This is a genomic window from Streptomyces triticisoli (genome assembly GCF_003270085.1).
Lineage (GTDB): Bacteria > Actinomycetota > Actinomycetes > Streptomycetales > Streptomycetaceae > Streptomyces > Streptomyces triticisoli.
Map to the genome: position 1 here is coordinate 1 of NZ_QFDQ01000026.1, position 56,335 is coordinate 56,335.

The 56,335-nt window shown below is 72.7% G+C and carries 52 protein-coding genes and 2 pseudogenes (1 of these 54 cut by a window edge); 19 read left to right on the plus strand and 35 right to left on the minus strand.

Annotated elements, in window-relative coordinates:
* Nucleotides 1-260 (plus strand): annotated as a pseudogene (locus DEP02_RS05060) (ribonuclease HI); the annotation flags it as partial.
* 41 nt (nt 261-301) lie between these two features.
* Entirely contained in the window at nt 302-1,285 is a 984-nt protein-coding gene (locus DEP02_RS05065; RefSeq protein WP_112466115.1) for an aldo/keto reductase, read from the plus strand.
* Between the two features lie 27 nt (nt 1,286-1,312).
* On the opposite strand, the gene DEP02_RS05070 is transcribed toward DEP02_RS05065, so the two are convergent.
* Nucleotides 1,313-1,663, minus strand: a complete 351-nt coding sequence (locus DEP02_RS05070; protein WP_112466116.1) for a hypothetical protein — start codon at nt 1,661-1,663, stop codon at nt 1,313-1,315.
* A gap of 183 nt (nt 1,664-1,846) precedes the next feature.
* On the opposite strand from DEP02_RS05070, the gene DEP02_RS05075 reads away from it, so the two are divergent.
* Nucleotides 1,847-2,338 (plus strand): DUF6328 family protein, encoded by a 492-nt coding sequence (locus DEP02_RS05075; RefSeq protein WP_198668289.1) that lies wholly within the window; start codon nt 1,847-1,849, stop codon nt 2,336-2,338.
* Nucleotides 2,339-2,365: 27 nt separating this feature from the next.
* Here DEP02_RS05075 and DEP02_RS05080 read toward each other — a convergent pair whose 3' ends face one another.
* The 11 genes from DEP02_RS05080 to DEP02_RS05130 form a co-directional block, all read right to left on the minus strand.
* Nucleotides 2,366-2,791: an SsgA family sporulation/cell division regulator gene (locus DEP02_RS05080; protein ID WP_112466118.1), complete on the minus strand. Its 426-nt coding sequence runs from the start codon at nt 2,789-2,791 to the stop codon at nt 2,366-2,368.
* 106 nt (nt 2,792-2,897) lie between these two features.
* Nucleotides 2,898-3,869, minus strand: a complete 972-nt coding sequence (locus DEP02_RS05085; RefSeq protein WP_112466119.1) for an LLM class F420-dependent oxidoreductase — start codon at nt 3,867-3,869, stop codon at nt 2,898-2,900.
* Between the two features lie 41 nt (nt 3,870-3,910).
* On the minus strand, nt 3,911-5,509 hold the full coding sequence (locus DEP02_RS05090; protein ID WP_112466120.1) for a serine/threonine protein kinase: 1,599 nt from the start codon (nt 5,507-5,509) through the stop codon (nt 3,911-3,913).
* A gap of 404 nt (nt 5,510-5,913) precedes the next feature.
* Nucleotides 5,914-6,873, minus strand: coding sequence for a threonine/serine dehydratase family protein (locus tag DEP02_RS05095; RefSeq protein ID WP_112466121.1), 960 nt, complete (start codon nt 6,871-6,873; stop codon nt 5,914-5,916).
* 90 nt (nt 6,874-6,963) lie between these two features.
* A complete protein-coding gene (locus DEP02_RS05100; RefSeq protein ID WP_112466122.1) occupies nt 6,964-8,001 on the minus strand; it encodes a polyprenyl synthetase family protein in 1,038 nt (345 codons plus the stop codon).
* Nucleotides 7,998-9,062 (minus strand): tetratricopeptide repeat protein, encoded by a 1,065-nt coding sequence (locus DEP02_RS05105; protein ID WP_112466123.1) that lies wholly within the window; start codon nt 9,060-9,062, stop codon nt 7,998-8,000. Before DEP02_RS05105 ends, DEP02_RS05100 begins: the two co-directional genes overlap by 4 nt.
* Before the next feature lie 166 nt (nt 9,063-9,228).
* Complete coding sequence (locus DEP02_RS05110) at nt 9,229-9,906, minus strand: AIM24 family protein (RefSeq protein ID WP_112466124.1); 678 nt, start codon at nt 9,904-9,906, stop codon at nt 9,229-9,231.
* Nucleotides 9,907-9,944: 38 nt separating this feature from the next.
* On the minus strand, nt 9,945-11,177 hold the full coding sequence (locus tag DEP02_RS05115; RefSeq protein WP_112466125.1) for a serine hydrolase domain-containing protein: 1,233 nt from the start codon (nt 11,175-11,177) through the stop codon (nt 9,945-9,947).
* A gap of 238 nt (nt 11,178-11,415) precedes the next feature.
* A complete protein-coding gene (locus tag DEP02_RS05120) occupies nt 11,416-11,766 on the minus strand; it encodes a UBP-type zinc finger domain-containing protein (RefSeq protein ID WP_112466126.1) in 351 nt (116 codons plus the stop codon).
* Nucleotides 11,763-13,280: an ATP-binding protein gene (locus DEP02_RS05125; RefSeq protein WP_112466127.1), complete on the minus strand. Its 1,518-nt coding sequence runs from the start codon at nt 13,278-13,280 to the stop codon at nt 11,763-11,765. The genes DEP02_RS05120 and DEP02_RS05125 overlap by 4 nt, the downstream gene beginning before the upstream one ends.
* On the minus strand, nt 13,277-14,953 hold the full coding sequence (locus DEP02_RS05130; RefSeq protein ID WP_112466128.1) for an NAD(P)/FAD-dependent oxidoreductase: 1,677 nt from the start codon (nt 14,951-14,953) through the stop codon (nt 13,277-13,279). The genes DEP02_RS05125 and DEP02_RS05130 overlap by 4 nt, the downstream gene beginning before the upstream one ends.
* Nucleotides 14,954-15,155: 202 nt before the next feature.
* On the opposite strand from DEP02_RS05130, the gene DEP02_RS05135 reads away from it, so the two are divergent.
* Nucleotides 15,156-16,028, plus strand: coding sequence for a universal stress protein (locus DEP02_RS05135; protein WP_112466129.1), 873 nt, complete (start codon nt 15,156-15,158; stop codon nt 16,026-16,028).
* Between the two features lie 63 nt (nt 16,029-16,091).
* Here the strand turns inward: DEP02_RS05135 and DEP02_RS05140 are convergent, their stop codons facing one another.
* Entirely contained in the window at nt 16,092-16,859 is a 768-nt protein-coding gene (locus DEP02_RS05140) for an MBL fold metallo-hydrolase (RefSeq protein WP_112466130.1), read from the minus strand.
* 365 nt (nt 16,860-17,224) lie between these two features.
* Here DEP02_RS05140 and DEP02_RS05145 point away from each other — a divergent pair, with 365 nt between their 5' ends.
* The 7 genes from DEP02_RS05145 (at nt 17,225) to DEP02_RS05175 (ending at nt 23,438) form a co-directional block, all read left to right on the plus strand.
* A complete protein-coding gene (locus DEP02_RS05145; RefSeq protein ID WP_198668290.1) occupies nt 17,225-17,653 on the plus strand; it encodes a hypothetical protein in 429 nt (142 codons plus the stop codon).
* A gap of 339 nt (nt 17,654-17,992) precedes the next feature.
* Complete coding sequence (locus DEP02_RS35650) at nt 17,993-18,271, plus strand: FmdB family zinc ribbon protein (protein ID WP_157977368.1); 279 nt, start codon at nt 17,993-17,995, stop codon at nt 18,269-18,271.
* Nucleotides 18,272-18,339: 68 nt separating this feature from the next.
* Nucleotides 18,340-18,993 (plus strand): AmiS/UreI family transporter, encoded by a 654-nt coding sequence (locus tag DEP02_RS05155; RefSeq protein WP_112466132.1) that lies wholly within the window; start codon nt 18,340-18,342, stop codon nt 18,991-18,993.
* Between the two features lie 166 nt (nt 18,994-19,159).
* Nucleotides 19,160-20,407 (plus strand): formamidase, encoded by a 1,248-nt coding sequence (gene fmdA / locus DEP02_RS05160; RefSeq protein ID WP_112466133.1) that lies wholly within the window; start codon nt 19,160-19,162, stop codon nt 20,405-20,407.
* Between the two features lie 136 nt (nt 20,408-20,543).
* Nucleotides 20,544-21,173, plus strand: coding sequence for a TetR/AcrR family transcriptional regulator (locus DEP02_RS05165; RefSeq protein WP_112466134.1), 630 nt, complete (start codon nt 20,544-20,546; stop codon nt 21,171-21,173).
* A 50-nt stretch (nt 21,174-21,223) separates the two neighbouring features.
* Nucleotides 21,224-22,897: an FAD-binding dehydrogenase gene (locus DEP02_RS05170; protein ID WP_112466135.1), complete on the plus strand. Its 1,674-nt coding sequence runs from the start codon at nt 21,224-21,226 to the stop codon at nt 22,895-22,897.
* Between the two features lie 88 nt (nt 22,898-22,985).
* Entirely contained in the window at nt 22,986-23,438 is a 453-nt protein-coding gene (locus tag DEP02_RS05175; RefSeq protein ID WP_112466136.1) for a DUF6098 family protein, read from the plus strand.
* 210 nt (nt 23,439-23,648) lie between these two features.
* Here DEP02_RS05175 and DEP02_RS05180 read toward each other — a convergent pair whose 3' ends face one another.
* Both DEP02_RS05180 and DEP02_RS05185 read right to left on the minus strand, forming a co-directional pair.
* Nucleotides 23,649-23,903, minus strand: coding sequence for a WhiB family transcriptional regulator (locus DEP02_RS05180; protein ID WP_112466137.1), 255 nt, complete (start codon nt 23,901-23,903; stop codon nt 23,649-23,651).
* 123 nt (nt 23,904-24,026) lie between these two features.
* Complete coding sequence (locus tag DEP02_RS05185) at nt 24,027-25,244, minus strand: saccharopine dehydrogenase family protein (RefSeq protein ID WP_112466138.1); 1,218 nt, start codon at nt 25,242-25,244, stop codon at nt 24,027-24,029.
* A 118-nt stretch (nt 25,245-25,362) separates the two neighbouring features.
* Here DEP02_RS05185 and DEP02_RS05190 point away from each other — a divergent pair.
* Together DEP02_RS05190 and DEP02_RS05195 are read left to right on the plus strand one after the other, a co-directional pair.
* Nucleotides 25,363-26,055 (plus strand): annotated as a pseudogene (locus DEP02_RS05190) (TetR/AcrR family transcriptional regulator); the annotation flags it as partial.
* Between the two features lie 103 nt (nt 26,056-26,158).
* A complete protein-coding gene (locus tag DEP02_RS05195; protein WP_112466140.1) occupies nt 26,159-27,475 on the plus strand; it encodes an MFS transporter in 1,317 nt (438 codons plus the stop codon).
* Nucleotides 27,476-27,479: 4 nt separating this feature from the next.
* Here DEP02_RS05195 and DEP02_RS05200 read toward each other — a convergent pair whose 3' ends face one another.
* The 5 genes from DEP02_RS05200 to DEP02_RS05220 form a co-directional block, all read right to left on the minus strand.
* Nucleotides 27,480-27,932: a cyclic nucleotide-binding domain-containing protein gene (locus DEP02_RS05200; RefSeq protein ID WP_112466141.1), complete on the minus strand. Its 453-nt coding sequence runs from the start codon at nt 27,930-27,932 to the stop codon at nt 27,480-27,482.
* A gap of 101 nt (nt 27,933-28,033) precedes the next feature.
* Nucleotides 28,034-29,044, minus strand: a complete 1,011-nt coding sequence (locus DEP02_RS05205; RefSeq protein WP_112466170.1) for a cytochrome d ubiquinol oxidase subunit II — start codon at nt 29,042-29,044, stop codon at nt 28,034-28,036.
* 46 nt (nt 29,045-29,090) lie between these two features.
* On the minus strand, nt 29,091-30,497 hold the full coding sequence (locus tag DEP02_RS05210) for a cytochrome ubiquinol oxidase subunit I (protein WP_112466142.1): 1,407 nt from the start codon (nt 30,495-30,497) through the stop codon (nt 29,091-29,093).
* A gap of 257 nt (nt 30,498-30,754) precedes the next feature.
* Nucleotides 30,755-32,233: an aminotransferase class I/II-fold pyridoxal phosphate-dependent enzyme gene (locus DEP02_RS05215; RefSeq protein WP_112466171.1), complete on the minus strand. Its 1,479-nt coding sequence runs from the start codon at nt 32,231-32,233 to the stop codon at nt 30,755-30,757.
* Between the two features lie 64 nt (nt 32,234-32,297).
* Nucleotides 32,298-32,519, minus strand: coding sequence for a 3-deoxy-D-manno-octulosonic acid transferase (locus tag DEP02_RS05220; protein ID WP_112466143.1), 222 nt, complete (start codon nt 32,517-32,519; stop codon nt 32,298-32,300).
* 205 nt (nt 32,520-32,724) lie between these two features.
* Between DEP02_RS05220 and DEP02_RS05225 the strand changes: the two genes are divergently transcribed.
* From DEP02_RS05225 to DEP02_RS05245, 5 genes are all read left to right on the plus strand, one after another.
* Nucleotides 32,725-33,171, plus strand: coding sequence for an ATP-binding protein (locus DEP02_RS05225; RefSeq protein ID WP_112466144.1), 447 nt, complete (start codon nt 32,725-32,727; stop codon nt 33,169-33,171).
* Between the two features lie 235 nt (nt 33,172-33,406).
* Complete coding sequence (locus DEP02_RS05230; RefSeq protein WP_112466145.1) at nt 33,407-34,270, plus strand: SigB/SigF/SigG family RNA polymerase sigma factor; 864 nt, start codon at nt 33,407-33,409, stop codon at nt 34,268-34,270.
* 28 nt (nt 34,271-34,298) lie between these two features.
* On the plus strand, nt 34,299-34,475 hold the full coding sequence (locus DEP02_RS05235) for a DUF5133 domain-containing protein (RefSeq protein WP_232838967.1): 177 nt from the start codon (nt 34,299-34,301) through the stop codon (nt 34,473-34,475).
* Between the two features lie 190 nt (nt 34,476-34,665).
* Nucleotides 34,666-34,887, plus strand: a complete 222-nt coding sequence (locus tag DEP02_RS05240) for a DUF1206 domain-containing protein (protein ID WP_438947725.1) — start codon at nt 34,666-34,668, stop codon at nt 34,885-34,887.
* Nucleotides 34,888-34,915: 28 nt separating this feature from the next.
* Nucleotides 34,916-35,347, plus strand: coding sequence for a hypothetical protein (locus tag DEP02_RS05245; protein WP_112466148.1), 432 nt, complete (start codon nt 34,916-34,918; stop codon nt 35,345-35,347).
* A gap of 468 nt (nt 35,348-35,815) precedes the next feature.
* Here DEP02_RS05245 and DEP02_RS05250 read toward each other — a convergent pair whose 3' ends face one another.
* The 11 genes from DEP02_RS05250 to DEP02_RS05300 form a co-directional block, all read right to left on the minus strand.
* Nucleotides 35,816-38,080, minus strand: a complete 2,265-nt coding sequence (locus tag DEP02_RS05250; RefSeq protein ID WP_112466149.1) for an FUSC family protein — start codon at nt 38,078-38,080, stop codon at nt 35,816-35,818.
* 115 nt (nt 38,081-38,195) lie between these two features.
* Nucleotides 38,196-39,569, minus strand: a complete 1,374-nt coding sequence (locus DEP02_RS05255; protein ID WP_112466150.1) for an NAD(P)/FAD-dependent oxidoreductase — start codon at nt 39,567-39,569, stop codon at nt 38,196-38,198.
* Between the two features lie 175 nt (nt 39,570-39,744).
* Nucleotides 39,745-41,514, minus strand: coding sequence for a PP2C family protein-serine/threonine phosphatase (locus tag DEP02_RS05260; protein WP_112466151.1), 1,770 nt, complete (start codon nt 41,512-41,514; stop codon nt 39,745-39,747).
* Nucleotides 41,511-42,578 (minus strand): ATP-binding SpoIIE family protein phosphatase, encoded by a 1,068-nt coding sequence (locus DEP02_RS05265; RefSeq protein ID WP_112466152.1) that lies wholly within the window; start codon nt 42,576-42,578, stop codon nt 41,511-41,513. Before DEP02_RS05265 ends, DEP02_RS05260 begins: the two co-directional genes overlap by 4 nt.
* Nucleotides 42,578-43,018 carry an anti-sigma regulatory factor gene (locus tag DEP02_RS05270; protein WP_112466153.1) on the minus strand — a complete coding sequence of 147 codons (441 nt, stop codon included), beginning with the start codon at nt 43,016-43,018 and terminating at the stop codon, nt 42,578-42,580. The genes DEP02_RS05265 and DEP02_RS05270 overlap by 1 nt, the downstream gene beginning before the upstream one ends.
* Nucleotides 43,018-43,437, minus strand: a complete 420-nt coding sequence (locus DEP02_RS05275; RefSeq protein WP_112466154.1) for an STAS domain-containing protein — start codon at nt 43,435-43,437, stop codon at nt 43,018-43,020. The genes DEP02_RS05270 and DEP02_RS05275 overlap by 1 nt, the downstream gene beginning before the upstream one ends.
* Complete coding sequence (locus tag DEP02_RS05280) at nt 43,434-44,333, minus strand: STAS domain-containing protein (RefSeq protein ID WP_112466155.1); 900 nt, start codon at nt 44,331-44,333, stop codon at nt 43,434-43,436. The genes DEP02_RS05275 and DEP02_RS05280 overlap by 4 nt, the downstream gene beginning before the upstream one ends.
* A 347-nt stretch (nt 44,334-44,680) precedes the next feature.
* Nucleotides 44,681-45,073 (minus strand): STAS domain-containing protein, encoded by a 393-nt coding sequence (locus DEP02_RS05285; RefSeq protein ID WP_112466156.1) that lies wholly within the window; start codon nt 45,071-45,073, stop codon nt 44,681-44,683.
* A gap of 164 nt (nt 45,074-45,237) precedes the next feature.
* Nucleotides 45,238-46,122, minus strand: a complete 885-nt coding sequence (locus tag DEP02_RS05290) for an SDR family oxidoreductase (protein WP_112466157.1) — start codon at nt 46,120-46,122, stop codon at nt 45,238-45,240.
* A 243-nt stretch (nt 46,123-46,365) separates the two neighbouring features.
* Complete coding sequence (locus DEP02_RS05295) at nt 46,366-48,765, minus strand: SpoIIE family protein phosphatase (RefSeq protein WP_112466158.1); 2,400 nt, start codon at nt 48,763-48,765, stop codon at nt 46,366-46,368.
* A gap of 100 nt (nt 48,766-48,865) precedes the next feature.
* Complete coding sequence (locus tag DEP02_RS05300; RefSeq protein WP_112466159.1) at nt 48,866-52,594, minus strand: hybrid sensor histidine kinase/response regulator; 3,729 nt, start codon at nt 52,592-52,594, stop codon at nt 48,866-48,868.
* 279 nt (nt 52,595-52,873) lie between these two features.
* Between DEP02_RS05300 and DEP02_RS05305 the strand changes: the two genes are divergently transcribed.
* Nucleotides 52,874-53,245 carry a PRC-barrel domain containing protein gene (locus DEP02_RS05305; RefSeq protein ID WP_112466160.1) on the plus strand — a complete coding sequence of 124 codons (372 nt, stop codon included), beginning with the start codon at nt 52,874-52,876 and terminating at the stop codon, nt 53,243-53,245.
* 25 nt (nt 53,246-53,270) lie between these two features.
* Here DEP02_RS05305 and DEP02_RS05310 read toward each other — a convergent pair whose 3' ends face one another.
* The 4 genes from DEP02_RS05310 to DEP02_RS05330 form a co-directional block, all read right to left on the minus strand.
* Nucleotides 53,271-53,702 (minus strand): ATP-binding protein, encoded by a 432-nt coding sequence (locus DEP02_RS05310; RefSeq protein WP_112466161.1) that lies wholly within the window; start codon nt 53,700-53,702, stop codon nt 53,271-53,273.
* A gap of 83 nt (nt 53,703-53,785) precedes the next feature.
* Nucleotides 53,786-54,076 carry a hypothetical protein gene (locus DEP02_RS05315; RefSeq protein WP_112466162.1) on the minus strand — a complete coding sequence of 97 codons (291 nt, stop codon included), beginning with the start codon at nt 54,074-54,076 and terminating at the stop codon, nt 53,786-53,788.
* Nucleotides 54,077-54,265: 189 nt separating this feature from the next.
* Nucleotides 54,266-54,715, minus strand: coding sequence for a hypothetical protein (locus DEP02_RS35775; RefSeq protein WP_438947726.1), 450 nt, complete (start codon nt 54,713-54,715; stop codon nt 54,266-54,268).
* A 161-nt stretch (nt 54,716-54,876) separates the two neighbouring features.
* On the minus strand, nt 54,877-56,335 hold the 3' portion of the coding sequence (locus DEP02_RS05330; RefSeq protein ID WP_112466164.1) for an AMP-dependent synthetase/ligase. It continues 449 nt past the right edge of the window; only the last 1,459 of its 1,908 coding nucleotides appear in the window; its start codon lies off the right edge, out of view; the stop codon is at nt 54,877-54,879.

The following is a 56,335-nucleotide window of genomic DNA, read 5'->3' on the forward strand; positions in this document are numbered from 1 at the left end:
CGGCGGGCAGCGCCCTCGGCTCGCCCGAACCGCCGCCCTCGCCCGTCGCCCCGGCGTCCGCCTCCCCGCGCCGCCGCGCCAACGGCACCAAGGCGGCCCGGCAGCGCGGCGGCGGATCCGGATCCTCGGCGGCTCGCACGATCAAGGCGAAGTTCCCCGGCCGCTGCGCGTGCGGCCGCTCCTACGCGGCCGGCGAACCGATCGCCAGGAACGACCAGGGCTGGGGCCACCCGGAGTGCCGCACGGCCGCCGCCGGGTAGCCCGGCGGACCGACGGACGCCGCCGATGACAGACTGGCGCCATGGACGAACGTGAATTCCCCAGGTCGCACCAGCACGCGTCGGTCGTCGGGCTCGGCACCTGGCAACTGGGCGCCGACTGGGGCGACGTGGACGACAAGGAAGCCCTCTCCGTGCTGGAGGCGGCCGCCGAGTCGGGGGTGACCTTCTTCGACACCGCCGACGTCTACGGCGACGGGCGCAGCGAGTCGACCATCGCGACCTTCCTCGGCTCCCGGCCGGACCTGCACGTGCTGGTCGCCACCAAGATGGGCAGGCGCGTCGAGCAGATCCCGCAGAACTACGTCCTGGACAACTTCCGCGCCTGGAACGACCGCTCCCGGCGCAACCTCGGCGTCGACCGTATCGACCTGGTGCAGCTGCACTGCCCGCCGACGCCCGTGTACTCCAGCGACGAGGTGTTCGACGCCCTCGACACGCTCGTCGAGGAGGAGCGGATCGCCGCCTACGGCGTGAGCGTGGAGACCTGCGCCGAGGCGCTGACGGCGATCGCCCGGCCGAACGTGGCCAGTGTGCAGATCATCCTCAACCCGTTCCGCATGAAGCCGCTGCGCGAGGTGCTGCCCGCCGCGCGGGAGGCGGGCGTCGGCATCATCGCCCGGGTTCCGCTCGCCTCCGGACTGCTGTCCGGCAGGTACACCAAGGACACGGTCTTCCCCGCCAACGACCACCGCACCTTCAACCGGCACGGCGAGGCATTCGACCAGGGCGAGACCTTCTCCGGCGTCGACTACGCCACGGGCGTGGAGGCCGCCGCCGAGTTCGCCGCGCTCGCCCCCGAGGGATACACCCCGGCCCAGCTCGCGCTGCGCTGGATCATCCAGCAGCCCGGCGTCACCACCGTCATCCCGGGCGCCCGCTCGCCGGAGCAGGCACGCGCGAACACCGCCGCCGCGAAGCTGCCGCCGCTGGGCGAGGAGACCCTCGCGGCGATCCGGGACCTGTACGAGCGCCGGATCAAGGACCAGGTGGAGGCCCGCTGGTAGACGCCGTCGCCGCCGTCGGGGGCGCGCTCACGGCTCCAGGCGCAGCTGCCGCTCCTGCTCCTGGTCACCGGCCGCCGCGCCCTCGTCGTGCGCCGTGAAGGCGCGGGTCAGCGTCTCGCTCGCCTTCCGTACGGCCCGAGGGGTGCCCTGGACGGTGACGGTCACCGGCGTGGACAGCCGGCCCGTGTCCCGCGGGATGCCGGGCACGTCCCGGCCGGCGTCGGCATCGGCGGAGAAGGTGGCCGTGCGCACGGTCGCCTGCTCGTCGGCGGGGAGCTCGTCCGGCGCCCCGAAAACCCCCTCCAGGGCCCTGACGACCGTCCGGGCGTCGGCGACCTCGCCGCCGCTGAGCGTCACCGTGAGCTGCGTGCCGGACATCGGCCGGGACCTCCTCGACTGGTCTGTCTGTCGGTCTGTCTGCGTCACGGGCCTCGTGTAACCGTCGGCCGGCCGCTCAAACGGCGCGGCCGGCCGGGCAGCTTTCCCGCTCCTCGGGGAACCCGCGAAAGGACAGGGGCCGACCCGGGCTGCGGGTCGCGGGAACCGGGAGGCGGCGTGGCGGTGCCGGAACCAGCCGAGGGCAGGCGTCGAGGGCGCGACGAGACCGAGGAGGAGCGGGCCGACCGCAGGTGGGCCGAGCTCATCCAGGAGGTGCGGGTGGCCCAGACGGGCGTGCAGATCCTCTTCGGCTTCCTGCTCACGGTGGTGTTCCAGCCGAAGTACGAGCGCCTCACCCACACCGACCAGGTCATCTACGTCGTCACGGTGGTCCTGGGCGCCGCGGCGACCGGCGCGCTCATCGGCCCCGTGTCCCTGCACCGCCTCGTCTCCGGCCGCCGGGTCAAGCCCCAGGCGGTGCGCTGGGCGTCCCGGCTGACCTTCGTCGGCCTCGTCCTGCTGCTCGCCACCATGACCGCCGCGCTGCTGCTGATCCTCAGGGTGGCGACACACGACGGCTTCGTGCTCTGGCTGGTCGCGGTGGTGGTCGCCTGGTACCTCCTGTGCTGGTTCGCCCTGCCCCTGTGGACCCGCCACCGCCACACCTCCCGGTGAAGCCGGGGGCGGTCGCGCGGGATGCGTTCAGCCCCCCGCGATGACCTCCGCCAGGAAGTCGTCGACGCCGATCTCCTCCTCGCCCGGTGCCACCACGTCATGCGTCTGACGCAGGAAGGCCGCGACGGCGGGCGCCCACACGAACACCGCCGCGTGGTGCCGCCCCCCGCCGGGGCGGGCGTTGCCGTAGAACTCCATGCACAGCTCCTCCCACGGGCCGCTCGACACGGGGCGGAAGCGGACGTCGCCGATGCCCACCGGCCCTTCCAGGCCGTCGCCGAGCATCTCCCGGTCCAGCTTCCACCGGGCGAGCACCCGCCCGTCATGGCTGAAGACGGCGGTGACGGCGAACGGGTCGTCGGCGTCGTAACTCAGGTGCGCCAGCACGGGGAAACGCTCCGTGCCGTTCGACTGCAACTGCACCACCAGACTCTTGCGCGCGAAGGAGTTCACGGGATGGGCCCTCCGAGGACATCAGGACGTAGAGCCCTCTAGTACCCGGGAAACGCGCAAGATGCTCAGGCGTCCGGGTGAATCCGCACGCGGCCGGCCGCACCGGTCAGGCGAAGGCCTCGCGCAGCGCGGGCAGCAGCGTCTTCGCCGACCAGTCGAGGAACGGCTCCTGCGACGCGCCGCCGATCTGCACCAGCGCGACCTCCGTGAACCCGGCTTCGGTGTAGGGGCGTACGGCCTCCACGAAGGCCTCCGGGTCGTCGCCGCACGGAATCGCCCCGGCCACGTCGTCGGGGGTGACGAACTGCGTGGCCGCATCGAACGCGTCCGGGTGCGGCAGCTCGGAGTTCACCTTCCAGCCGCTGCCGAACCAGCGGAACTGCGCGTGCGCCCGCTCGACCGCCGCGTCGCGGTCGGAGTCGTGGCAGACCGGCAGCTGGCCCACGCGCGGCTTGCCCTCACCGCCGTGCCGGTCGAAGGCCTCCAGCAGCCCCGCCTCGGGCTCGGTGGCGATCACCAGGTCGGCGAGGTGGCCGGCGAGCTTGCAGGACTGCTCACCGGAGACGGCGATACCGATGGGCGGCGGCTGGTCCGGCAGGTCCCACAGCCGGGCCGAATCCACGTCGAAGTGCGCGCCGTGCCGGGTGACATGACCGCCCTGGAACAGCGCCCGGATGATTCCGACGGCCTCCTCGAGCCGTTCGTGGCGTACGTCGACGGACGGCCATCCGCCGCCCACGACATGCTCGTTGAGGTTCTCGCCGGAGCCCAGCCCCAGCCGGAACCTGCCCTGTGACAGCAGCTGCAGCGTCGCCGCCTTCTGTGCCACGACCGCCGGGTGGTAGCGGAAGGCCGGGCAGGTCACGTACGTCATCAGCGGAATGCGCGAGGTCGCGTGGGCGGCGGCCCCGAGGACGCTCCAGGCGTACGGCGCGTGCCCCTGCGAGCGCAGCCACGGGAAGTAGTGGTCGGAGGTCACCGAGAAGTCGAAGCCGACCTCCTCGGCCCGCACCACGTGGCCGACCAGCTCCCGGGGACCGGCCTGCTCGGTCATCATCGTGTATCCGATTCGCACCATGGGCGCCGAGTCCCCGGGCACGACGACCCGGAAACGGGCGATCAGCCCGGGCCCGGCCGGAAGGTCTGCAGGAAGACCTTCAGCGCCTGCTTGTTCACCGGCGTGGCGAAGTCACCGGCGGGGGTCGTCCAGCGCAGCGAGAAGCTGCGCCGGCCGCCGAGGAGGAAGCCGCGGCCGAAGGTGCGCACCTGCCCGCTCCCGGTTCCGGACAACCACTCCATGTCGGCCGCCTCGCGCCCCTGGTACGTCGTCGCGCGGATGTCGCCGATCCGCCGGTACGCCTCCTGCCGCTCCAGCGACGGCTCGACGTCGTCCCGCCAGACCACGACCGGGTCCGGGCCGGCCTGCGTGCTGTAGGTGACCGCGAGGGTGCGCGTGTCCCCGTCGGCGCCGAAGACCACCCGGTACGCCAGGTCGGAGACGCGGGTGGTGTTCACCCGGTCCCATCCCTCGGGCAGGGCGAGGGAGAAGCCCTCCGGCGCGTTGACGACGCGGAAGCCGGCCGGCAGGCCGGTCGCCGTGGCCGAGGGGGAGGCACCGGGCGCGGCGGACGGCGGCACAGTGCCGTCGCCGGTCCGGCCGCCGGTCCCGGTGGGGGAGGGGACGGGCGGCCCGGTGGTGCCGGAAGCGGAGGCGGGGCCGGAGGTGCCGGTGCCCGGCAGCAGGTGGCCGGCGGTCAGGACGGCGACCGTGACGGTGACGACGGCCAGTGTGGTGCCCAGGACCATGGTCCGTCTGCTCCAGGCCCGGCCCGCCGCGCAGGCCGCCGCGTACACACCGCGCAGACGGGGCCGGGGGACCGCGCGCGTGACCGTGTCGGGGTCCTCGCTCATGATCCGGGTGAGTGCCTCCCGGACCACCGGACGGGTCAGGCGGTCCTGGGAGTTCTTGCGCAGCAGGCCCCGCACGGCCTGGCCGAGCGGCCCGGCCCGCAGCGGCGCGCGCAGCGGCAGCCGGACCACGCTCTGCAGCGTGGCCTCGGGCCGGCCCCGGTCGCGGAACGGCGGGCGCCCCTCGGTCATCGTGTAGAGCAGCGCGCCGAGCGCCCACAGGTCGGCCGCCGGCCCGATCCGCTCGTCGCGGGCCTGCTCCGGGGAGGCGTACGAGGGCGCGGTGATCCGGGGGACCAGGGTCGCGCCCGCGAGGCCGAAGCCGGTCACCACGACTCCGCCCCGGTCCCGCACGAAGACCTGGCCGGGGCCGAGTTCGCCGTGCGTGATGCCCTCGGCGTGCGCGGCCTCCAGCACGTCGAGCAGTTCCAGTCCGATCCGGGCCGCCCGTACGTAGTTGAACGTCCCTTTTCGGGCGAGGAGTTCGCCCAGGGGGGTGCCGTCGATCCACTCGGTGACCGTCCACAGCGTCCCCGCCTCCACCACGGCGTCGACCACCGTGGCGATCCGGCCAGGCCGCAGCAGCCCCATGGCCTCGGACATCCGCGTGACGCGGGCGGTGATGAGCCGGGCGTCGTCCTGGCCGGTGCCCGCCGGGAGTCCGGTCTGCGTCAGCAGGCGGGGGCGCTCCGCCCCGACGTCCTCGCCGTACCAGCAGACGTGGTTCGTCTCGCGGTGGACGGCCTCGAGGAGCCGGTACCGTCCGGCGACCAGCTCGTGTGCGGACGCGTGCCCCTGGACCATGGCCATCCCTCGTCGAACCCCTGGTGCTCACCTTTCCCGGGGGATACGACGGAGAAGACCGGATGTGTTCAAAGGGACCGCGGTCCGGCACTGTTCCCGCTCTTTATTCAGCCATTGCCGAGCACGTGTGCGATGAAATCCGTTCAGCTGCCATGTCCGACGGTGTGCGCAGCACCGGACGCGGCCGGAGGTGCGTCGATGTGCTGCTCGGGCGGGGACGGACGTGACCGAAAGCGTACCGAGGGGTTCTGTGGAGTTCCGTACGCCTTCGCGGGGCGCCCGCGCAATTCCCGCGGAGCAATCCTCCGGTCGAATGCGCGGGCGCCGACCTGTGGTGACCACCGGTAAACCCGCCCGGCGGCCGAATTCGATCGCCTGTTGCTTTCTGAGCGAGTCCGGTGTGCGCCGCCTCAGCGCAGTGCGAACCGGTCCGCCCAGGACATGACGTCGGCGGGCGTCGTGTTGCCCCCGCACACCACCAGCCCGAGCCGGACGTCCGGACCGACCCGCTCCCGTACGCGCCGGGCGGCCGGCAGCAGACAGCCCGCGGCGGGCTCGGCCCACACCTTGGCGTGCTCGGCGAGGTCGAGGCAGCCGCGCACGGCCTCGCGGTCGGGCACCACGAGCACCTCCTCGACCTGGGCGGAGACATGGTCGTACGTCAGCCGGGACACGGTCGGAGCGCTGAGCGTGGTCACGATCGAGGACAGGGCCACGGGCACCGGACCGCCGGCCGCCAGCGCCTCCGACATGGCCTGGGCGCCCTCGGTCTCCACGCCCCAGACCCGTACCCCGGGCCGCAGTGCGCGCAGGGCCGCGGCGACACCCGCGATCAGCCCGCCGCCCCCGATGCTGACGAGCACGTCGGTGAGGTCACCGGCGTCCTGGGCCAGTTCCAGCCCGACGGTGCCCTGCCCGGCGACCACCACGGGGTCGTCGAAGGGGTGGACCAGGGTCAGGCCCTCGTCCCGCAGCCGCCCCGCCGTGGCGAACGCCTCGTCCATGCCGTCGGTCAGCCGCACCGAGGCCCCGGCCTCCTCCGCGATCGCGACGGACCGCGCGGGCGCGGAGCGCGGCATGACCACCGTGGCCTTCACCTGGAGGGCGGCGGCCATCACCGCGAGGGCGATCCCGTGGTTCCCGCCGCTGACCGCGACGACCCCCGCGTCCCGCTCCGCCTCCTTGAGCGACAGCAGCTTCGCCGTCGCCCCCCGCGCCTTGAAGGACCCGGTCCGCTGCAGCAGCTCCAGCTTCGCGGTCACGGGGACACCGAGCAGCGCGGACAGTCCGGGACTCGCCACGGTCGGAGTCCGCACGACATGCCCGCCGATCCGCTCGCCCGCGGCTTCGATCTCCGATATACCGATCAAGACAGTCCACCCTTCCGGCGCGTGGGACGACGGTCCGCGCCGCGTAGACCCTCACCCGGTGGGGCGGCTCGGGTCAACACCCGGCGGAGTTCAGAGGGTGCGGTCGAGGAGGAAGTCCGGCAGGGCCTGGAGCCGGGCCGCGGCCGCCGGCCGCAGGGGTGCCCCGGAGAGTGCCGCCCCGGCGGCGGTGATGTGGCGGCGGGCCTCGGCCAGGGCCGCCGTGCGGCCGCCCGCCGCTTCGACCAGGGCCGCGGTTTCGGCGGGGGCGTCGTCCGATGCCAGCCGTGCGGCCAGGTGCCGGGCCGCCGGACCCGCTGTGTCCAGGGCTGCCAGGACCGGGAACGTCTTCTTGCGCTCCCGTAGGTCCGCGTGGACGGGCTTGCCCGTCACGGCCGGGTCGCCCCACAGGCCCAGGACGTCGTCCACGATCTGGAAGGCGATCCCGAGGTGCCGTCCGGCCCGGTCCAGCGCGTCGGCCGTCGCCGGGGGCGCCCCGCCGAGGACGGCGCCGAGCGCGGCGGCGCAGCCCAGCAGCGCGCCCGTCTTCCCCTCCGCCATCGCCCGGTACGCCTCCGGCCGCACCCGTTCGGGTCCCGTCCAGGGCCGCGCGGCGAACAGCAGGTCGTCCGCCTGTCCGTGCAGCAGGTCGACGAGCGCCGTGGACAGCCGGGGCAGTGCCCCCGCGCCGCCGGGGGTCGCGGCGAGCGTCTCGACGGCCAGTGCGAACAGGGCGTCGCCGGCCAGGACGGCCGGGCCGGTGCCGTACGCCTTCCACACCGCAGGCCGGCCGCGCCGGGTCTCGTCGCCGTCCATGATGTCGTCGTGCAGCAGGGAGAAGGTGTGCACCAGCTCCACGGCGACCGCCGCGGCCACCCCCTCCCGTCCGTCGGCCCCGGCCGCCTCCGCCCCGAGCACCGCCAGCGCCTGCCGCAGTCCCTTGCCGCCCGGCGCGATCACCGGAGCCCCGCCGACCTCGCACCATCCGAACGCGTACCCGGCCATCTCCCCGACCCACGGATGCAGCCGTCCGACCGCCTCGACGAGCGCGGGCTGCACCAACTCCCGGCAGCGTTCCAGTACTTCGGACACACCCACCGCAGCAGGCCCCACCGAGGGCACCACCGTCATCGCACGGCCTCCTGGGCTGCCGAGGCCTGACCGGCCCGAGCGAGGCCGAACTCCTCCTGCGCCCGGCGCACCATCTCCTCCGCGTGCCGCAGGCCGATACGGGCCATCGTGCTGGCCAGGGCGGCCAGTTCGGCCGCCGTCTCCGTGCGGTCGCGGCCCAGGTGGGCCAGGGACTTGGCCAGACCCAGACGGGACAGCGCCTCGCCGCGCGGTTCGGTGATGGCCTGGAATTCCGCGAGCGCCTGCTCGTACCACTGTCGCGCCTCGGCGTAACGCCCCGCGCGATAGAGGACGTTGCCGCGCATCTTGTGGTTGTACGCCAGCGCACTGGTCAGGTCCATCGCGCGGCAGGTCTCCTCCGCCTCGCCGAGCAGCGCGAGCGCCCGCTCGGTGTCACCGTCGCGGGCGGACACCACGTCGGCGAGCCCGCGCAGCGCCCAGGCGTGGCCGCGCCGGTCGTCGGCGCGCGCGGCTATGTGGGCCGCCTCCTCGAACAACGCGTACGCGGTGTCGTGCGACCCGGTGTTGCGGTGCATCTGCGCGATGCCCTCCAGCGCCCACACCGTGTGCCGCGCCTCGCCGCGCCGCCGCGCCTCGGCGAGCAGTTGCTCGTGCAGCCGGCCGACAGCCTCGTAGTCGCCCTGGATGCGGCCGGTCTCCGCGAGTCCGGCCAGCGAGTAGCCGCGGACGACGACGTCCCCGCCGCGCTCGCCGAGTTCCGCCGCGAGCCCGAGCAGTCGCCAGGCCAGTGCGAACGCCCCGCGCTGCCGGGCCAGCGTGCCGCCGCTCCACAGCGCCCAGGCCATCGCGGCCGTGTCCCCGGCCTCCCGGGCGGCCCGGTAGCTGGCCTTCCAGGCCAGGTCCGCCTCCCTGGTCTGCCCGAGCCGCCGGTGTGCCTCCGCGATCGCCAGCCCGGAACGTGCCGCCTCGCCCGGTTGTCCGGCCCGTTCCGCGGCGGCCAGTTGCTCTCTCCCGGCGGCCAGGACCTCGGTCAGCGAGGAGTTCACGGACAGGGAGGTGAGGGCGCCCTGGTACTCCGGGGCGAATGCCTTGCCGTACATGTGCACCTTTCTATACGCTGTGCGTATACACAATGTGTATAGTGCGTCGGAAACCACCCTCGGCCCACACGGACCAGAGTGGTCGGCTGTCGCCGTTCAAGACGCGGGCACGCGCGGCGGGGTTGCCCGTGCGACGCAGATCACCTTCTGCGAACGCCCGCCTTCCTCAGTGCTGTTGGGGTTTGTGCGCCTTCGCCTCGCTCGGCCGGACGACGACGTATCCCTCGCCCCGCAGCATCAGCTGCACCACCTCGCCGGATCCGCCGCGCAGCATCGAGCCGATCGACTGCGAGCGGTGCAGTGACGGCTGCAGCCGGGCGGTCCAGCCGACCACCGCGTCCGTGTCGACGTACACCGGCTGCTCCGGCGTGACCGGTATGACCAGCGGGCTGCCCTCGCACACCAGGCCCAGGAGGCCCTGCCCGGTGAACACGCTGTTGAACAGCCCGCCGCCGACGACCCCCGACCCCTTGACCGTCGTGATCCGGTACGACAGCGTCGCGTCGAAACACAGGACGTTGCGGCCGTTGACGGTGAACTCGTCACCGGGCTCGACCTCGACGATGAAACAGTTCTGCGCCTCCTGCGCGAACCAGGCCTCGCCCCGCCCGTGCACCGCCATCAGCGGCAGCCCCTCCCCGGTGACCGCACGCTTGAGCATGCCGCCCACGCCCTGGCCCTTGCGCTCGAACCGCAGGTCGCCGCGGAAGGCCACCATCGAGCCCTGACGGGCGAACATCTCGCCGTCCACCGTGTACCTGAGGCACTTGGCGTTCTCGACCGACATGCCCGGCGCGATCGCGGGCCGCACCACGTGCTCACTGGAAAAGAGATCACCCTTCATGCGGGCATCCTGACGCGAAGGAGCCGGTTCCGCCAGGCTCACTGAGCGAGGTCGTCCTCCTCGGCCGGGTACGGGAGCACGGTCGTGCCGCGTTCCTTCGCCTGCTTGCCGCAGAACGCCGCCTCCAGCGTGCGCAGCATCGTCAGGTGCACCCTGCCGTTGTTGGAGGCGTTGGCGAGCGCGGTGAGGCTGCGCCGGCCGTCCTTGCTGGTGAACGCGTAGGTGTAGTAGCCCTGCACGGCACCCGTGTGCCCGTACACCGACACCCCGCACGACAGGTCGCGGCGGCGCAGCCCGAGCCCGTACGCCTGGCCGGTGCCCGCCGGGATCCACCGCTGCATCTGCGCCAGTTGGGCGGTGGGCAGCAGCCGTCCGCCCAGCAGCGCCGAGAGGAAGGTGTTCAGGTCGCGCGTGCTGGAGATGAGCGCGCCCGCGCTCTGCGCCCAGGACACCGTCTGCTCGGTGGCGTCCACCAGCGGGGCCCCCGCCTCGTCCGGGGTGAGGTAGCCGCGCGCGTGCCGGCCGGGAATCCTCGTGCCGGGGTGGGCGTAGAGGGTGTCGGTCAGCTTCAGCGGCTTGGTGATCCGGTTCTCGTACGCGGTACGCACCGGGTGGCCGGTCAGCTTCTCGATGAGCAGGCCGGCCACCACGTAGTTGGTGTTGGAGTAGGCGTAGCCGGCGCCGGGCGCCTGGGTGCGCGGGTGCCGCAGCGACAGGTCGAGCAGTTGGCGGTAGGTGAACACCTTGGTGCGTACGGCCTCGAAGCCGGGCACCGTCCGGGCGAACATGTCGTGGCTGTAGTCGTACAGGCCGCTGCTGTGGCTGAGCACGTGCCGCACCGTGATCCGGTCGTCGGGCAGCAGCCCCGGCAGGTAGTGGTCGACCGGGTTGTCGAGTTTCACGCGGCCCTCGGCCGCCAGTTGCAGCAGCACGACCGCGGAGAAGGTCTTGGTGACGCTGCCGATGCGGAACCGGTCGGCGGTGTTCATCGCCTCCTTCGTCCCGCGGTCGGCGACCCCCTCCATGGCCTTGTGGACCGTGGCGTGGTCGTCGTAGGAGAGGCGGTGGTCGTCGATGCGTGCCATCGCGCCCGGCGCGCCCTGGGCGAGTGCCGTGCGCAGCTGACCGCCGAGCGCCGCCGTGTCCGGCGCGGGGAGGGCGGCGGACGCCCCGGCGTCCGGTCGGCTGTCCGCCGCGTGCGCCGGCCCCGCCAGCAGGGTCAGCGCCAGCGAACCGAGCACCGCGCTCCGGCACACCGTTCGTGAGGTCATGGGCTCCCTTCCCGTCTCCGTCCGCGCGGTGGTCCGCGCGGGATCGGCCGCATTCGGGAGGGGCAAGCATCTCCCAGCGCGTCAGATCTCCAACGGCGACACACAGTTGGTCACTCGCCGATCACTGAGTGGGGTGGGTGGGCGGAGGGGTGCCCCGATGCATGCGAGTGTCAGGTGCATGCCAAGAATGGCCGGATCTGCACCACTCGGGCTCCGGCTCAAGAGCGGGCAGGACGGCTCAGCGCAGCATGTCCGCCCAGTTCGCGGGGACACGGCCCGCCGGGCCGGGCACCGGCTGGTCCGCCGGGTGGCTCACCGGGGGTGCGAGTTCGGGGCCGGTCTCGTACAACTCGTTCGCGTCGTAGTTCCAGAACCAGCCCTCGCCCGGCTCGTAGCTGCGGATCACCGGGTGTCCGGTGGCCCGGTGGTGGGCGGTGGCGTGCTTGCCGGGGGAGTCGTCGCAGCAGCCGATGTGCCCGCACTGCGCGCAGCGCCGCAGGTGGAGCCACCAGCCGCCGGCTGTGTCGCACTCGACACAGCCGGTGCCGCTCGGCGGGACGCGGGGGTCGATTCCGGTGTCGCTGGTCATGCCGGCTCCTGGGATGTCGTACGATCCTCGGACGCGAGCGGTGGGCCGCCGGGCGCGGCGGAGGCGAGCGCGGTGCCGTCGGGTTCGACGGCGGTCAGGGGCAGCAGCACCCGGAAACGGGTGTCGCCCGGCACCGACTCCACGTCGAGGTTGCCGTGGTGCTTGTTGACGATGATCCGCCGGGAGATGTCCAGTCCCAGACCGGTGCCCCGGCCGACCGGCTTGGTGGTGAAGAACGGGTCGAAGATGCGGTCACGGATCTCCGGCGGGACGCCCGGCCCGGTGTCGCGGAACTCCACCAGGAGCCGGTCGTGGTGGAGCGCGGTGCGCACGGTCAGCGTGCCGTCGCCGCCCGCGCCGTCCATCGCGCAGACCGCGTTGTCGATCAAGTTGGTCCACACCTGGTTCAGTTCGGCCGGGTAGGCGGGGATCCGCGGCAGCGTACGGTCGTACTCCTTGACGACCCTGATGCGCGGCCCGATCTTGCCCGACAGCATCAGCAGCGTGCTGTCGAGGAGTTCGTGCACGTCGGCGACCTGATAGGGGGCGCGGTCCAGCTGGGAGTACTGCTTGGCGGCGTCCACCAGCCGGGACACGCGGGTGGTGGAGTCCGCGATCTCGTCCATGAGCAGCTCGGTCTCCACCGTGTAGTTGAGCCAGCCCACGGCGCCCGGCAGGATCTCCTCCTCGACGGCCGCCGCGACCTGTTCCAGCCAGTCCACGTCGAGTCCGGCCTGCACGAAGGTCGGCGCGAGCTGCCAGCCCTGCTCGATGCCGTGGTCCTGAAGCCAGTCGGTGAGGGCGTCCTCGCGGTCGGCCGCCTCCAGCGGGGTGAGCACCGGTGCCTTGGCGACCCGCTCGGCGGTACGCTGCTGGATGTCGATGAGACTCGCCAACTGGTCCCGGGAGAAGGGACCTTCGGCGATGAGGGCAAGCTTGTGGCGCATCCGGGCCACCCGCTCCCGCAGCGTCGCGGTGGCCCGGACGGCCGCCGCCGCGGGGTTGTTGAGCTCATGGGTGAGCCCGGCGGACAGTGAGCCCAGCGCCAGCAGCCGCTCGCGCTGTCCGACGGCCGCCTGGGTGCTCTTCGACCCGAAGAACAGCCCCTCCAGCAGGTGAACCGCCATGGGGAACCACTCGCGCATGATGTCCGCGAACGTCCCGGCGGGCAGCACGAAGAACCGCGTCGGCTCCGTGACCCGCATCGAGTTGTTGTAGACCTGCCGCAGCCGGTCCCCGAGGTACGCCTGCATGGCGCCCGCGTACACCCCGGGCTGCGAGGTCCGGGTGACCTCCACGTCCTCGCCGCCGACCCGGCGGGAGAGCACCACAGTGCCCTCGACCATCACGTAGAAGCAGTCGGCCGGCTCGCCCTCGGTGTAGACCGGGCCGGGGTCGAACCGCTCTACCCGCCCCTCACGGCACAGCCGGCCCAGCTGTTCGCCCGACAGCTTCTCGAACAGGAACAGCGAGCCGATCTCCCTCGGGCTGCACGGCACCGGCCGGCCGCTCACGACTGCTCCAGGTACCGGTGGACGAGCATCACGGCCATGGCTCCCTCTCCTACGGCGGACGCGACCCGCTTGGCGGACTGAGCACGCACGTCACCCGCGACGAACACGCCGGGCACATTGGTCTCCAGGTGGTACGGCGGCCGGTCCAGCTCCCAGCCGGCGGGCGGCCGTCCGTCGGGCGTCAGGTCGGGCCCGGCCAGGATGAACCCGCGCCCGTCCCGCAGCACCGTGCCGTCCAGCCAGTCGGTCAGCGGGGCCGCGCCGATGAATACGAACATCCACTGCGTGTCGACGAGTTCACTCCGCCCGCTCGCCGTGTCGCGCAGGGTCAGCCGCTCCAGGTGGCCGGAGCCGTGCGCGGCCTCCACCACGGTGCCCGTGCGCACCGCGATGTTGGGCGCCTCCTCGATCTGCTGGATCAGGTAGTACGACATCGACGCCGCCAGCGACGGCCCGCGCACCAGCAGGGTCACCGACTTGGCGCCCCGGGCCAGGTACATCGCCGCCTGCCCCGCCGAGTTGGCACCGCCCACGATGTAGACGTCCTGCCCCTGGCAGGAGGGCGCCTCGGTCAGCGCCGAGCCGTAGAACACCCCGCAGCCGGTCAGGTCCCGCGCGCCGGCCGCGGGCAGCTGCCGGTAGGACACGCCGGTCGCCAGGATCACGCTGTGCGCGGCGACCGCGGTGCCGTCCGAGAACCGTACGGTCCGCGCCGCGCCGCCCACCTCCAGGCCCGTCACCTCGCGCGTGGTGAGGATCTCGGCGCCGAACCTCGCCGCCTGCCGTCGGGCCCGGTCGGTGAGCTGGGCGCCGGAGACGCCGTCCGGGAAGCCCAGGTAGTTCTCGATCCGGGAGCTCTGCCCGGCCTGCCCGCCGGTCGCCGAGCGCTCCACCAGCACCGTCCGCAGCCCCTCCGAGGCCCCGTACACGGCCGCGCCGAGCCCGGCCGGGCCGCCGCCGACCACGACGAGGTCGTAGAAGTCGGCCGCCGGTGTCGTCGCCAGCCCTACCCGGGCCGCGAGCTCGGTCGCCTCCGGCTCCAGCAGGGGCGTGCCGTCCGGGGTGACCACCAGCGGCAGCCGCTGCCCGTCCTGCCCGGCGGCGGCCAGCAGCCGCCTGCCCTCGGGCTCGTCGCAGGAGTACCAGCGGTAGGGCACCTGGTTGCGGGCCAGGAACTCCCGTACCGCCGACGACCGCGCGGACCAGCGGTGCCCGACCACCTTGGTGCTGGGCACCGGCCGGTGGTCGCTGCTCCGCCAGGCCTGCAGCAGGTCGTCCAGGACCGGATAGAGCTTCTCCTCGGGCGGATCCCAGGGCTTGAGGAGGTAGTGGTCCAGGTCGACGACGTTGATCGCGTCGATCGCCGCATTGGTGTCCGCGTACGCGGTCAGCAGCACCCGCCGCGCGCCCGGGTACACGTCCAGGGCCTGTTCGAGGAACTCGATGCCGTTCATCCGCGGCATCCGGAAGTCGGCCAGGAGGACGGCGACCAGGTCGCCGCGCAGCTTCAGCTCGCGCAGCGCCTCCAGGGCGGACTCGCCGGACTCCGCGCGCACGATCCGGTACGAGGCGCCGTAGCGCCGCCGGAGGTCCCGGGCGACGGCGCGGGAGACCCCCGGGTCGTCGTCCACGGTCATGATGACGGTCCGCGTCGGCTCCACGGCCTGTGCCATGTTCTGCCATCCCGCGTGGTGGTCGGATCGGCGGCCCGGTGCGCCTCTGCCGCCACCGCGCCGGTTCCCGCCCATCGTATGTTCGATCGTCCCGATGTGCTCGGGTATGCGGCTGGGCGGCTGTCCCGCCCGGCCGCTTCCGTGATCACCCGGTGGGGGAGACTGGACCGAGGACGGCTCACTACACAGGGAGGCAGACGGCATGACGCGGCCGATCACGGCAGGGGTGGACGGATCGGAGGAGAGCCTCGCCGCGCTGGCGTGGGCGGGACGGGAGGCCGAGCGCCGCGGGCTGCCGCTGCGCCTGGTGCACGCCTGGCGCTTCGAGGCGCACGACGCCTTCGACGCGGGCGACCGGGACACCCAGCGGCAGTGGGTGCGCGACGGCCTCGCCGAGGCCGCCCGGACGGTCACCGAACGCCACCCGGACCTGACGGTGACCACCGACGTCGTGGAGGACGGCGCCGTGGACGGGCTCCTCGCCGCCGCGGCGCAGTCGGAGATGCTGGTGCTCGGTTCACGCGGCCAGGGTGCCCTCGTCGGGTTCCTGGTCGGTTCCGTCGGACAGCAGGTGATCATCGAGGCCGTACGGCCCGTCGTGCTGGTGCGCGCCGGGGACGAGCCTGCCGCCGAGGCCGCGGGCCGGGAGATCGTCGTCGGCCAGCACGGAGCCTCGCAGGACAGCGCCGGCGCCCTGCGGTTCGCGTTCGAGACCGCCGCCGCCCGCGGCGCCACCGTCCGCGCCGTACGGGCCTGGACGCTGCCGCCGGTGTTCGCCTACAGCCCCGGCTCGCTCAAGCTGCTCGACGAGGCCGGCGGGCTGGAGCCGTACGAGCGCAAGGCACTGGCCGCTGCGCTCCAGCCGTGGCGCGAGCGCTTCCCGGACGTCCCCGTCGTCGAACACGTGGAGATGGGCAGCGCCGGCCAGGTGCTGCTGGCGGCGGCCGAGCGGCCCCAGCTGATGGTCGTGGGCCGGCGCGCCCACCGCACGGCGGTGGGCGCGCGGATCGGCTCCGTCGCGCACGGGATGCTGCACCACGCAGGCTGCCCGGTGGCCGTCGTCCCGCACACCTGAGTCACCGCGGCGCCGGGGGTTCCGGCGTCCGGGTGTGGGGAACCGCGTGAACAGCCCCGCGGGTCAAGGCGGCTGGAGCGGGCCCTGGCGCGCGCGTTCCCGGGCCCGGCGCGCGGCCTGCTTCAGCGGGCCGCGGTGCGCGGGGCCGTGTCCGGGCAGCGTCACGTCCGCGTCGAGCTGTTCGAGCACGTCCAGCGAGGCCAGCGCCTGGGCGCGTTCGTGGTGGAACATGTCGGGCAGCAGCTGCGGGCCCCGGATGCGCGAGGTGGGGTGGCCGCTGACCAGGGCGTCGCCGGAGACCACCACGCCGGTGTCCGGGAGGTGGAAGACGGTGTGGCCCCGCGTGTGGCCGGGCGTGTGCACGGGCACGGGCCGCCCGGGCAGGTCCAGCGGGCCCGCCACCGGGAACGGCTCGGGCGCGGCGACCGGGATGTGCGCGGTGCCGCCGGCGCGGAGCGCGTGCACCGCCCAGGGCAGCACGCCCGGCCGCCAGCCGTTGCGCAGCACCCGCCCGACGCCGACCTGGTGCAGGAACTCCCGCCGCGCGTGCGGCACTTCGGCCTCGTGCAGACGTACCGGGGTGCCGTAGGTGGCGCGCAGGTACTCGGCCGAGCCCAGATGGTCGTTGTGCGCGTGGGTGATCAGCACGGCCACCACCGCCTCGGGTGTACTGCCCACCGCGGTCAGTGAGTCGAGCAGCCGCTGCCGGTCGCCGGGGTAGCCGGTGTCGATCAGTGTGGCCGCGTCGCCCTCGGTGAGGATCACCCAGTTGGTGTTGCTGCCGTGCACCAGGTAGGTGCCGTCGGCGATCTGCTGAACGTCCACGCGCATCGATCTCCTCGCATCCCGGTGGCGGCCCTGCAGGGACAGCCAACCAGACGGGTCCGGGTTCGGGGCACGTCCCACGCCCCGGCAGCTCCGCATCGGCTGGAAAGCCAGGGCTGCGCTGCTTGTGAGTGAGTTCACCGAGATGTGACTGGATTGATCGGTAATGCAAGTTTTAACCTCTTTGGAGGCATGTGATCCTCATAGGCGATTTCCGCAGCGCGGCGGACGGTCGCGAAGCAGGAGCGGGTCAAGCGGTGATCCGACGGACAACCGCCGTTCCGGGCAGAGACTTCAGGGCGCATGAGGAAGATGCGGTGCCCTTCGGCGCCGCATCACCGAAGGGCATCTCGAGCCCGGAAGGTGGACAAGTGAGCGAAGACGCCGTGTGGGTCCGGGGCGTGACCGGCATCCAACTGCACCACGTCACCGATCTCCAGGATGCCCGGCGATTCCTGGGCAACGCCGTCATGGCACTGAACGCCGCCCATGTGAGAACGGGCGACGCCAGGTTCTCCGCTCTCGCGGACCAACTCAAAGCCATGGTTGCCGCAGCGCGCGATCTGGAGGGCGAGGCCCAGGAGCGCATGCACCAGCTGCACTCGACGGATCCCGAGCGGTTCGTGCGCTGCAGGGAGGGCGAGGAGCCCTGGCCGGACGAGCTCCAGGCGGGCTTCGTTCCGCGCCACACCTGTCAGGACAAGTGCCTCTACCACGATCATGGGGTGCTGGACGGAATCCTGCAGTGCACCTGCGGCCGACCCCCGTGCCGCGCGTGTGCGATAGCGGGCGCGTCCTGACACGTGCGCCGGGCACATCATCCTGCTCAGGACCCGCTCAGAGGTTGTGCACCAAATGTGGCCGTTCAATTCCGGAACGCGATCGTCACGTCTCTGGCGTGGTTATTCAGCGGGTGTGACAGCGGGTGAATTGGCGGTCGCCGTGCCACGGCAGCCTCGGTGCCGCACGGGTCCCATTTCACACGGCGCAGGGCAACGCCCGGGGCCCTTCAGCTTGCCTTGACACGAAGCTCTTCGAGGAGTTGCCTGGAATCAGGCGTGGAGTTTTCGGCACCCATCGGCTTGATGCAGCCGCGCGTGTCCGCGCGGACCGGAGAAGCGACGGGGCGGTGGTGTCTTATGGCTACGTACGAATATTCGTGCAGTCGCTGTGGAGTATTCGATGTAAGGCTGCCGATCGGCACCGCGCCGACACAGCTGAGCTGCCCGCGGTGCTCGACGACGGCACGGCGCGCATACTCCTCCCCGGCGCTCGTGTCCACGTCGCCCGCCCTCGCGGGCCTGCGCGAGCAGGCGGAGAAGTCTCGGGAAGACCCCGCAGTGGTCACGCGGGTGCCTCCCAGGACGGCCACGACCAGGTCAGTCCATCCGGCGGTCGCCCGGCTCCCCCGGCCCTGAAGGCACATGCGCACAACAGCTTGCCGGTCGTATCACCGTCCGGCGGGCACATCGGGAGGTGTGTCCCCTTGGCCAACGTCGGACTTCTCTTCGTGGGCGCGGTGCTGTTCATCAACGGCTTGATGCTGCTGGGGAAGGTGGAGAGCCGGTCAGCCGCCATACTCAATATTTTCGTGGGCGCGCTCCAGGTCGTGACACCCACCTATCTCATCATCAACGCGAACCAGGATCCCAGGCTTATTATGCTGGCCTCGGGCATATTTCTCTTCGGTTTCACATACCTGTATGTCGGAATCGGGCTGCTCATGGGGCTGGATACGACAGGCGTAGGTTATTACTCGCTGTTCGTGGCCATCGTTGCCCTGGGTTATTCGTTCATCAGCTTCCGGTTGTTCCACGATCAGCCGATCGGAGTGATCTGGCTCTACTGGGCGTTCCTGTGGTTCCTCTTCTTCCTCCTGCTGGGGCTGAAGCGCGAGGCGCTGACGCCCTATACCGGCTGGGTGACCGCAATCGAAGGCTGGGTGACCGGTGTCATACCGGCATTCCTGCTGCTGACCGGTTACTGGGTTCCGGGGAACGCCTACGCGACGGCCATCGCCCTGGGCGCGTTCGGTGTCCTGGTCTTCGGGGCGCTGTGGTTCGTGCACCGGCCGAGGGGGCCCCGGAGGCCTTCGGAGGAGTACGGGGGTGCGGGCTACGCGGCCGGCCGCCCCGGCTGACGGCCCGCCGGCCGCCGGCTCCTGGGGCGGGTGATCACCCGGCAACTTCGACCCTGGATCGCGGCGTGGGAGGTGGTCGACCAGACGAGAGAAGTGTCATGCGGAGTACCCGGGTCAAGGGCGCCACGCCACATCGGCTGACGGCAGCACCACACGAGGAGCTGACATGCCTGAAACAGTATTCAGCGTCGACCAGTCCCGGTCGATGCGCGACCAGAATGTGCCGGGACACAACAGGTGGCATCCGGACGTCCCCATCGCCACCATGGTCCGCCCGGGGGACGAGTTCCGCGTCGAATGCCGCGAGTGGACCGACGCGCAGATCGGCAACAACGACTCCGCCAACGACGTTCGCGATATCGACCTGAAGCGCTGCCACATGCTCAGCGGGCCGATAGGCGTCGAAGGCGCGGAGCCGGGCGACCTGCTCATCGTGGACATCCTCGACCTGGGGCCGGTGCCGCAGCAGGTAGGGGAAGCGCCGGGGCAGGCCTGGGGGTACACCGGCGTCTTTGCCAAAGCCAACGGTGGCGGCTTCCTGACGGACTACTTCCCGGACGCCTACAAGGCGATATGGGACTTCCACGGGCAGATGGCGACCTCCAGGCACCTTCCGGGTGTCCGCTTCACCGGCATCACGCACCCCGGCCTCTTCGGCAACGCCCCGTCCGCGGAGTTGCTGGAACGGTGGAACAGGCGTGAGCAGGCACTGGTCGACACCGATCCCGACCGGGTCCCGCCTCTGGGGCTCGTACCTGAACCCGATCAGGCCCTCGCCGGCCAGGCGACCGGGTCGGACGCCGATCGTATCGTCCAGGAAGGTGCGCGTACCGTTCCCGCACGAGAGAACGGCGGCAACCAGGACATCAAGAACTTCACCCGTGGATCACGTGTCTTCTGTCCCGTCTACGTCAGGGACGCCAAACTGTCGGTCGGTGATCTGCACTTCAGCCAGGGAGACGGTGAGATCACCTTCTGCGGCGCCATCGAGATGGGCGGCTTCATCGACTTCCACGTCGATTTGATCAAGGGTGGCATGGAGAAGTACGCCATCAGCACCAACCCGGTCTTCATGCCGGGCAATGTCGAGCCGCGGTACTCGGAGTTCATGTCCTTCATCGGGGTCTCCGTGGACCACGACACCGACACCAACTACTACCTGGACGCGACGGTCGCCTACCGCCGCGCCTGCCTCAACGCCGTCGAGTACCTGAAGAGGTTCGGCTACTCCGGAGAGCAGGCCTACCTGATCCTCGGCGCGGCCCCCATCGAGGGACGCATCAGCGGAATCGTCGACATTCCCAATGCCTGCTGCTCCCTCTATCTCCCGACCGGAATCTTCGACTTCGATGTCCGTCCCACCGCGGAGGGACCGAAGGCCGCAGACCGCGGGAGGTGTGCGGTGACCTCCTGAGGTCTCCAGGGGGGATCCGCCGAGGGCCAGGTTGCCCTCGGCGGGTTTTGGTCTGCCGGAATCCGGACGTTCCTGTCCCCGGGCTTCCGATACACCGGTGTATCGGATACGTTCGCGTATCGAACGGAGGTCCGGGATGACGGTCGAGGGCGCACAAACGCGCGTCACCCGGCGCCGGCTGCGGACGCGGGCCAACCTGCTCGACGCCGCCTTCGCCGTCTTCGCCGCCAAGGGATTCGGCCGGGTGTCGATCGAGGAGGTCTGCGAGGCGGCCGGCTACAGCAGGGGTGCCTTCTACTCCAACTTCGCCACCCTGGACGAACTGTTCTTCGCCCTGTGCCGGCAGCGGGCCGAGCTGATCGCCGACCAGGTGGCCGAGGCGCTCGGCCTGGACGGTCCCGACCTCGACGTGCCCGCCGCCGTCGACCGGGTCACCGAGGTGCTGCTGCTCGACCTGGACTGGCTCCTGGTCAAGACGGACTTCCTGGTGCACGCCGCCCGCCGCCCGGACGTGGCCCGGACCCTGCTGGAGCACCGGGCGCGGCTGCGCGGCGCCATCGCCGACCGGCTCGCCCGAGCCCGTGGCCGCGCCGCACTGCCCGCCGTCCTCGGCGACCCCGGCGGAGCCGCCCACGCGGTCGTCGCCGCGTACGACGGAGTCACCACCCAACTGCTGCTGGACAAGGACGTCGAGGGCGCCCGCGCCTGGCTGGGGCAGTTGCTCACCGCGCTGCTCACCGACGGCAGCGGCAACACCGCACCGTGATCACGAGGAAACCGAGAGATCACGGGGAAACCGAGAAGGGAACGGTCGCCATGGACGCGGACGTCATCGTTGTCGGAGCAGGCCTCGCGGGCCTGGTCGCGGCACACGAGCTGACCAGCCGGGGCCGCAGGGTCGCCCTCGTCGACCAGGAGAACGCCGCCAACCTCGGCGGGCAGGCGTACTGGTCCTTCGGCGGGCTGTTCCTCGTCGACTCCCCGGAGCAGCGCAGGCTGGGCATCAAGGACTCCTCCGAGCTGGCCTGGAACGACTGGCAGGGCAGCGCCCGGTTCGACCGGCTGGAGGACGAGGACTCCTGGGCGGTGCGCTGGGCGCGCGCCTACGTCGAGTTCGCGGCGGGGGAGAAACGGTCGTGGCTGCACAGCCACGGCATCACGCTGCTGCCCACGGTCGGCTGGGCCGAGCGCGGCGACCTGCGCGCCGACGGCCACGGCAACTCCGTACCGCGCTTCCACATCGCCTGGGGCACCGGCACGGGCGTCGTGGAACCCTTCGCCGACCACGCCCGGCAGGCCGCCCGCGACGGGCTGCTCACCTTCCACCACCGGCACCGGGTGGACGAACTCGTCATCGAGGGCGGCGCGGCACGCGGGGTGCGCGGCACGGTCCTGGCCCCGGACGACGCGCCACGCGGAGTCGCCTCCAACCGCGACGAGGCCGGCGCCTTCGAGCTCACCGCGCAGGCCGTGATCGTCACCACCGGCGGCATCGGCGCCAACCACGACATCGTCCGCCGCCACTGGCCCGCGCGGCTCGGCACGCCCCCTTCGAAGATGGTCACCGGCGTCCCCGCCTACGTCGACGGCCGGATGCTCGACATCGGCGCGGAGGCGGGCGTCCGCCTCGTCAACCGCGACCGCATGTGGCACTACACCGAGGGCGTGCGGAACTGGAACCCGGTCTGGCCCGGCCACGGCATCCGCATCCTGCCCGGCCCGTCCTCGATCTGGCTCGACGCCCTCGGCCGCCGGCTGCCCGACCCCTGCCTGCCCGGCTACGACACGCTGAGCACGCTCAGGCATCTGCGCACCACCGACGACCTCGCCGGCCACGACCACTCCTGGTTCGTGCTGACCCGGAGGATCGTCGAGAAGGAGTTCGCCCTGTCGGGCTCCGAGCAGAACCCCGACATCACCGCCAAGGACCGCGGAGCCGTGCTGCGCGACCGGCTGCTCGGCAAGGGCGCGCCCGGACCCGTACGGGACTTCCTGCGGCACGGCGCGGACTTCGTGATCGCCGACACCCTCGAGCAGCTCGTCGAGAAGATGAACGGGCTGACCGACCAGCCGCTCCTGGACGCGGCCGGGGTCCGCCGCCAGATACAGGCCCGCGACCTGCAGATCGACAACCCCTACAGCAAGGACGCCCAGGTCCAGGGCATCCGCAACGCCCGCCGCTACATCGGCGACCGCCTCGGCCGGGTCGCCGCCCCGCACCGCGTCCTGGACCCGGCGGCCGGCCCCCTGATCGGCGTCAAGCTGCACATCCTGACCCGCAAGACCCTCGGCGGCATCCAGACCGACCTCGACTCGCGTGCCCTCGGCACCGACGGGCAGGTGATCGACGGTCTGTACGCGGCCGGCGAGGTCGCCGGGTTCGGCGGCGGGGGCGTGCACGGCTACAACGCCCTGGAGGGCACCTTCCTCGGCGGGTGCCTGTTCTCCGGGCGCGCGGCGGGGCGGGACGCGGCACGGCAGACCGCCTGACCGGGGCGGGGCGGCGGACTCACTTCCTCCGGTTCCGGGCGTCCCGTGTGGGTACCCCGAGCGCCTGAGGGAGGAGGGAGGCCACGACATGGGCGCATCGGACGACGAGCTGCGGGTGGTGCGCGAACTGGTCGAACTGGCCGCTCTCGTCGAGCGGCACCGGGGGCTGTACGTCCGCTGGTCGCGCGGCCCCGGGACGGATCTCGGCGCCACCTCCAGCACCGACGAGCTCACGGGCGTCGCGATGCCGGGCCTGTCGGCCAACCCCCTCGACGTGGAGGAGTGGTGGCAGGACCGGTCCCTGCGGCTGTGGGTGGCACGCCGGCTGTACGACTACGCGCACCTGCCCCATGAGAAGGGCCCCGACGTACGCCCCTGGGTCCTCAAGGGCCATGAGCGGGGCCGGGGGCCCGACAACGAGCCGCTGGTGGTCGACGCTCAGCCGCTGTGCTGGATCGACTCCGGCGTCATCGAGGAGGCGCGGGCCGAGGTGGAGCGGCAGGAGGCGGAGTGGGGGCCGCTGCGCCGTTCCGGCCATTGACGGGGATCGTTGCCGCGCCGGCCCGGGCGCCCCGTCGGGCCGGGGAGTCCGGGCCGGCGCGAGCCGTGCCACCGCGGACTGTCCCCACCCGGCCCGCGCCACCGCAATCAGCGCCACCGGGGTCCGCGCCACCAGGGTCCGCGGCCCCGTCGGGCCGGGGCGGCCGGAGCGGGCCGGGGCGGCCCGTTCGCTCCGGTGGCGGGCCCGGTGTCAGCCGAAGCGGCGGCGGGCCGCTGCGCGGCGCCGTTTCAGCGCGCGGCGTTCGGTCTCGTTCGTGCCGCCCCACACCCCGATGCCCTGGTCCGTGTCCAGCGCCCACTGCAGGCACTCCTCCCGGACGGGACAGCGCCGGCAGACCGCCTTGGCCTGCTCGGCCTGCAGCAGCGCCGAACCGGTGGTACCGATCGGGAAGAAGAGGTCGGGGTCCTCGTGGCGGCATGCGGCGTGGTCTCGCCAGTTGCCCATGAAAAGTCACCTGCGATCGAATGTCGTCCGGCCTTGGCACGTACTCGCCTTCGGGTCTCCGGCCGACGCGCGGGTGAAACAGGACATCCCGTCAGAGGGCGGACCTTCGCCGAATCCGCACACTCACTGCTCGCGGATGCCCCACGGGGAGCCGTACTCCGTCAGCAGGTCCAGGAAGGGACGGGCCGGGAAGGCCTCCGGGCCGAGCACCCCCGCCCCGGTCCACACCTTGGTGGCCACCAGCTCCAGGGCGACCACGGGGTTGACCGCCGTCTGCCACACCACGGCCTGGCAGCCGTACTCGGCCATGGACCACTGGTTGTCGACCACGTGGTACAGGTACACCTCGCGCGGCGCACCGTCCCGGGTGCCGCGCACCCAGGTGCCCGCGCAGGTCTTGCCGTGCATCCGCTCGCCCAGCGTCGCCGGATCGGGCAGACAGGCGGCGACGACGTCCCGGGGCGAGACGGCGACCGGCCCGTCCGGGCCCGGCACGGTGACCGGGTCGGTGCGGTCCAGGCCCAGCAGGTGCAGTGTCTTGAGGGTGTCGATGAACTCCCGGCCCAGCCCGTACTTGAAGGTCACACGCTTCGCGTCGATCCAGCGCGGCACGAGCAGCACCTCCTCGTGCTCCACGTTCACGCACTCGACCTCGCCGATCCCCTCCGGGAAGTCGAACACCTCCGGCTCGCTGAACGGCTCGGTGGTGAACCAGCCCCGCCCGGCCTCGTACACCACCGGCGGGTTCAGGCACTCCTCGATGGTGGTCCAGATGCTGAACGACGGAGCGAAGTCGTAGCCCTCCACGGTCAGGTTCGCACCGTCGCGGACGCCGATCTCCTCGATCTCGTCGAAGAGCTCGTCGGCCGCGTACCGCGCGAACACGTCGGACATGCCCGGCTCCACGCCCATGCCGACCAGTGCGAGCGCGCCCGCCTTCTCCCACTCCTCGGCCAGCGCGAACTGCTCGTCGCCGAGCTTGACCCCGCACTCCTCGTAGGGCCGCTCGGGGTGCGGACGGGACAGGGACATCGCCATGTCCAGGTAGCCGGCGCCGGCCGCACGGGCCGCCCGGAACAGGGGCATGACGAAACGCGGGTCGGTCGCGTTCAGCAGCATGTCGCAGCGGTGCCGGGCGAGCAGCTCGGCCACCGCCGCCTCGTCGCTCGCGTCGACGCGCTCGGCGGTGAACCGGCCGTCGTCACCGACCGCCGCCACGGCGGACTCGGCCCGCCCCCGGTCGTAGTCGGCGACGACCATCGCCTCGAAGAACGGACGGCGGGCCGCGATCCGGGTGATCGCGGTGCCCACACCACCGGCTCCCACGAGCAGTACACGCATGACGAGAACTCCCTCTAGGTCTTGGTCAAGGAAATGGACGAGGCGGCCTCCGGCCTCGATACAAGTGCGTCGCCCGCGTAAGGTCAATGGCGTTGGCATAAGCGTACGAGGAGGTCCCATGCCCAAACCGGTGGTTCCCGAGGAGAAGCGACAGCGGCGTCGCCCCACCCGCAGCGGCACCGTGCTGTCCGAGCGCCTGATCGTCGACACCGCGCTGCGCCTGCTGCGCGAGCACGGCAGCACGGGGCTCACCGCCCGCCGGCTCGGCCTGGCACTCGACTGCGACCCGAGCACCCTGTACCGGTACTTCCGCGGTATGGACGACCTCACCCTGGCCATCGGCGACGCCCTCATCGGGCGGGCGCTGCACGGCTGGCGGCCCACCGGCGACTGGCGGTCCGACCTGCGCGAGATCGGTCTGCGCATCCACTCCGCCTACGTCGCCCACCCGCAGGCCGCGCTGGTGACCGCCAACCGCGTCACCGGCCGGGCCAACGAGCTGGCCGCCGACGAGGCCGTCCTGGACGTGCTGCGCAGGGCCGGCTTCCCGCTGCCGGACACCGTACGGATCTACCACGCCTTCGTCGACCAGACCCTGGCCTTCGCCGCCCTCGACGCCGCCTCCCTGGCCCTGCCGAGCGCCGCCCTGCGCGCCGACGAGGAGATGTGGCGCTCCACGTACGCCCGCCTGCCCGCCGCCACCCACCCGCGCATCGCCGAGGCGGCACCCCTGCTCGCCACCCGCATGGTCACCAGTGCCTACCCGACCGCGCTGGACATGCTCCTGGACAGCGCGGCGGCCCGGCTGGAGGACCTGCGCGCGGACCGGGCCGGAACCGGGGGAGCCGAGGGCACGACCGGTGCTGAGACACTGAGCCCCGCACCAATGGATGTACCGACCAACCAGGAAACCCGTGGACACCGGCGAGAGCACCGACAGCAGCACCCCACCGCACACTGAGGGCACCGACGCACCGGAGCCGTCCGGAGCCGGCCGGCGCGGACGGCGCCGCTGGGGCATGGACACCCGCCCGCTGCGCCGCCCCGCCTTCCGCCGGCTGTGGTCCTCGACCATCGTCACCGCGGTCGGCAGCCAGCTCACCGCCGTCGCCGTGCCCAAGCAGATCTACGACATCACGGGCTCCTCCGCCTGGATCGGCTACGCCAGCCTCGCCGGTCTGCTGCCGATGGTGGTGTTCGCGCTGTGGGGCGGCGCGGTCGCCGACACCATGGACCGCCGCAGACTGCTGCTGATCACCAACAGCGGCATCGCCGTCACCTCGCTGCTGTTCTGGCTGCAGGCCGCCGCCCGGCTCGACTCCGTCGTGGCGCTGATGGTGCTGCTCGCCGTGCAGCAGGCCTTCTTCGGGCTGAACTCCCCGGCCCGCAACGCCTCCATCGCCCGGCTGGTCCCGGCCGAGGAACTGCCCGCCGCCAACGCCCTCGGCTCGACCGTCATGCAGACCGGCCTGGTCGCCGGACCGCTGCTGGCCGGCGCGCTCATCCCCGTCATCGGGCTGCCCGAGCTGTACCTCATCGACGCCGTGGCCCTGTGCGCCACCGTGTGGGCGGTGCTGCGGCTGCCGCCGCTGCCGCCCCTGACGGACTCGGTCAGGCGCCGCGCGGGGGTGCGGGAGATAGCCGCCGGGTTCCGCTACATCTCCGGGCGCAAGGTGCTGCTGCTGTCCTTCCTCGCCGACATCATCGCCATGGTCTGCGGCATGCCCCGCGCCCTGTTCCCGCAGCTCGCCGCCGAGACGTACGCCTCCTACGACGAGAGCGTGGCGCTCGGCCTGCTGTTCGCGGCCATCCCCATCGGCGCCGTGATCGGCGGGCTGTTCTCCGGCGCCTTCTCCCGGGCGCGCCGGCACGGCTGGATGGTGATCGGCGCGGTCACCGCCTGGGGAGTGGCCGTCGCCGGGTTCGGACTGAGCCGCAGCCTGTGGATCGCGGTGGCGTTCCTGGCGGCCGCCGGCATCGCCGACATGGTCTCCATGGTCTTCCGCAGCGCCATCCTGCTGTCCGCCGCCACCGACGACATGCGCGGCCGGATGCAGGGCGTCTTCACGGTCGTCGTCGCGGGCGGCCCGCGCCTGGCCGACGTGCTGCACGGCACGGCCGGCTCGGCCTTCGGCCCCCGCGCGGCCGTCGTCGGCGGCGGCCTGCTGGTCGTCGCCCTGACGCTGATCCTGGCGGCGGCCGTACCGGCGCTGCGCCGCTACCGTGTCTGACCCGCTAACGGGGGCGCCGGGGCAGCTCGTACTGTTCCAGCAGCTTGCCCCGGGTCGTCTCCAGCCGGTGGGCGAGGACCTCGGCGACGGTGCGCACCAGCGACAGCCCGAGCAGCGGATCCTCCACGCACAGGGCGAGCACCGCCGAGGCGTCGAACTCGTAGGCGCGCACCGGGCTGAACGCCTCCGCGCCGAAGTCCCACTGGTACGGCGGGAACAGCCAGGACCAGCCGAGCAGGTCGCCCGCGCCCAGGCTCGCCACCTTCACCCGGCGCGTGGGCGTCACCTGCTGGTCCAGGTGTACGTCGCCGGAGCGGATGACCCAGAAGCGGTCGGCGGTGCCGCCCGTCTCGAAGATCCTGGCGTCCTCGGGGAAGGAGACCTCCCGCGCGAGTTCCATCAGGCGGTCGCGCTGCTTCTGGGGGAGGGCGGTCAGCAGTTTTATCGCTTTGGTCATGGCCAGGGGCTCCTCGCCGGCGATGGGTTCCGCGCATGTGCCTCATGCCCATTTCAGCGGCTGCGGGCGCCCCGGGCACCTCGGCGGAGGCGACGTGGTGCTCACCGCGGCGAGGGCTGTTCGGGCGAGCCGCGCTGGAAGGTGGCGTACAGCAGCCACAGCGAGGGCACCAGCACCACCGCGCCGACGCCCAGCGACGCCAGGACGGCCGTCAGGACGGAGCCGTTCGCCGCGGCCCGGGCCACCGTGGTGCTGCCGACCAGCATGGCCGGGTACTGGGCCGCGCCCCAGGCCCACAGGATCGCGGCGACCGCCAGGGCGGCGGCCCCGCGGGCCGCCACGAAGCGGCGGCGGGTCAGCAGGGCGAGACCGGTCACGCCCGCCACCGCGCTGAGGACCACCAGTGGCAGCGCCCGGTGGGTCAGCCCGTGGAACAGCTGCGGGGCGTCCGCGTGCAGCACCCCGATGCCCGCCAGCGCCACCACGCCGGCCGCCACCCCGCTGAGCACGGCGTCGCGGGCGAAGGCCGCGGCCAGCTCGGGCCGCCTCTCGCGGTCCGCGTCGGCACACAGGTACACCGCCGCCAGGTGCGCACAGGTCACCACCGCCAGCACCCCGCCCAGCAGCGAGGTCGGATTGAGCCAGCCGGTGACCACATCGCCCCGAGCGATCCCAGGCGGGACGCGCCCGGAGGCGACACCGCCCGCGACCGTGCCGAGGAAGAACGGCGTGAGCAGCGACGACAGCGCGAAGCACGCCCCGAACAACCGCTGCTGCCACAGCTCCGTACTGGCCTTGCGGAAGGCAAAGGCGGCGCCCCGCGCGATGATGCCGAGCGCCGCCAGGGTCAGCGGGATGTACAGCGTGGACATCACCGCGGCGAACACCGGGGAGAACGCCGACCACAGCATCACGACCACGAAGATCAGCCACACGTGGTTGGCCTCCCACACCGGCCCGATGCTGTGCTCGATCAGCCGGCGCCGCTCCCGCCCGCGCTCGGCCCCGCCGGCCAGCAGGTCCCACACCCCGGCGCCGAAGTCGGCCCCGCCGAACAGGGCATAGCAGGTCAGACCCACCCACATCACGGCGAGCGCCGCGTCCGCGAGCACGGCCACCTCCAAAGCTCCAAAGGGTCGTAAAGGGTCGTGGGAGGGTTCACACGACGGGATACCGTGCGACGTCCCCCTCCTGCGGGGCGCGCGGCACCGGAGTGCCCCGGGCCAGGCGGCGCAGTACGTACACGGTCGCCACGGTCATGGCGGCGTACACCACCAGCACCAGCCACAGCCCCGTCATCAGTCCCGGAGCGGGGTTGACGGCTTCCCGTACGCTCATCACGCCGTACACGATCCACGGCTGCCGGCCCAGCTCGGTCACGCTCCAGCCGCACTCCAGCGCCACCACCGCGGCCGGGCCGGCGAGAGCGGCGAGCGCCAGGAACAGACGGGGCGTGGACAGCTCGCCGCCGGCGCGGTGGCGGCGCCACCACTGCCACAGCAGCCATACGCCCATGAGCAGCAGGAAGAAGCCGGCGGCGACCATCAGGTCGAAGGCCCAGTGCACACCGGTGACCGGCGGCCGCAGAGCGGGCGGCACGCGGTCCAGGCCCTGGACGACGGTGCCGGGGGAGTAGCCGACCAGCAGGGACAGGCCGTTGGGGATCTCCAGGCCGTACTTCAGCCCGTGGTCGCCCGTGACGCCGCCGAGAGTCAGCGGGACGTGCGAGCCGGTCCGGTACACGCCCTCGGCCGCGGCGAGCTTGGCCGGCTGGTAGTCGGCCAGGAAGCGCGCCGCCCAGTCGCCCACGACGATCTGGAACGGCGTCGCGATCGCCCCCAGGGTGAACGGGATGAAGAACCCGGCCCGGTGGTAGGCGTCGCGGCGCCCGCGCAGCAGGGCCACCGCGTACACGGAGGCCGCCAGGAACGAGGCCACCATGAAGGCCGCCAGGATCATGTGCACGGTCTGCGGAGGGCTGGCCGGGTTGAGCATCGCCGCCCACGGGTCGACGTGAACGACCTTGCCGTCGCGCAGGGTGAAGCCGCGCGGCTGGTTCATCCAGGCGTTGGCGCACACCACGAAGAACGCCGACACGGTGCCCGAGATCACGATGGGGATGCCGGTGAGCAGATGGCGGCGGGGCGGCAGCCGGTCCCAGGCGTACAGATAGATGCCGAGGAAGATCGCCTCGAGGAAGAAGGCGATGCCCTCCAGGGCGAACGGCAACCCGATCACCTGGCCGAATCTGCCCATCAGCCCCGGCCACAGCAGCCCCATCTCGAAGCTGAGGATGGTCCCGGAGACGGCGCCCACCGCGAACAGCACGCCCATGGCGCGCGCCCACCGGCGGGCCAGCAGCCGGTGCGCCGGATTGCCGGTGCGGATGCCGTACCACTCGGCCAGCAGCGTCAGCGCCGGCAGCCCGACCCCGAGACAGGCCACGATGATGTGCCAGGCGAGCGAGAACCCCATCTGCGCCCGCGCCGCCGCCAGATCGCCCTCCGACACCCGGCGGGCCGCGTCCACGGCGAGCACACCCGGGCCGAAGAGCACAGTGCGCATCACGAGATGCGCCAGTACCCGGATGGAGCGGGGTGAATCGGGCTTCGCGGACAGAAGGCTCGTGGGCGAACATTCGGGGCATGAAAAAGCCCTGGCTGGACGGGGGAAGCCAGCCAGGGCCGTTCGCGACGGCGTAACGGGGGACGCCTCGGGTCGACCCCGTCGCCGCGTATGTGTGAACCGTAAACCATCTCGGTTGTTTTCACGTAATCGGGGACCGCTCACGTGATCGGATTCACTCCACCGGTCACGCGTGGTCACTCGGCGTCGCCCGCGGCCACCCTGATCGTCCCCAGCTCGGGGTCACTGGCGTCCGGAAGGTTCATCCCGGCCGCGAGGCCTGTTGTCAGATAGCTCAGCACCGCCCTTGTCAGGCGCTCGCCCGGCAGGACGGCCGGGATCCCCGGCGGGTACGGCGTGATCATCTCCGCGGCGATCCGCCCGGCGGCATCCCCCACCGGTACGTCCTCGGCGGGGCCGAAGAACGCGTCCCGCGGCAGCCGCGCCTGCTCCATGCGCAGCGCGGACGGGCCGGGTACGTCCACCCGCGGGGCGGGGGAGAGGCCCGGCGCGGCGCCGGCCAGGCTCTTCAGCGCGGCCAGCAGCTCCTGGGCCGTCTCCTGGTCGTCGCCGTGGGTGATCTGCGCGCCGATGCGGCGATGGTCCGTCAGATGCGCGTCGACGCCGCGGTGTTCACGCAGCCAGTCGGCCGCCTGGTAGCCGGTGACCCCGAGCCCGGTGACGTCGATGACGACCGGCAGGGGATCGAAGTCGTCGGCCAGGCCGGGGCCGCATAAGTCGTCGCGGTCGTTGACGTGCATCCCGTCGATCGCCTCGATCTCCGAGCGGACCTCGGCCGCCAGTTTCAGCGCGCCGCCCATGACCTCCTGCCCGCGCAGGGCCATCTGCCGGCGCCAGCCGTCCAGACCGGCGTAGATCAGCACCGACGGGCTGGTGCTGCCCAGCAGGTCCGCGCGCATCTTCAGCAGCGCGGGCGGGACGAGGTCGCCGCCCAGATGGAAGACGGACCCCTGTTCGAGGCCGCTGCCCATCTTGTGGATGCTGGTCACACAGATGTCGGCGCCCGCGTCCATCGCCCAGGACGGCAGGTCGGGGTGGAAGGGCAGGTGCGCGCCCCACGCCTCGTCCACGACCAGCGGCACCCCGCGACGGTGGCAGACCTCGGCCACCGACCGCAGGTCCGCGCAGGCCCCGTACGGGGTGGGGCTGGTGATCAGCACGCCCTTGGCGTCCGGGTGGGCGTCGAAGGCCCGCTCGAACTCCGTGGCCGACGGCGGATGGGCGATATGCCGCTCGGCGTCCCAGCGGGGCTCGACCCAGACGGGTTCGATGCCGGACAGGATCAGGCCGGAGGCGACCGACTTGTGGGCGTCCCGGCCGATCAGCAGCTTCTCGTGCGGGCCCGCGACGGCCAGCATCGCCGCCTTCACGGACAGGGAGCTGCCACAGGTGGTGAAGAACGTGTGCCGGGCGTGGACGGCGTCCGCCATCAGCTCCTCGGCGCGCTCCAGCACCCGGCCCCGGGTGAGCCGGTCGTCCAGGCCGCCCGAGGCCAGTACGTCTCCCAGGAAGACCGTGTCCCCCAGCACCTCGCGCACCTCGGGATCGGCGCCGCGGGCCTGCTTGTGCCCGGGAGGCGTGAAGGACAGCCTGCCCACGCGGCGGTAGTCGACAAGCGCTTCCAGAACCGGTGCTCGGGTGTGGTCCACAGACATGGAGGCGCGGGTACCCCGGACGCCGGCCGGTACGCGCCGCACCACCGCGGCCCGCGGGCGCCGCTCAGCCCCGTCCGGCGTGCCTGCCCGGGGTGAGGATCTCGTCCAGCACCCGCAGCACGGCCTCGTACGTCATGACCCGCACGGCCGCCTCGCGCGCGGCGTCCGGATCGGTCGCCCCGAGGGTGTCGCGGCGGTCCCGCCATCGGTGCTCCTCCTCCACCGCGCAGGCCCTGGCGCGCTGGATGCGCCGCAACAGCTCGTCTGAGTCCACGACTTCGGTCATGCCCTTCCCCTACCCGCTCGGGCGCACGGTGATGACCGTCCCATGCACCGCCGATGTGGAGGTTTGGCGGGGCGTGCGGCGGCCAGTCGGACAAGGAGGGCCTGCGACGCCGTACAAGTGCGGGTCTCCCGCCGGGTCCGGCTTCCTTGCCTCACCGTCCAGGGACTTCACCAGCCAGGGACTTCATCATCCAGGAGCGAGGAGAATGTGCGAGAGGCACAGGACCACCCCCGTCGTCGAGGTGCCGTGCGCCGAGGACGGCTCCGGGCAGCCCCGGCCGTGCCAACCGGCCGACGCCCGCCGGGCGGTGGAACGCGCGATCGACGAATGCTGCCGTGCGCGCCGCACCCCGTGCGACGCGCACGCCGTCTCCGACGCCCAGCTCGTCGCCTCGGAGCTCACCACCAACGCGATCCTGCACGGCGGCGGCGTGACCGGCTTCCACGTCGACGTCGTCGGGCGCGGTGTGCGGGTCTGTGTGAGCGACCGCAGTGACCGGCTGCCGGTGGTCCGGCCGCCGGTGGACCGCAAGGGCCGGCGCCGGGTCGGCGGGCGGGGCTGGCCGATCGTGTGCCGGCTGGCCCGTGACGTCCAGGTCTGCGACCTGCCCTCCGGCGGCAAGTGCATCAGCGCCGTGGTGCCGCTGCCTTGAACTGTTCCGCCCCTGCGCCGCAGGCGGCCTGCCCTCTCACGTTGCGCGGTGCAAAGAATTACGGGAAGCGGAGTTTGTCCCCCGCACCGCCGGGCAGACGGAATCTCGTGCTTCGGACCGGAGGCGCGTCAGCGGGAGCGACACTGCTGCTCCGGTAGGCCCTCCGGGTGAACCGGGCAGCATCACGCCTTCCGCGGTAAGTCCCTGGAACCCCCATGTTCAGGAGCGATTCCGCATGCTCATCGACAGGTCGACAAGCCGTGCCGACACCCCCGAGGACCAGGCCGCTCCCGTCCGGCGGCCGCACGACGACGCCCCCGACACCGCCGCCCTCTTCAGGCGCCTGGCCGCTCTGGAGGACGGGCCGGACCGGGAGGCCGTCCGCGACGAACTCGTGACCGCGTGGCTGCCCATGGCCCACCGCATCGCCGGCCGCTTCCGCGACCGCGGCGAGTCGATCGAGGACCTGCGGCAGGTGGCGGCGCTGGGCCTGGTCAAGGCCATCGACCGGTTCGACCCGGACCGCGGGGCCTTCGAGAGCTACGCCGTGCCGACCATCACCGGCGAGGTCAAGCGGCACTTCCGGGACCGGATGTGGGCGCTCCGGGTGCCGCGCCGGGTGCAGGAACTGCGCAACAAGGTGCGCGTGGCACGCCGTGAGCTCACCCAGAACCCCGGAAGCGCCGAGCCCTCGGTCGCCGCCGTCGCCGCGCACACCGGACTGACCGAGGACGAGGTCAACACCGGGATGGAGGCCCTCGACAGCTTCAGCACCCTGTCCCTGGACGCCGAGATGTCCACCGGCGGCGACGGGTACAGCCTCGTGGACACCCTCGGCGCCGCGGACTCCTCGTACGACGTCGTGGTCGACCGGGAGTCCGCCAAGGAGGGGCTGCGCAGGCTTCCCGAACGCGAACGCGCCATTCTCTACATGCGCTTCTTTGAGGACATGACACAAAGCCGCATCGCGGACCGGCTCGGCATCTCCCAGATGCACGTCTCCCGGCTCATCAGCCGCAGCTGCGCCCGCGTACGCAACGAGGTGCTGGCCGAGCGGGCCAACCGCCGTGGAGGCGGACCGCGACCGGCGGCCGTCTGACGACCCAGGAGAGTGACACCGAGTGCTGATGCCCAACCCCGGGTTCCTGCGTAAGCTCCTTGCCGACCACGAGGCGGCGCCGGCCGAGAGTGCGCGGGCGCGGGACCTGGCGTACACGCTGTGCGTGTCGACCGGGACCCGCGACGTGAACCGCGCCCTGCGGACGGCCCACCACATGCTCGTGGCCCCGGGACCGCCCCGCTGACGGTCTGACGGACGCCCACCGGCACGAGCTGCCCGTACGCGCACCAGGCGCGTACGGGCAGCTCGTGTGTGGGTCGGGCGCCCGGGGCATCCGCATGGCCGGGAGGCGGAGACGGACACGAGTGCCATGGACCGCCCGGACGGGGACACGGGTCCGGCGGGCCGCGAAGAGCTCGGTTACCGAGGGGGCCGTGCGGACAGGACCGACCGCACGGGGTGTGATCGACTTGCTGGTCGGCGTGCCGGCGCTGCGGAGCGCCTTCGGCGACGGTACGCGGCAGGCGGATCTCAGCGGCGCGCCCGCCACGCTCGGGGGCGAGCCGTTCGGCGCCCGGCTGCCGGCACTGGTCGCGGCCGGCTTCCTGCTGTTCGGCCCGTTCTCCTTCGCCCCGGCCTGCCGGCCCCGCGTCTGAGCTCGCCCGCGCGGGGAACACGGAGCGGATGAACGAAGACGAGCTTCCGCCCGACGGCAGGGCCGTGGAGGTGTACCTCGATCTGCTCCGCGTCCGGATGCCCGAGGAGGACTACGAGCTGTTGCTGGGCGTCGTCGATCCCGTTCTGCGGGCGATCGAGGAACAGGGCGTGCCCTCCGCGGACTTCCCGCTGGAGGGCGCCCACGCGCAGGGCCTGCCCCAGGAGATACGCGACGAGGCCGCCCTGGTCATCGCCACCGCGGTCACCGGCCGGCTGGACAACGAGCTGGTCGTCCTCGACATCGAGGAGACCGGCCCGGTCCGGGTGGTCACCGACGCCGCGACCGCCGCCGACCCGGTACGCCTCACCGAGATCGCCGACTACATCCGTGACCGCCACCGGGAGACCGAGGAACTGCGCGGAATCGCCGAAGCCAGTGACATGCCCACCGACTTCTGACCACACCACTGTGCACCCGAACCGGCCCGAACCGGCCCGGCACGCGCCCCGGTCCCGTCTGCCTCCCGGCCGGCCCTCTTCCCATGACGCTGCCCGCTTCGGCCCGGCGGGTACGCGGTCGGCCGGCCCGGCATGCCGCCCTGGACCGGTCCGGCGGGTGCCCCGGTCCGGTCTGTGTTCCGGTCGGTTCCTTTCCCGCGATGCCGCTCGCTTCGGCCCGATGGCACGGGGCATGGCCGGCCCGGCGTGCGGCCAGGGCCGGCGGTGCGCGTCACCGCGCGGGTTCCGGCGCCGAAACCGCCGAGTGGGCGGGCCACGCGCCCACGACCGCCTCGTACGGGTGCCGCAGACGCCCTGGCATCCGGTCGGGCGCGCCCGTACCGACGGGCCCGGGCGCCCCTCCGGCTCCAGCCGGCCCGAGCCGGCACGGTACGCGCCCCGTCCGGCCCGGCATGCGGCCGGTGCGGGTCACCGCTCGGGTTTCGGCACCGGAACGCCCAGTGGGCGGGCCAGGCCGACCACCGCCTCGTCCAGGCGTTGCAGATGCCGTAGCACCCGGTCGGTGACGCGGCCGTACCGGGGGATGCCGGGGGTCCCCTCCGAGTCCAGCAGGAGGGCGATGCTCGGGCCTCGTTCGACCTCGGTGGTGGCGTGCTCGTCGGTCAGGTGGGCGCTGATCGTCGCGATGTTGCGGGTGATCCGGGCGCAGGCCTGGCGCAGCCGGGGATCCGCGGCGATCGACGGGTGGGCGGGCAGCAGTTCGGCGGTCGCCGCCAGCGACCTGGCGTGATAGGCACAGGTCTCCAGAAGCGCCACCACGTACTGGACGGTGTTGCGCCGCGACCGCATCGGCGTGATCGGATGCGTCAGCGGCTGGGTGGCCCCCCGCAGATCACCCAGCGCCTTGTCCAGGTCGCGCGCCCGGTCGAGCAGATCGGCCGCCGGCCCGCCGCTGAGCTGCTCGACGGCGGCGCCGGCGACCTCGGCCAGCCGCTCCAGCACCGTGACGAGCAGTTCGTCCGTACGGCGGTCGGTGTGCACCGGCAGCACCAGCGCCGCCGCGATGATCCCGCAGGCCGCCCCGAGCGCCGTCTCCTGCACGCGCAGCACCAGCGCCGCCGCGCTGTACGTGTGCATCAGCGTGTACAGCAGCGCCAGCGCCGCGGTGACGAAGAAGGACATCAGCGTGTACGACAGCGGGGCCGTGTAGAACATCAGGAAGACGAACACCAGCACAAGGCCCAGCGCCGGCCACGTGTGCGGCCCGACCAGCCCCGCCAGCACGATGCCGGCCACCACGCCGAGCACGGTGCCCAGCAGGCGGCGGTAGCCCTTGACCAGGATCTCGCCCGTGGAGGAGGTGTTGATGAAGACGATCCAGCAGGTCAGCACCGCCCAGTACCAGCGCTGGCTGGAGAGGAACTCGCCGCCGACGATGGCCAGCGCCGAACCCACCGAGACCTGCACGGCCGCGCGCGTGGTGGGCCGCTCCAGCCCGGTCGGGGCCTGCTCCTCCCGCTCGGCCGCCTCGGCGCCCTCGATGGCGGCGTTCTCGGCGTCCAGCTCCTCGCGGGAGCGGACCGTCGCGGGCGTGTCGTCGGACTCGTCCTGCGGCTCGTCCAGTGCGATCCTCAGGCCCAGCACCGCGCGGGCGGTCTCACCGATACCGCGGAAGACATCTTGCACGGCGGGCGAGGCGGGCGGCAGGTTCTCCTCGTCGCGGTAGCCCAGGAGCCGGTTGCGCACATGGGACACGGCGGTCCCGCCGCCCTCCCCGACGGGCCGCAGGACGAGCAGCGCCAGCGCCCGCAGGTCGCGGCGCAGCGTCTCGGTCGCATCCCCCCGCACCGGCAGCCGGCCGCCCGAGGGGACGGGCGCGCCGGGCAGGTGGAGGGTGAGCGTGTTCGCCCGTTCGGCGCTGCGGGCGTTCAGCACGAGCAGCCCCAGCCGCTCGGCGGCGAGCTCGGCGTCCGCGATCCGGCGCTGCACCAGCCGGGCCACGGCCTCGTCGGAGGTGCCCTCCTCCAGCCGGGACTGGATCATCATGGCCGTCTCGTGCAGCCGGGCCGTGCCCTCGCGCACCGCCTCCAGGACCTTCTCCACCTCGTCCGGGCCGGCGTCCAGCAGCTCCAGCTGGGCGTCCACCAGCTGGGCCAGACGCGCCCGGAACGCCTCGCGCAGCCGCTGCAGAACGCCCGCCGGCGTCTCGTACACGATCACGAACCGGACCAGCGCGCTGCAGGCGAACGCGATCGCGACGACGCCGTACAGCCCGGGCAGGGCCGGCGCCGTGGCACCGACGAACAGCGACATGAAGTAGACCTGGAAGCCGATCAGCCCCAGCGCGTTGCCCCGGTCACCGAACCGGCGGCTGTAGACGGCGCAGAAGATCAGGACGACGAAAAAGATGTCCCCGGCCACGACGTACGGGTTGAGCAGCGCGCCCAGCGACAGGGACACCAGCGCCACCGGAAGGCCGAGGGCGAGCGTGACGGCCTGTCGCCGGCGCTGCTTCTCGCGGATGGCGAAGGTGGCCGCCATCGACGAGATCGCCCCGGCCACCAGGTGGGTCACGGGCACGCCGAGCACGCCGAGCACGGCCAGTGTCAGTGCGAGCGAACCCGCCGTCCGCGACCCCGCGGCCAGCCTCAGCAGGCCGGGATCGGACGCCGCGATCCGATCCCGCAGCCGCGCCCGGGCCGGCACCTGTGCTGCTCCCACGCCGCCGTACACTCCCGTTCCGCGTCATGATCCGCTCGCCCAGCATGGCACGCCGCGGCCGGACCGCCCCTTCACGGCCCGGCCGTCCCCGGCGGGGCGGGTCCCGCACGCTGGGTCCCGCGTGGTGTCACAGCTGACCGGAGTGCTCCCGCGCGACGTACTCCCGCACCTGGTCGGGCGTCATATACCTGTCGATGTACTCGAAGTCCTTCAGCTTGGCGGGCCTGCGGGCCTGGAATCCGATGCGGACGAAGTCGTCCCCGGCGACCGCGTTGAGCAGCCAGTTCGTCGCGACCCTGGTCTTGGCGACGTTGGTGCGCAGCGCCCCCAGGTGGTAGCCGCGGGCCACCGCCTGGGCGGGCATCCCGTGCAGCTCCAGGCCCAGTGGCCTGGCCACCGCGTCCTTGCCGCCGAGGTCGACGACGAGCCCCAGGTCCTTGTGCACGTACGGCCGCATGGTCTGGTTGCGCAGGGTCGCGATGAGGTTCTCGGCAACCCGCTTGCCCTGCCGCGTGGCGTGCTGCGCGGTCGGCGGGCAGACGGCTCCGTCGCCCTTGGCCAGGTCCGGCACGGCCGCGGAGTCGCCGACCGCGAACACCCCGTCGTAGCCGGGCAGGCACATCTCGGCGGTCACCGCCAGGCGCCCCTTGACCGTGTCCGCGCCGAGCGTGGCGATCAGCGGGCTCGCCACCACGCCCGCGGTCCAGATCAGCGTGCGGGTGGGCACCACCCGGCCGTCGGTGAAGGTGACCTCCTCCGGGCCGGCCTTGGCGATGGACACCCCCAGGGAGATCTCGATGCCCCGGCGGCGCAGGTCCTCCTGGGCGCTGCGGCCCAGCTTCTCGCCCAGCTCCGGCATCAGCCTGGGCGCGATGTCGATCAGATGCCACTTGATCAGCGACGGGTCCAGCCTGGGATAGCGCTGGACGGCGGCGTGCGTCAGACGCTGCAGGCAGGCGGCGGTCTCGGTGCCGGCGTACCCGCCGCCGACCACCACGAACTGCAGCCGTGAGGCGCGCTCCGCCGGATCGTCGCTGGCGTCGGCCAGGTCCAGCTGGGAGATGACGTGGTCGCGGATGTAGGCGGCCTCGGCGAGCGTCTTCATGCCGAAGGCGTGGTCCGTCAGGCCCGGGATGTCGAACGTCCGGGTGACACTGCCGGGAGCCAGCACGATGTAGTCGTACGGCTCGTCGACGACACGGTCGGTGATGGTGCGGATGACGCAGACCTTGGACCTCAGGTCCACGCCGATGGCCCCGCCCGGAATGATCCGGGTACGGTACTTCGTGCTGCGGCGCAGGGAGAGGGCGACCGACTGGGATGTCAGCACCCCCGAGGCGACCTGGGGCAGCAGCGGCAGATAGAGCTGGTAGGCGAACGGCGTCACCAGAGTGATGTCGGCCTCGCCGGGGGCGAGCCTGCGCTCCAGACGGCGGACGCACTCCACACCGGCGAAACCTGCGCCGACCACCAGGATCCTGGGTCGTGTCACGGTGTTCACCCCTTCTGCGGCTCCGGGCGGTCTGTCTGGACGTCATGCGACTGCCCCGGATCGCTGCCTTCGCACCTCCGGTCCCGCCGGGCCGCCGGTCGCCGTCCGGCACGGTCGTCCTCCACGGGTTCCCGGGATCGGGCACGGTATCGCGCACACGGTGCCCCGGACCTCTCCCGGCGGATCAGGGGCGTGGACGGGACGTGACCTCGGACGAGGGCCGTGCGGCGGGCAGTTCGGCCGTGCCGGTGATGTGCGACAGCAGCAGGCACACGTCGTCGTCGCGTTCGGAGTCGCTCAGCAGGGGGTCCAGGATGCGGTCGGCCGAGCCCTCCAGGTCGGTGTCCAGCTCCGCGGAGCCGAAGGAGCCGAGCGCCGCCGCGAGTCGCTGGATGCCCGGATCGATGCCCCGCTCCCGCCGCTCCACCAGGCCGTCGGTGTAGAGCGCCAGCGTCGAGCCGGGGGCCAGACGGACGGTGTGGTCGCCGATCTCCTGGCGCAGCGGGATGCCGAGCATGGCGCCGGGCTTGGCGTCCAGGATCCGCACCTCGCCGTCCGGCAGGCGCAGCACGGGCGGCGGATGCCCCGCCGAGGCCCAGGTGAGCGTGGGGTCGCCGGGGCGGAAGCGGGCGATGACCGCGGTGGCGTACAGGTCGGGCTGCAGATGGTGCAGGAACATGTGCAGCCGGGTCAGCAGCCGGCCGGGGCTGCCGCCGTCGACCGCGTAGGCGCGCAGCGCGGTGCGCAGCTGGCTCATCATCACGGCCGCGTGCAGTCCGTGCCCGGTGACGTCGCCGATGACGGTGATCAGACTGCCGTCGGGCTGCCGGAAGGCGTCGTACCAGTCCCCGCCGATGTTCATTCCGCGGGTGGCCGGCAGATAGCGCGCGGCCAGGGCCAGGCCCGGCGTGGTGGGCAGGTCGGTGAGCAGCGCGCGCTGCAGCGTCTCGGCGATGTCGCGGTTGTGCTCGAAGCGGAGCGCGTTGTCGAGGGCGATGCTGGCCCGGCGGGTCAGCTCGATCAGCATCACGGCGTCGTCCGGGTCCCAGCGCTCCCCGGGCGGCGACAGCGTCAGCACACCCAGCGGCGCCCGCCGGGTGGTCAGCGGGACGCACAACAGCGGCCGCTTCGGGTTCAGCGCGGACGGCGGCTGGTCGTCGACGCCCGGCAGACGGCCGGGGTGGTCGGCCGCGTACTGCGGGCGCCCGGTACGGGCCGCGAACACGGCGGCCGCCGCATGGGGCGCGGACCCGTGCCGCTCGTCCTCCTGGTCGAACAGCCATACGTCGACGCTGTCGGCGTACCGGGGCACCAGCAGGTCCGGCAGCCGGCGCACGATCTCCTCGTGGTTGAGCGAGGCGTTCAGCACGGCGCTGGCGTCCGCGAGGAACGTCAGCCTGCGCCGGGCGTCCTCCGCCTCGGTGCGGGCCTTGCGTTCGGCGGCGAACGCCTCGCGCTGGGCCCGCCCGGCCGCGTCCAGCTCGGCGTGCAGCACCAGGACGCCCTGGTTGGTCTGGTGCAGCTCCTCCCGGTGGAAGGCGACCAGCTCCTCCTGCTCGGCGAGCTTCTCCAGCGTCAGCGCGGTGTCCTCGTCGGCGCCCAGCAGCGCCTCGGCCAGGACGGCAGGGTCGTCCGGTACGTCGCCGTCCGGCACCTGTCCGGTCTCGGGGCAGGGGACGGAGGTCCGCCACGGCGGTTCCCCGGCGGCGCTCGCCTCCCGGTCCGGGGTCAGCGTGAGGTGCAGGAGTCCCCCGTCGGCTCCGGGTGACGGGCCCTGGAGGGTGAGCCGCCAGGTGCCGCCCTTGGTCAGGCACTGACGCAGCCGGGCGCTGAGGTCCGTGGCCAGCCGGGTGCGGTCGAGCGCGGGCACACCGCAGGCGGTGGCCAGGCGGGCGACGGCGATACGGGCCCGCGCCGCGTCGGTGACGGTACTGACCTGCCACGTACGTGTCATGGGCGCCCCACCGGGGTGGGGGTCAGTACGGCCACGGTGGTGTCGTCCCGGACCGGGCGGGCGGGGCTGCTGGTGTCCCGGACGGTCACGGCGGCCGTCACCGCCGGGTCGGCGGTGTGCGCATCCGGATCGGACGGCGGAATCCAGCGGCTCGGCAGTCCGTCGCTGTGCAGGATCAGCAGGCTGTCGGCGGTCCAGTCCGCCTGCGTCTCGGGCAGCGTCGTGGGCTGGTGCGCGCCGACGATGCCCGGCCGGGACAGCAGATGACGCCAGGTGCCGCCCTCGCGCAGCCGGGCCCCGACGTTGCCGACGCCGCAGAAGCGCAGCCGTCCGGCAGCCAGGTCGAGCTGGGCCAGGGCGACGGCCGCGCCCCGGGTGCCGCGCAGCGCCTCGTCGAGCCGGCGGAGCAGCTCCGACGGGGGCAGGTGGGCGGCGCCGCGCAGTGTCCCGACCGCCGCGGAGGATGCGTGGGAGGCCTGGGGGCCATGACCCAGACCGTCGGCCAGCATCAGGGTGAGCCGGTCCCCGGCCCGCACCCACGTCCAGGCGTCACCCGAGTGGTCCGCGGCCCCGAAGGGAATGTTGATGCCGCCCGCCCGCACCGGGGCCACCGGCTCCCGGACCACGGCCCCGGCACGCCGGCCGGCGGCGCCGATCCGGGCCAGCGCCACCGTGCCCCGGCCGGGCGCGCTGTGCAGGTGGAAGTCGTCGGCGACCCGTCGGCAGGTGCCGAGGCCGGCACCGAGCGACCGGGTCGTGGAGAAGCCGTCGCGCAGCGCGGCGGCGACATCGGTGATGCCCGGCCCGTGGTCGACCGCCGCCACCTGCACCACCGGCGCATGCTCCCCGCCTTCCCGCGGCGCGGGCGGCGGGACGACGTCGATGAGGACCTGGCCGCCCTCGGCGTGCTTGAGCAGATTGGTGGCGAGTTCGGTCGCCACCAGGGCGGCGGCAGCGGTACGCGGCTGGTCCAGGCCGGCCAGCGCGGCCGCGCCCTCCGCGGCGACCCGGGCGTCGCGCACCCGGGTCGAGTCGCGCACCGGTACGTCCCACACGCGGGGCATCAGTTCACCTCCCGCGGGTGCGGGGGCCGTGAGGCCCAGGATGTCACGATGACGGTGGTGCCGACGCCGGGGGCGCTGTCGATGGCGAACTCGTGCACCAGACGCCGGGTGCCGCCCAGGCCCATGCCCAGCCCGTCGCCGGAGGTGTAGCCGTCGCTCAGCGCCCGCTCCAGGTCCGCGATGCCCGGCCCCTCGTCGCGGAAGGTCAGCCGCAGTCCGTGCACCCGCCCGCTGACCACGTGCGCCGCCTCCATCTGCCCGCCCCCGCCGTGCACCAGGGTGTTGCGGGCCAGCTCGCTGGCCGCGGTGACCAGCTTCGTCTGGTCCACCAGGCCGAAGCCGAGCCGGCCGGCCGCCTGCCGCACGTGCTGGCGCACCCACACCAGGTCCATGTCCGAGCGGATCGGCAAGCAGGCCTGAACGCCCGCCGCGGTGTCCATCACGGGCTCCCCGGGCGGGTGCCGCCGGGACGGAGCACCGGGTCCGTCTCACCGAGCAGCCGCAGGGCGTCCTCGGTGGTCAGCGCCGTACGCAGCCCGGGCAGCGTCAGACCCAGCTCCACCATGGTGATCGCCACCGCGGGCCGCATCCCGGCCATCACCGTCTCCGCGGCCAGTAGCCTCGCCTTGGCCGCGATCTCGGCCAGGATCCGGCCGAGGAAGGAGTCGACGATCTCCACGCCGGAGACGTTGATCACCACACCGGTGGCCCGGTTGCCGGCGATGGCCTCACCGAGGTCCTGCAGGAGCTGTTCGGCCATGCTGTCGTACAGGTCTCCCTGGAGGGTGACCAGGAGCACGTCACCGAGCCGGAGCACCGGCACGTGTCCCGCGGCGGGCCGGGAGAAGCCGGCGGTCACCGCTCACCCATTCCGCCGGCCGACGGGGTGACGATGTCCGAGCCCAGCTTGCGCAGGGCGTGGGCCAGGGCGTCGGCGAGGGTCGCGCGGGTGACCACCGTGCCCAGGTCCAGGCCCAGGTGGACGATGGTCTGCGCGATGGCCGGACGGATGCCGGAGACCACGCACTCCGCGCCCATCAGCCGGGCGGCGGCGACCGTCTTCATCAGGTGCTGGGCCACCAGCGAGTCGACCGTCGGCACCCCGGTGATGTCCAGGATCGCGTAGCGCGCCTGCTGCTCGACGACCGCCTCCAGCAGGGTCTCCATCACGACCTGGCTGCGGGCGCTGTCCAGCATTCCGATCAGCGGTACGGCCACGATGCCGTCCCACAGCTTGATCACGGGCGTGGCGACCTCCAGCAGCTGCAGCCGCTGCCGGTCGATGAGGGCCTGGCCCTCGTCGAGCGCGGTCTCCAGCACCAGCACCCGCAGGGTGCCCATCAGCACCGTCAGGAGGTTGCTGCTCTCCCGCAGGAGGTCCGCCGGGGCGTCCGGGAGATCGGCGAGGAGCAGGTCCAGCACCGGGGGACGCAGGGCGTCCACGTCGTTCGACACCTGCGAGGGGGTCAGGCCCGTACGGGTGCGCGCGGCCCCCATCCGGGCCAGCTGCTCGCGCACCACCAGGAACCCGCCGGCCTCCGGGTCCGCCGCCCGGCCCGAGACGGCCACCTGGGCCAGGGCGTCGACCACGGCCCGGCCCGCCTCCACCGCTTCGTCCCGGGAGACGGTGAACACGGCCCGGAAGAGGGTCTCGTCGGCCCAGCGCTGGGCGATCTGCTCCCGGCGGCGGTGCAGGAAGTCCCCGACCTCCCGCGCCGGCGAACCCTGCTGTCCTACCGCTTCTTGCTCCGGCACCCTGTTCAACTCCTCCGTCGCGTTCCCGCCGCCGGCCTGCCGCAGGCCGGGAAACGGCGGTATGACCCTTGCCGGGCGACCACTGTAGCTGTGGACATACGTCGTACGACACCGCGTCCGCGGGCTCCGGGCCCATCAGGGAGCGGCGGCCGGACAGGGGTGTGTACCCCGGCCGGCGGCAGCCGCCGGGGCACGGCCACCGAGTGCACGCCCGGCGGTCACGAGTGTGTTCACGATGTCGTCGGTACCGGTTGGTCCCGCCCGCTGCCCGCAGGCGGTGGGTCTCGTACGACGGCCGGCCGGACGGCGTCCGTACCGCCCGACGGCCGGGCTTCGGCCCGCGCCGCTCAGCCCTGCCGCTCCTCGTTCTCCTCCGGCTGCCGGTCCACCAGGGCGAGTGCGTCGTCGGCGGTCCTGGAGACCGGGACCGTGATGCTGACGCCCGTGAGGTCGAGGATCCGGCGCACGGCCGGGGTGGGGGCGATGATGTGCACGCTGCCCGGCCGGTCGCGGACCTCCTGGTACACGCGCAGGATGATGTTCATACCGGAGGAGTCCATGAAGGGCACGCCGGACAGATCGAGCAGGAAGTGCCGCCGGCCGTGGTGGAGCTGGTTGGCCAGATGGGCCTGCAGCTCGGTCGCGGTGTCGACGTCCAGGTAGCCCTCGACCGTGAGCAGGGCGACGTCCTCCCGGACCAGGGTGACCTCGACGGACAGCGGGTTCTGGGCAATGGGCACAAGTACCTCCAACGAGAGCCGACGGCGAGTGCTGGTTACCCCCGCCGGCGACTTCGACGCACACCGGTTCCGTGACCGGACTCCCGCAGCCGCCGCCGGTGGTGACCGCACCGCGCCCCGCGCCTACCCCCCGAACCGAAGGCTCATGCGTGCCCGGAGGATTCCTACGGCAGCGGCGTGCCCCCGGTGGCGTTGAGCACCTCGGCCGTGATGAAGCTCGCCCGCTGCGAGGCGAGGAAGACGTAGGCCGGCGCCATCTCGGCCGGCTGGGCGGGCCGCCCGAGCGGCGCCTGCTTGCCGAACTCCCTGGTGTCCGGCAGCGTCGCGGGGATCAGCGGTGTCCACACCGGCCCCGGAGCGACGGCGTTGACGCGGATCCCGTCCGACGCCACCATCCGCGCCAGCCCCTGGGTGAACGTGACGATCCCGCCCTTGGTCATGGCGTAGTCCAGCAGGTGCGGACTCGGCTTGTACGCCTGCACGGACGTGGTGTTGATGATCGAGGCCCCGGGGCTCATGTGCGGCAGGGACATCCTGCACAGCCAGAACATGCCGTACAGGTTGGTGCGCACCACCCGGTCGAACTGCTCGGTGGAGACGGCGCCGATGCCGTCCGGCTGGGACATCTGGTACGCCGCGTTGTTGACCAGCACGTCGACGCGGCCGAACTCCGCCACCGTACGGTCCACCAGCTCCCGGCACTGCCGCTCCTCACGGATGTCGCAGGCGACCGGTACCGCCGTGCGTCCGGCCTCCTCGACCAGCCGGGCGGTCTCCCGTGCCTCCTTCTCCTCCTCCGGCAGATGGGTGAGGACCACGTCGGCGCCCTCGCGGGCGAAGGCGATCGCCACGGCCCGGCCGATGCCCGAGTCGCCGCCGGTCAGCAGGGTCTTGCGGTCGGTGAGCAGACCGCTGCCCCGGTACGACTCCTCCCCGTGGTCCGGCGGCGGGTCCATCGGCCCGGTCCAGCCGGGGTGCTCCTGGTCCTGCTGCGGGAACTCCGGCCGGGGATGCCGGGTCGTCGGGTCCTGCGGGCGGTCGTCGGCCATGGCTGCACCTCCGTGGGGTACGCCCGTGAACGGCGGGCGTACGTCGCCGCGTCCAAGTGCCCCGGAACGCACGACACACACCGGCGAAACGGGCACCACCACCGGACCCGGCGCGCACCCGGACCACCCGCCGTGATTTTTCCGCCGCGACGGCACCCGGTCACAGCGGCGCGGCCCGGCGGAGCCGGACCGGTCCCCGCCGGACGGGCGCCAGGCGGTCAGGGGCGCCGGCCCCGGACGGGACTACCCGACCCGGATGCCCACGATGCAGGTGTCGTCGTCCGTGTCCGACCTGCTGTAGGTCAGCAGGCGGTCCAGTTGCTGGTCGAGGGTCCTGGGCGCGCTGCCGGCCGTGGCCAGCAGGTGGGTCAGCGACTCCTCCACGGTGCGGTCCCGGCGCTCGATCAGGCCGTCGGTGTACATCAGCAGCGTGTCCTCCGGCGCGAACTGCACCTCGGCCTCCTCGTAGGAGGCCTCCGCCACGGCACCCAGCAGCATGCCCTTGACCAGCGGCAGCGCCGCCGCCCGACGGCCGCGGACCACCACGGGCGGCAGGTGACCGGCCCGCGCCCAGCGCAGCATGCGCCGCCGGGGGTCGTACAGCGCGCAGACCGCGGTCGCGGTGACGGCACCGGTCAGGTGGTGCGCCACGATGTTCAGCCACGACAGCAGCTGGCCCGGCCCGGCCCCGGTCACGGCGAGCCCCCGCAGCGCGTTGCGCAGCACCACCATGCTGGTCGCGGCCTCGATGCCGTGGCCGGCCACGTCGCCCACGCACAGCAGCACCAGCCCGGAGGGCAGCACCACGGCGTCGTACCAGTCGCCGCCCACCAGCTGTTCGGTCTCCGCCGGCCGGTAGCGCACGGCGACCTCCAGGCCCGGCGCCCGCAGCGGCGCCTGGGTCGGCGGCATGATGGCGTGCTGCAGTTGCAGGGTCAGCCGGTTGCGTTCGGTCGCCTGCTGCTCGGTGTGCGCCAGCCGGTCCCGGGTGGCGGCGAGCGCCACCTCCGTCCAGTGCTGGGCGGAGATGTCCTGGTAGGCCCCGCGGACGACGAACAGGCGGCCGTCGGTGTCCAGCACCGGCTCGGCGACCACCCGGATGTGCCGGGTCACCCCGTCGGGCCGCTGCAGCCGGAAGGCGGCCGAGGCCGGCCGGCGGTGGTGCAGCAGGGTGCGCAGGAACCGGCCGATGGTCACGGCGTCGTCCGGGTGCGCGTGCGCCTGCAGCTCCTCCAGCGGCACCGGGCTGCCCGACGGGGCGCGGCCGTAGAGGCTGAACAGCTCGTCGTTCCAGGTGATCTCACCCGTCAGCAGGTTCTCCTCGAACCCGCCGATCCGGCCCAGCCGCTGAGCGTGCTGCAGCAGGCTGGCCAGCCGTGCCGTCTCGTCCTCGATGCGCCAGATCAGCAGCACGCTGTTGCCGTGTCGGCTGATGCTGATGTCCGCGACCGCCGACAGCGACACCTGGTCCACCAGCGCGGTCAGCTGCATGCGGTGCGCCCGGAACGGCTCACCGGTGGCGTACACCCGCTCCACCCGCTGGAACAGCTCGCTCTTCCCGGCGGACATCGGGTAGGCCTCCAGCAGCAGCGCGCCGCTGACCACCGCGCGCGGCCGGCCGGCCGGGTCGAGGAAGCGGCTGTTGACGTGCTGGATGCGGAAGTCCACCAGCTGCCCGGAGCCGTCGATGCACGGCACGAGCACCAGCGCCGGGTCGTGCAGCCCGTCGGCCAGGTCCATCAGCTCGGCGGCGTCCGGCAGCACCCGCGGCTCCTGGCCCGGGGCCTGGAGCCGCGTGTACGTCTCCAGCGTGTGCGCGCACAGCTCGGCCAGGGCCTCCACCTGGCGCACGACCTGCGGCGGCTGCGGCTGAAGCGGCCCCGGCCAGGCGATCTCCAGCACCCCGTGGATACGGCCCCCGGTGCCGGCGGGTACCGCCACCCGGCCGCCGTCCGGGTACACGTGCCGGCCGATGGTGGGCAGGCCGGTCCCCGCGAGCGAGGCGAACCACTGCCCCGTGCGCTCGGTGAGCCCCCGGCGGGCCACCGTGGCCACCTCCGGCGGCACATACCGCCAGCGGGTGGCCTCGGCCGGGGAGAAACCGGCGCTGCCGGCCAGGGTGAGCGAGCCGTCGGCGTCCGCCGCCCAGACCGCCACCGCCACCGCGCCGAGCGGGTGCAGCGCGTGCTGCAGCAGGGAGTCGGCGACGGCCTGGGTGTCGTCCGCGGCCAGCGCCCCGCTCTCCGCGGTGCGCAGCCGCACGGCCGAGTCGCGCTCGGCGGCCCCCGCCGCGGCGGCCAGGAAGGCGTCGGTGACCTCGGCCATCCGGTCGCGGGCGGCCTGGTTGATGACCTCCACCGCGAACTCCAGCGGTGTCACCCCGGCCTGCTCGGTCAGCTCCGCGAGCTGCCGGGCGGCCTGCGCCGGACCGCAGCCCAGACGCTCGACCAGGATGCCCTTGGCGAGTTCGATCAGAGCCCGGCCCTCGGCCTCCGCCTGCGCCGTGCGGACCTCGCGGCGCAGCCGTTCCACCGTTGCGGCCAGCCTGCCGACGGGAGAGGTCGGGGAGACGCCCGCCAGGTCCAGGGGCTCCGGACGCGGCTCGGCGGCGGCCGGCTCACGTGGCTGCTCGGTCGTGCTCACGATGCGAAGGCTCCTCGGCTGGACGACACCGGTGCGCGGACCGTGCCGCGCCGGGCTGAGCCCCCCGCCCCGCCGGCGGGCGGGACGGGCACCGACGCGCTCACGCGTTCAGCCAGCGCCGGACGCAGGCGATCAGGTCGTGGGTGTCGACGGGTTTGGTGACGTAGTCGCTCGCGCCCGAGGCCAGGGACTTCTCCCGGTCTCCCGGCATCGCCTTGGCGGTGACGGCGATGATGGGCAGCTCGGCGTACCGCGGCAGCTTGCGGATCTCCATCGTGGCCGTGTACCCGTCCATCTCCGGCATCATCACGTCCATCAGCACCATCGCGATGTCGGGGTGGGCGAGCAGCGTCTCGATGCCCTTGCGTCCGTTCTCCGCGTGCAGCACCCGGAAGCCGTACATCTCCAGGATCCCGCTGAGCGCGAACAGGTTGCGCGCGTCGTCGTCGACGACGAGGACGGTACGGCCCCGGAAGGTGTCGTCGACGGGTGGCGCGAGGTCCTGCGGGTCCTCGGACCGGACCAGGGACAGCACGTCCCCGGGCTCCTCCGCCGACAGGTGCAGGGCGATGCGTTCGCGCAGCTCGTCCAGGCTGGACAGGCACTCCAGCGAGCCGTCGTCCGCGTGCGAGCGCAGCGCCTCCGCCCGGGCCACGTCCGGGCGGTGACCGCTGTGCACGAGCACCGGTACGCCCGTCAGCCCCGAGTCGCCCTGGAGCGCCCGCAGGAACCGGGACGCCTCGCCCCCGGGCATGTCCAGGTCGAGGACCACGCAGTGGCACGGTTCGGCGGCCAGCGCGCCCGCCGCCTCCTGCGCCCCCACGGCGGTGATGACGTCCACCGCTGGCAGCCGGCCGTCGTCGTCCGGGCTGTGCCGGGCCACGTCGGTGACCACGCTCTCGGCGACCAGGGTCAGCAGCCCGCGCGTCCGCTCCTCCACGACCAGCAGCCGGCGCCGGCGCTGCCCGGCCGCCGGGCCCGCGGGCTGCGGTGCGGCGACCGGGGTGGCCGTGGCCGCGGGGACGAGCTCGGCCGGCTCCTTCTGCGGGGAGTGGCCGGTGCCGAGCAACTGCTCGAAGTCGGGCCGGGCCACGGGCAGGAAGAGCGTGAAAGTGCTGCCCCGGCCGGGCGCGCTGTCCACGGCGACCCCGCCACCGAGCAGTTGGGCGATCTCCCGCGTGATGGACAGCCCCAGGCCCGTCCCGCCGTACTTGCGGCTGGTGGTGCCGTCCGCCTGCTGGAAGGCGCCGAAGATCGACTCCAGGTGCTGCTCCGGGATGCCGATGCCGGTGTCCCTGACCCGGAACGCCACGACGGCGCCGCCCCGGACGACCCCCCGGGGCACCTCGTCGTCCGCCGCGGGTTCGATGCACAGCTCGACACCGCCCTGCTCGGTGAACTTCACCGCGTTGGACAGCAGGTTGCGCAGGACCTGACGCAGCCGGGACTCGTCGGTGAGCAGGTCGGCGGGCGCCCCCGCCGCGGTGCTCACCCCGAACTCCAGGCCCTTCTGGGACGTCATCGGCCGGAAGGTGGCCTCGACGTACTCGATCAGCCGGCGCAGCGACACCCGCTCGGGGGTGACGTCCATCTTGCCGGCCTCGACCTTCGACAGGTCGAGGATGTCGTTGATCAGCTGCAGCAGATCGCTGCCCGCGGAGTGGATGATGCCCGCGTACTCCACCTGCTTGGGGGTGAGGTTGCGCGAGGGGTTCTGGGCGAGCAACTGGGCGAGGATGAGCAGGCTGTTGAGCGGAGTGCGCAGCTCGTGGCTCATGTTCGCCAGGAACTCCGACTTGTACTTCGAGGCCAGCGACAACTGCTGGGCGCGGGCCTCGAGTTCCTGCCGGGCCTGTTCGATCTGCAGGTTCTTCGCCTCGATGTCGCGGTTCTGCGCCGCCAGCAGTGAGGCCTTCTCCTCCAGTTCGGCGTTGGAGTGCTGCAGCTCCTCCTGCTGGGTCTGCAACTCGGCGGAGCGGGCCTGGAGTTCGGCCGTCAGCCGCTGCGACTCGTCCAGCAGTTCGTCGGTCCGGGCGTTGGCCACGATCGTATTGACGTTGACCCCGATGGCCTCCCGCAACTGCTCCAGGAAGTCCCGGTGGATCGGCTTGAACGGGGTGACCGCCGCCAGCTCGATCACACCGAGGACCTGGTCCTCGAACAGGATCGGCAGCAGGACCAGCGCGGCCGGCACGGCCTCGCCGAGGCCGGAGGAGATGGTGACGTAGCCCTGGGGCAGCTCGTCGACCGTGATGGTACGGCGGCTGCGCGCGGCCTGGCCGACCAGGGAGCGGCCGAAGGAGAAGCGGGTGGGGCGGGTGTCGTCGTCGGGACGACCGTAGGAGCCGACGAGCCGCAGCCGTGCTCCGCGCTCGCTCTCCTCGGCGAGGTAGAAGGCGCCGTACTGGGCCGACACCAGGGGAGTGAGCTCCTCCATGATCAGTTCGGCCACGACGGGCAGGTCGCGGTGGCCCTGCATCAGGCCGGTGATCCGCGCCAGGTTGGTCTTGAGCCAGTCCTGCTCCTGGTTGGCCCGGGTGGTCTCGCGCAGGGACTCCACCATGGAGTTGATGTTGTCCTTGAGCTCGGCGACCTCGCCGGAGGCCTCCACCGTGATCGACCGGGTCAGGTCGCCCTCGGCCACGGCGCTGGCCACCTCGGCGATCGCCCGCACCTGGCGGGTGAGGTTGCCGGCCAGCTCGTTGACGTTCTTCGTCAGCCGCTTCCAGGTGCCCGAGACGCCCTCCACCTCGGCCTGGCCGCCGAGGCGTCCTTCGGTGCCGACCTCGCGGGCGACGCGGGTGACCTCGTCGGCGAAGGCGGAGAGCTGGTCGACCATCGTGTTGATGGTCGTCTTCAGCTCCAGGATCTCCCCGCGCGCATAGACGTCGATCTTCTTCGACAGGTCGCCCCGGGCCACCGCGGTCGTCACCAGCGCGATGTTGCGCACCTGGCCGGTGAGGTTGTCCGCCATCGAGTTGACGTTGTCGGTGAGGTCCTTCCAGGTGCCCGAGACGCCCTTGACGTCGGCCTGGCCGCCGAGGCGTCCTTCGGTGCCGACCTCGCGGGCGACGCGGGTGACCTCGTCGGCGAACGCGGACAGCGTGTCGACCATCGTGTTGATCACGCCGGCGAGGGCGGCGACCTCGCCCTCGGCCTCGATCGTGATCTTCCGGGACAGGTCGCCCCGGGCCACGGCGGTGGCGACCTGCGCGATGGAACGGACCTGACCGGTCAGGTTCGACGCCATCACGTTGACGTTGTCGGTGAGGTCCTTCCAGGTGCCCGAGACGCCCTTGACGTCGGCCTGGCCGCCGAGGCGTCCTTCGGTGCCGACCTCGCGGGCGACGCGGGTGACCTCGTCGGCGAAGGCGGAGAGCTGGTCGACCATCGTGTTGACGGTCTCCTTCAGCTGCAGGATCTCGCCGCGCGCCGGCACGTCGATCTTCTGCGACAGATCGCCCTTGGCGACCGCCGTCGCCACCTGGGCGATGTCACGGACCTGGGTGGTCAGATTGCCCGCCATGGCGTTGACCGAGTCGGTCAGATCGGCCCAGGTCCCGGAGACACCGGGCACCTCCGCCTGCCCGCCGAGCGTCCCCTCGGTGCCGACCTCCCGGGCCACCCGGGTGACCTCAGAGGTGAACACGGACAGCTGGTCGACCATGCCGTTGAACACGGTCGCGATGTCACCCATGAGCCCGTCGGCGTCCTCGGGCAGACGTGTGCCGAAGTCGCCGTCCCGCACGGCCGTCAGGCCCGCCAGGAGCTGCCTCAGCTCCCGGTCGCCCGGCACGGTGTCGACGGCCTCGGTCCTGTCGCTGGTCATGCGTACCCTCGTCCCGCTCCCCAGGGAGTCCTCGGCAGTGAGGACTCGTCAACCTCGTCGGACCGTGGCGGGCCCGCGTGTGGTGCGCCGGCATTTCCGCATGTCACGGATCTGCACGATGACAAAATACGTGGCAGGCTAACCCGCTCGGGCGGCACCGGACAAAACACTGCGCCCAGGACCTCGTTTTTCCTCCGGTGGGAGCCGCCGCCGCGCCGAATGCGACCGTCCCAACAGGGTAGTTGCTGCTGTGAGAGCCGACGGACCGGAAGGAACAGTGTGACCATCGACATCATCTGGTCGTATCCGCCGCGGATCGGTCCCGCCGAGGGGCTGGACCTGACCGGCTTCACCGTCGTCGCTGCCGACGGCGCGATCGGCCATGTGGACAGGGAAGCCGACCCCTTCGGGATGCGGCACCTGGTCGTGGACACCGGAGTGTGGGTGTTCGGCCGGAGCGTGCTGGTGCCGGCGGGCGTGGTGACCGGCATCGACCCGCAGGAGCGCCGCATATCGGTGGCCTGCTCCAGGGGCGAGATCAAGGCGGCGCCCCGCTTCAGGACCGACAGCGAGACGAGGGACCGGGACTATCTGACCCGCGTGGGGGAGTACTACCACCGGCTGCCGCCCCGCGAGCCGAGCACGGCCTGAGGGCGGGCGGGACGCCGCCCCGCCGTCACCAGGGCAGGAAGACGTGCACGTCCTTGCCGCGGTCGTGCACGACCACACTGACCTGGTCGCACAGGGTGTGCACCAGGTGCCAGCCGATACCGCCGCCCCGGCTGGGGTGGAACGGGCGCGGGGCCGGCGGCGTGGTGCTGGTGTCGCTCAGCGTGACGTGCACCCCGTCGAAGGTCCGGCGCATCCGCAGTGCGAAGGGGCCCGGCGCGTACTGCACCGCGTTCGCCGCGAGCTCCGTGACGACCAGCAGGATGTCGTCCCAGTGCTCCGGGGCCGCCGGCAGCGAGGCCCGCGAGAGGTCGTCGAGGAACTCCTCCGCGGCGAGCCGCGCACCCGTCACATGGTGCAGCTCACCCGTGAAGCGGGCGGTGCGACTCGGAATCCCCTCGGTGGCCAGTGTGTCGTCCCAACGCGGCTCGGTTGCCATCTCGCCTTCCCGGCCCGGCGTGAGCAGGGCGTCGTCCTTTCTTTCCCTTCCGTCCCACTGTCTTGTTCCCGTGCGCGCAGAGCCTACGCGTCCACATCCACCCGCGAGGGGCGCCCTGCCTCCGGCAAAAGGTTCCGGTACCGGGCGGGCGCCGGGGCCGGGCGTCGGGCGGCTGCTCCGCGGGTGCGCATACGGGCGTCGTGGATCGTGCCGTGGGACTCCCAGGAGGACAGGCAGCAGGTCTCGTGGAGCTCCTGCCTGGCGCGGGCCGTGGGGGAGTTGCTCCCCGGCACCCGCGCCGCACGGGCGGCGAGGAGACGGCGGTGGGAGCGGCCCGCGCGGGTCACCGCGGTGAGCAGGAGCAGGAACGCCACGGTCAGGACGGCGGCGGGCGCGCGCAGACGGTCGGCGATGCTCCACCGCGTCCACCGCGTCCACCGCGTCCACCGCGTCCACCGCGTCCACCGCGCCCACGGCGACGGCCGGCAGGACCCGGAGGAGTCGGCGGCGGCGGCGGTGGTGCGTCATGGCGGAACTCCTTCGCGCGGATCGGCGACACGGGTTCATTGCTCCGCCTGCGACGAACCGGCGGATGCAAACCCGCGCCGCCCGGGCACTCGGCCGAGGACCGTCCAGGACACCCCGCGGCCGACCGCCGGCAGGACCGTCGGGAGCAGCAGGCCGGCGATGCCCGGGACGACGGCGATGGGCCCCAGGAACGGATCGAGGGCGACCACGCCGACCACGCCGATCAGGCCGATCAGGCCGAGGGCGAAGGAGGCGACAGCCATGCCTTCGGCGTCCCTCCGGCAGGTGTTCCGCCCCGGCGGTGCGGTCAGCCGCATCGCTCCCGCCCTCCCCGCTCGACCGCGCCGCCGGCGTTCACGGACGGTGAACACCGCCGGCCGTACGACGACGACCGTGCTCAGGACCATGGTGACGGGCCACGGGAGGCGGGCCACCGACCCGAGGACGACGGCCGGCAACAGCGGTGCCGCGGCGAGGAACAGCACGGCTCACCTCCCGCTGCGCGCACGAACGGGACCACGGGCATGGGGGTTGTCGGATGCGTGCGACAACAGGTTTCCCCCGCGGCCGACGTCACTCCCGCCGCCGGCGGTGTTGTCCGGGACCCGTGCCCGACCCCCTTGGTGACGAGGCGACTTGCCCGCGCTCAGCGGAAGACGTTGTCGGAGTCGTCCCAGTCGGCCGTCGGATCGTTCGCCGCGGGCCGCCGCGGAGGGCGCGCACGCGCCGCGTACATGGCGTCGATCTCGGCCGCGTAGTGCGCCACTATGGCGTCCCGGCGCAGCTTCATGGACGGCGTGAGCAGCCCGCTGGCCACGTCGAAGGGCTCCGGCAGCACCCGGAAGACCCGGATGGACTCCGAGCGCGAGACGGTGCTGTTGGCCGCGGCGACCGCCCGCCCGATCTCCTCCCGCAGCGCGTTCTCCTCGCGCGTCTCACGCCCCGGCACGTCGCCCTGCAGGGCCTGGGCCGCACGCCAGTGCACCAGGAAGTCCGGGTCCAGCGTGATCAGCGCCCCCACGCACGGCCGGTTGTCGCCCACGACCACCGCCTGGTGGACCAGCGGATGCATCCGCAGGCGCTGCTCCAGCGGGGCCGGAGCCACGCTCTTGCCGCCGCTGGTGATGATGATGTCCTTCTTGCGTCCGGTGATCGTCAGATAGCCCTCGGAGTCCAGGTGCCCGATGTCACCGGTGGCCAGCCGGCCGCCGTACAGCGCGGCCCGGGTCGCGGCCTCGTCGCCCACGTACCCCTGGAACACCGACGGCCCCTGCACCAGGATCTCCCCGTCGTCCGCGACCTCGATCGTCGTGCCCGGCAGGGCCTTGCCGACGGTCCCCGACTTCTCCCGGCCCAGCGGCTGCATGGTGATTCCGCCGGCGGTCTCGGTCAGCCCGTACCCGTCGTGCACGTAGATGCCGATGCCCTCGTAGAACAGGGAGAGTTCACGATTGAGCGGGGAGCCGCCGGAGGTGGCGCGCACCACTCTGCCGCCCAGCGCGGCCCGCAGCTTGCGGTACACCGTCCGTTCGTACAGGGCGTGCTGCAGCCGCAGGTCGAACCCGGGGCCCGGGCCGCGGCCCAGCCGCTGCCGCTCCTGCGCCGTGGCGAAGTCCCGCGCCGTGTCGGCGGCCCGCTCGAACAGTGCGCTGCGGCCCGCCTGCTGGGACGCGCGCAGGAAGTTCTTGTAGATCTTCTCGAAGACGGACGGCACGGCGTAGAAGTACGTCGGCCGGAACGTCCGCAGCGCCGACGCCAGCGCCTCCTCGTCCAGCTCGGGCTCGTGGCCCATCAGGATGCCGCCGCGGACGCAGATGCCCTGGATCATCAGCCCGTACACGTGCGAGAACGGCAGGAAGGCGAGCACCGATGCCTGCTCGCCGGGCGGCGCCGCGGTGTGACCCCAGCCGGCCAGCAGCGTGTCGCAGGGGCTCGCCATCGCCCGGTGGCTCAGCGCGCATCCCAGGGCGCGGCCCGAGGTGCCGGAGGTGTAGGCGATCACGGCGGTCGCGTCCGGCAGCACGATCCGGCGCAGCGAGTCGACAGTGGTCGGGGGCACCACGGCACCCCGCTGCACCAGCTGCTCCAACACCCCGGCGTCCAGC

Coding starts and splice junctions, on each gene's coding strand:
- DEP02_RS05290 (WP_112466157.1), bottom strand. CDS start 46,122: ATGGCCGACGACCGCCCGCAGGACCCGACGACCCGGCATCCCCGGCCG.
- DEP02_RS05265 (WP_112466152.1), bottom strand. CDS start 42,578: ATGCCCCGCGTGTGGGACGTACCGGTGCGCGACTCGACCCGGGTGCGC.
- DEP02_RS05085 (WP_112466119.1), bottom strand. CDS start 3,869: ATGGTGCGAATCGGATACACGATGATGACCGAGCAGGCCGGTCCCCGG.
- DEP02_RS05130 (WP_112466128.1), bottom strand. CDS start 14,953: ATGGCACAGGCCGTGGAGCCGACGCGGACCGTCATCATGACCGTGGAC.
- DEP02_RS05100 (WP_112466122.1), bottom strand. CDS start 8,001: ATGACGGTGGTGCCCTCGGTGGGGCCTGCTGCGGTGGGTGTGTCCGAA.
- DEP02_RS05220 (WP_112466143.1), bottom strand. CDS start 32,519: ATGACCGAAGTCGTGGACTCAGACGAGCTGTTGCGGCGCATCCAGCGC.
- DEP02_RS05225 (WP_112466144.1), top strand. CDS start 32,725: ATGTGCGAGAGGCACAGGACCACCCCCGTCGTCGAGGTGCCGTGCGCC.
- DEP02_RS05070 (WP_112466116.1), bottom strand. CDS start 1,663: ATGTCCGGCACGCAGCTCACGGTGACGCTCAGCGGCGGCGAGGTCGCC.
- DEP02_RS05090 (WP_112466120.1), bottom strand. CDS start 5,509: ATGGCCATGGTCCAGGGGCACGCGTCCGCACACGAGCTGGTCGCCGGA.
- DEP02_RS05120 (WP_112466126.1), bottom strand. CDS start 11,766: ATGACCAGCGACACCGGAATCGACCCCCGCGTCCCGCCGAGCGGCACC.
- DEP02_RS05170 (WP_112466135.1), top strand. CDS start 21,224: ATGGACGCGGACGTCATCGTTGTCGGAGCAGGCCTCGCGGGCCTGGTC.
- DEP02_RS35650 (WP_157977368.1), top strand. CDS start 17,993: ATGGCTACGTACGAATATTCGTGCAGTCGCTGTGGAGTATTCGATGTA.
- DEP02_RS05165 (WP_112466134.1), top strand. CDS start 20,544: ATGACGGTCGAGGGCGCACAAACGCGCGTCACCCGGCGCCGGCTGCGG.
- DEP02_RS05260 (WP_112466151.1), bottom strand. CDS start 41,514: ATGACACGTACGTGGCAGGTCAGTACCGTCACCGACGCGGCGCGGGCC.
- DEP02_RS05230 (WP_112466145.1), top strand. CDS start 33,407: ATGCTCATCGACAGGTCGACAAGCCGTGCCGACACCCCCGAGGACCAG.
- DEP02_RS05185 (WP_112466138.1), bottom strand. CDS start 25,244: ATGCGTGTACTGCTCGTGGGAGCCGGTGGTGTGGGCACCGCGATCACC.
- DEP02_RS05310 (WP_112466161.1), bottom strand. CDS start 53,702: ATGGCAACCGAGCCGCGTTGGGACGACACACTGGCCACCGAGGGGATT.
- DEP02_RS05215 (WP_112466171.1), bottom strand. CDS start 32,233: ATGTCTGTGGACCACACCCGAGCACCGGTTCTGGAAGCGCTTGTCGAC.
- DEP02_RS05235 (WP_232838967.1), top strand. CDS start 34,299: ATGCCCAACCCCGGGTTCCTGCGTAAGCTCCTTGCCGACCACGAGGCG.
- DEP02_RS05300 (WP_112466159.1), bottom strand. CDS start 52,594: ATGACCAGCGACAGGACCGAGGCCGTCGACACCGTGCCGGGCGACCGG.
- DEP02_RS05115 (WP_112466125.1), bottom strand. CDS start 11,177: ATGACCTCACGAACGGTGTGCCGGAGCGCGGTGCTCGGTTCGCTGGCG.
- fmdA (WP_112466133.1), top strand. CDS start 19,160: ATGCCTGAAACAGTATTCAGCGTCGACCAGTCCCGGTCGATGCGCGAC.
- DEP02_RS05175 (WP_112466136.1), top strand. CDS start 22,986: ATGGGCGCATCGGACGACGAGCTGCGGGTGGTGCGCGAACTGGTCGAA.
- DEP02_RS05105 (WP_112466123.1), bottom strand. CDS start 9,062: ATGTACGGCAAGGCATTCGCCCCGGAGTACCAGGGCGCCCTCACCTCC.
- DEP02_RS05200 (WP_112466141.1), bottom strand. CDS start 27,932: ATGACCAAAGCGATAAAACTGCTGACCGCCCTCCCCCAGAAGCAGCGC.
- DEP02_RS05245 (WP_112466148.1), top strand. CDS start 34,916: ATGAACGAAGACGAGCTTCCGCCCGACGGCAGGGCCGTGGAGGTGTAC.
- DEP02_RS05065 (WP_112466115.1), top strand. CDS start 302: ATGGACGAACGTGAATTCCCCAGGTCGCACCAGCACGCGTCGGTCGTC.
- DEP02_RS05180 (WP_112466137.1), bottom strand. CDS start 23,903: ATGGGCAACTGGCGAGACCACGCCGCATGCCGCCACGAGGACCCCGAC.
- DEP02_RS05140 (WP_112466130.1), bottom strand. CDS start 16,859: ATGCGCGTGGACGTTCAGCAGATCGCCGACGGCACCTACCTGGTGCAC.
- DEP02_RS05110 (WP_112466124.1), bottom strand. CDS start 9,906: ATGAAGGGTGATCTCTTTTCCAGTGAGCACGTGGTGCGGCCCGCGATC.
- DEP02_RS05270 (WP_112466153.1), bottom strand. CDS start 43,018: ATGGACACCGCGGCGGGCGTTCAGGCCTGCTTGCCGATCCGCTCGGAC.
- DEP02_RS05210 (WP_112466142.1), bottom strand. CDS start 30,497: ATGCGCACTGTGCTCTTCGGCCCGGGTGTGCTCGCCGTGGACGCGGCC.
- DEP02_RS05135 (WP_112466129.1), top strand. CDS start 15,156: ATGACGCGGCCGATCACGGCAGGGGTGGACGGATCGGAGGAGAGCCTC.